A 55,439-nucleotide genomic window follows, 5' to 3' on the forward strand; every position below is an offset into this window, starting at 1 on the left:
CTGGCACGCGGCACCGACAATTGCCCCGCAAGAGGCGCCCGACAGTCCGGTCCGTCGCCGAAGTCCTTCCCCCGGAGGCGATTTGGCCGATCGGAGAGCCTAACCGACGGCCTCCACCGCCCGCCGCAGCATCGACGGGCGGGTCAGCGCGCCGGGATCCGGGGGCACCGCCGGACCGTCCGGCCGGCGGTGCCCCCGTCCACTGAACGCGGTGGCGCCTACTGCTGCGGGAAGCTCTCCTCGTCCACGTCGCTGGTCTTGGCGTTGCCGCCGACCTTGGCGGTCAGCGTGATCGTCCAGGAGACGTAGTTCCGGCCACTGGTGTAGGACAGCGAGTCGTCGAACTTCGTGTAGCTGCAGCTCTGGGTGAACATCTTCAGCGAGGAGTCCCAGTCGACGCCCTCGGAGAAGAAGACGTCGTAGTCGCCGTCCTCGACGCCCTCGATCGCCGCTTCCTTGCCCTTGCCGACGTACAGCGAGTGGACCGTCTTGCCGCCCTTGTAGAGCGACACCACGGAGTCGACGGTGCCGGCGGTGTTGTCGACGTGGAACTCGCCGCCGCCCCGCAGCCGGCCCTTGGTGACGAAGGTGCCGTTGTCCAGCGAGCGGGTCTGCGGCTGCGGCGTCTGCGGGACGGTGAAGTTGGTGGTGTACCCGGCGGCCGTCATCTCGGCGAGGGCGGCCGGTATCGCCTTCAGCCCCTCGGAGAGGCCGACCTGGGCGTAGGCGGAGCCGGTGGTGCAGTAGGTCTTGGACTTGACGCCGGTACGGATCTTGGTCAGGTCGGTGGCGAGCTGCGACAGCGCGTTCACCAGCTGGCGCTTGGTGGTGCCGACGGCGGCCGGGGTGTCGCTCAGGCCGAGTCCGCTGCTCGCGGAGTTGGCCGCGCCGGCCGCCTCCTGCAGGCCGATCATGAAGTTGTTCAGGCTGGCCGACGGGTTGATCTTGCCGAGCGCGACGCCGACCGGGTCGATGTAGCCGGCCAGGACGGGCCCGTACGGCGTCGGGGTCGGAGTCGGGGTGGGTGTCGCGGTGCGGGTCGGGGCTGGCAGGGCGGTGTTGAAGCCGTCGGACGGGCCGGACGATGCCGGTTCGCTGCCCGAACCACTGGCGGATCCACCGCCCGAGCCACCGCTCGAACAGGCCGCCAGCAGCAGGGCGGTGCCCACCGCGACGCCGGCCTTGGTGAAGGACTTCATGCCGCTCCCCCGATTGATCTCTCGGTACTGATCCATGCACACTCCGTGCTGTCTGCTGTCCCCGCGGACATGATTGCGATCCGACAAGACGCGGTCAACAGGGCGCATTTGCAGCGCACCGAAGCGTAGCGGGGGCGTACGACGGAGCGCACGGAGCGGTCTCCGACGTCAACTACGATCGGTCCGTGCTCAGCCTCACGGGTCTCCCCCTCCAGATCATCGCCTCCGTCATCGCGATCGGCGTGTTCGCCGCCACGATGTGGCTCTGGCCGAGATTCGGCGGCGGCGGCTGGAAGGCCTGGAGCGGCCGGCTCGGCGCGTTCCTCGCCACCCAGCTCGCGGTGCTCGTCGCCATGGGGCTGATCGCCAACGGCTACTTCGGCTTCTACAGCTCCTGGAGCGACCTGCTCGGCACCAACGGCAAGCCCGGCGAGGTGGTCGACCACCAGCCGAACGCGGCCGCCGCGCTGGCCGTCACCGGCGAGAAGAACATGTACTCGGCGCAGGGCTCGGCCCGCGACCGCTCCGGGCTGATCCAGGAGGTGTCGGTCCGGGGCAGGGCGAGCGGGCTGAACAGCGACGCCTTCGTCTATCTTCCGCCGCAGTACTTCCAGCCGGAGTACGCGCAGCGCAAGTTCCCGATGGCGCTGGTGCTGGCCGGCTACCCGGGCTCGGCGGAGAAGCTGATCACGCTGATGCAGTACCCGGCGTCCACGCTGACCGCGATCGAGCAGAACAAGCTGCCGCCGACCGTCCTGGTGCTGATGCGTCCGACACTGTCCGGCAACCGCGACACCGAGTGCATGGACATCCCCGGCGGGCCCCAGGTGGAGACCTTCTTCACCAGCGACCTGCCGACGGCGCTGTCCGCCAACTACCGGATCGGCACCGACCCGGCCAACCGCGCGGTGATCGGCAACTCGACCGGCGGCTACTGCGCCCTCAAGTTCGCGCTGCGCAAGCCGGACGCCTACCGCTCCGCGATCTCGCTCTCCGGCTACTACACCGCGCCGATCGACGAGACCACCGGCGACCTGTTCGCGGGCAACGCCCAGCTGAAGCAGGAGAACGACCTGGTCTGGCGGCTGAAGAACAAGCCCGCCGAGCCGGTCTCGCTGCTGCTCGCCACCAGCTACGACGAGAACAACTACGAGGGCACCCAGGCCATGGTCAACTCCTTCAAGGCGCCGACCAAGCTCTCCACCATCACCCTCGACACCGGCGGCCACAACTTCCACACCTGGACCCGGGAGATCCCGCCCGCCCTGGAGTGGCTCGGCAAGCACCTGACGATGCCGCAGGCGGCATGACGGTTGCGCCGGCCGTGTGAACAACGCACGCCGCCGCGAGGATCACAGGCCGCTCATACCCGCGTCTCACGGTTCTCTCAGCCGGGCGCCCGAACGTAGCGCCCATGACCACGACCAGCCTCACCCCACCGGCCGGCGAGCCCTGGCCGGAGGCCGGGGACTACCCGCCCCCGGTGCTGCCGCCCACCCCCGCGCCGGAGGGGTCGGCGCCCGGGCGGCCCGCCGGGCCGCCGCTGTTCCCGGAGCTCCCGCCGCCGCCCACCGGTCCCAAGGGGCCGGCCTCCTGGGCGGAGCGGCTGCGGACCCTGCCGGGCCGGACCTGGCGCGGGCGGGCCGACGACCCGCGCTGGGTGCGGCCCGCGCTGCTGGCGCTGCTGGCGGCCACCGCCGTCCTCTACCTCTGGGGCCTGTCCGCCTCCGGCTGGGCCAACTCCTTCTACTCGGCCGCCGCCCAGGCGGGCAGCCAGAGCTGGAAGGCCTTCTTCTACGGCTCCTCGGACGCCGGGAACTTCATCACCGTCGACAAGCCGCCGCTCGCGCTCTGGCCGATGGCGCTCGCGGCCCGGGTCTTCGGGCTCTCCTCCTGGTCGGTGCTGGCCCCGCAGGCGCTGATGGCGGTGGCCACGGTGGCCGTGCTGTACGCGGCGGTGCGCCGGCGCTTCTCGCCGCTCGCCGGGCTGCTGACCGGCGTGGCGTTCGCGCTGACGCCGGTGGCGGCGCTGATGTTCCGCTTCAACAACCCGGACGCGCTGCTGGTGCTGCTGCTCACCCTGGCCGCGTACGGGCTGCTGCGGGCCGTCGAGGCGGCCGGCACCCGGTGGCTGGTGTTCACCGGGGTGATGCTCGGGCTCGCCTTCCTCACCAAGACCCTGCAGGCGTTCCTGGTCCTGCCCGCGTTCGCGCTGGTCTACCTGGTGGTGGCGCCGACCGGGCTGTGGCGCCGGGTCCGCCAGCTGCTGGCCGGCGGGCTGGCGATGGTGCTCGCCGGCGGCTGGTGGGTCGCGGTGGTCGAGCTGGTCCCGGCCTCGGCGCGGCCGTACATCGGCGGCTCGCAGGACAACAGCTTCCTCTCGCTCACCTTCGGCTACAACGGCTTCGGCCGGCTCAACGGCAACGAGACCGGCAGCGTCGGCGGCGGCCGCAACCGGATGGCGGGCGGGTTCGAGGCGGCCTTCGACGCCGGGCCCGGCGGCGCGACGGCCGGGGGTCCGCCCGGCGGGATGCGCGGCGGGGGCGGCTGGGGCACGACCGGCATCACCCGGCTGTTCGACGGCGACATCGGCGGTCAGATCGCCTGGCTGCTGCCCGCCGCGCTGATCCTGCTGGTGTTCGGTCTGTGGGCGACCCGCCGCCGCGCCCGGACGGACACCGCGCGCACCGCGTTCCTGGTGTGGGGCGGCTGGCTCCTCTGCACCGCGCTGACCTTCAGCTTCATGTCCGGGATCTTCCACCAGTACTACACGGTGGCGCTGGCCCCGGCGGTCGCGGCGCTGGTCGGCATCGGCGTCGACGGGCTGTGGCGGGCCCGGCACCGACTGCCGTACGCGGCGGTGCTGGCCGGCACGCTCGCGGTGACGGCGGTGTGGGCGTACGTGCTGCTCGGGCGCAGCAAGGACTTCGTGCCGTGGCTGCGGCCGACGGTCCTGGCCGGCGGGCTGCTCGCGGCCGTGGCGCTGCTGGTCGCCGGGCCGCTGGCGTCGCGGCTCGCGCGCCGGGCGGACGGGGCCGCGGCCGGGTCCTCGCGGCTCGCCGGGCGGCTGACCGCGGTGGCGGGCCTGCTGGGCGCGGCGGCGGCGCTGGGCGGACCGGCGGCGTACGCGGTGGAGACGGTCAACACCCCGCACCAGGGCTCGATCGTGCTGGCCGGGCCGGCCGTGGAGGGCGGCTTCGGACCGGGCGGCGGCCGACGCGTCGCGGGCGGTCCGGGCGGCACGGGCGGCTTCCCCGGCTTCCCCGGCGCCCCGCAGCAGCAGGGTGGTGTCCCCGGCAGCAGCCAGGGCGGCATCCCGGGCTTCCCGCAGCAGAACGGCGGCCAGGACGGCAACCGCACCCGCGGCGGCGTCCCGGGCGGCATGGGCGGCATGGGCGGGCTGCTGAACGGCACCAAGGTGAGCACGGAGGCGGCCGACCTGCTCAAGGAGGGCGCCGACGGCTACCGCTGGGCCGCCGCCACCAGCGGCTCGCAGAACGCCGCCAGCTACCAACTCGCCTCCGGCGTCCCGGTGATGGCCCTCGGCGGCTTCAACAGCAGCGACCCCTCGCTGAGCCTGGAGGCCTTCCAGAAGTACGTGCAGGAGGGCAAGGTGCACTGGTTCGTCGCCGGCGGCGACCCGCGCGGCGCCCTCACCGAGACGCCCGGCACGAACGGTGCCGCCGGCGGCGGCCGGGACCGCGAGTCGGCCAGGTCGCAGACCTCGCAGATCGAGGAGTGGGTGGCGAGCCACTACACCGCCCGCACCGTCGGCGGCTCGACCTTCTACGACCTGACCCGGTCCCCCGTGTCCTGACCCTGACGGCGGGGCGCGGCACGGTGAACGACCGTGCCGCGCCCCGCCGTTGTGCTGTGCCGGGGAATCACTTCGCGGCGTCGGTCGCGCAGCGCGTCCCGGCCGCCGGCACCGTGCCGTCGACGAGGAAGGCGTTCACGGCCGTGCGGATGCACTCGCTGTGCCCGTAGCCGGTGTGCCCCTCGCCCTCGCGGGTGAGCAGCACGGCGTTGCCGAGCTCGGCGGCGAGCTTCTCGGCGTTGGCGTACGGGGTGGCCGCGTCGCCGGTCGAGCCGACCACCAGGATCGGCGTCGCGGCCTTCGAGGTGATCGGGTGCGCCTTCTCGGGCGAGCGGAACGGCCAGCTGCGGCAGTCGGGGTCGAACAGCGCGGCTCCCGGCTCGCGTCGGCTGATCAGCGGGGCCTTGGACGCCATCTCGGCGTACGCGGCCTGCAGCGCGTCACCGGTCGGGACGCCGGTCGCGCCGTCGGCGCAGTAGACGGCGGTGTAGGCGTCGCCCGAAGCGGGGTAGTGGCCGTCCTTGTCGCGCTTGTTGTAGCTGTCCGCGTACATGAACAGGTAGTCGCCCTTGCCGTTGACCATGGCCTGCGCCAGCACGTTCCGCAGCTCCTCCCAGCCGCGCTCGTCGCCGTAGAGGCCCTCGATCACGCCGGTCCACGCCGCGGCGGAGGTGAGGACGCGCCCGTCCTTGGTGGTGAGCGGCTTCTGCTTGAGCCCGTCGAGGAAGTCGGCGAGCTTCTCGGGCGCCTTGTCCGGGTCCTTGCCGAGCGGACACTGCTTCTGCTTGGCGCAGTCGGCGGCGAAGGCGCGCAGCGAGCGCTCGAAGCCCCCGTACTGCTCGATGTTGTTCTCGACCAGCGACTTGGCCGGGTCGACCGCGCCGTCCAGGACGAGCCGGCCGACGCGGTCCGGGAACTCCTCGGCGTAGACGCTGCCGATGTAGGTGCCGTAGGACAGCCCGAAGTAGCTGAGCTTCTGGTCGCCGAGCGCGGCCCGCAGCACGTCCATGTCGCGGACGGTGTCGCGGGTGCCGATGTGCTCCAGCAGCTTGCCGTACTTGGCCTGGCAGGCGTCCGCGAGGACCTTGCCGTGCTCGGGGCCGAGGTCGTCGGTGGTGAGCCAGGTGTCACGGGCCTTGTCGTCCAGGCAGTTGACCGGCGAGCTGAGGCCGACCCCTCGCGGGTCGAAGCCGACGATGTCGTAGTGGTCGCGCAGCGGGCCGTCGTAGTCCTTCTGGCCGCGCTGGACCATGGTGACGCCGCTCACGCCGGGCCCGCCCGGGTTGACCAGCAGGGAGCCGCTCCGCTCGCCGGGCTTGGCGCTGCCGATCCGGGCGACGCCGACGTCGAGGCCCCCGCCGGCCGGGTCGGCGTAGTCCAGCGGGACCTTGAGGGTGGCGCACTGCACCGCCGACTCGTCGATCTTCGTGGTCTTCGGGTCGTCCTTGCAGGCCGCCCAGGTGAGCTGCTGACCGTAGAAGGCCTGGAGGGCCGGGTCCGCCTGGCCGGTGGGCTTGACGGTCGGCGTGGGCGTGGCGGTGGGGGTGGGCGGCGGGGTGGCGGTCGCCGGGTCCGTGGGCGACGGCGTGGTGGTCGCGGCGGGGGACGGCGTGCCGGAGGCCGCGTCGGTGGAACCGCCCGAGCTGGTACAGGCGGCCAGCAGGGCGGCCGCGGCGACGGCGGGCAGGGCGCGTCGCGAGAACCGTGTGATCATCGAATGCACCGCACACGAATACCACCTGACGATCACATGGCTGACGGTGCCCCACCCGCCGGCGCCCCGCCCGTCCCGCGCGCTTCGGGACAAAGAGCGACGAACCGTCCGAGGAAACGTTTCCTCGGCTGTTTCCCTGCCGCTCGTCAGCCGCTCGTCAGCCGCCGCACTGCTGCAGCATCGCCTTCTTGTCGGCCTCCGTCACCGGCAGCTGGTACTTCAGCGACACCTGTGCGAAGCGCACCGCGTACGAGCAACGGATCTCCGGGTTGGCGGGCAGCCAGGCGGCCGGGCCGGAGTCGCCCTTGGAGGCGTTCTGCGAGCCGTCGGCCGGGATGAGGTTGAGCGGGTCGTTGGCGATCTGCACCCGCTTCAGCTTCTCCCACTTGCTGGCGCCCATCTGCCAGTCGTAGGACAGCGGCATCACATGGTCGATCTGGATCTTCGAGGCCTGCTGCTTGTTCCAGTCGACCGTCTTGCCGGTGTACGGGTCGTAGATGGTCATCGAGGTGACCGTGCACTTCGAGCCGTCCTTGCGCTCGACCGCCGAACCGTCCCGGGCCAGCAGGTCGTTGCGGGTGTCGCAGTTGTTGTGACCGCCCGGTATGCCGTCCACGTTGTCGGTCCAGGCCGGTCCGAACTCATTGCGGTCGTAGCCGTCCTTGGGGCCGGCGGCGGCGGTGGCGACCTTGGCTATCAGCTCGCGGCCCGCCTTCTGGTCCTCGGCCGAAGTCAGCGGCGCCAGACCGGGCTTGGTGCCGTCGGGGTTCTCCAGCGGGCTGGTGCCCCGGCTCGCGGCACCCGCCGCCCCGGTGGACGCGCCGCCGCCCGGCTTCTTGTCGTCCGAGCAGCTGCTCAGCACCACGGCGGATATCAGGAGGACGGTGGCGGCGGCGGACAGGGTGGTGCGACGGGCGGGCACGGGGACTCCCCAAGTGGGCGGGCTGCTGACGGCGTACCAGCAGACCAGCCGCCCAGCGGGCGGTCAAGCCACCACAACAGGGAGCATTTCGATCATGGCGAAGCTCACACCGGGAAGCCCGCCGCCCCACCGCCCGGCCGCCCCACCGCATCCGCGCTCAGGGCCGCAGCGCGCGGACGCTCTCCTCCACCACCGTCTCCAGCGGGGTCGCCGCCACCCCCAGCGTCTCCCGCGTCACCGTCGAGTCGAGCAGCAGCGGCCGGTCGTACAGGTAGCCCATCTCCTCCACCTCGGCGAGGATCTCGTTGCCGGAGCGGGCCAGCGCCGCCCGGGAGACCTCGGTGAGCGCCGGCTCCGGCGCCCCGGCCGCCTCCGCCAGCCGCCCGGCCAGCTCGCGGGGGGACGCCTCGCTGGTGCTGGGCACGTGCCAGGCCCGGCCCCAGGACGTCTCGTTGCGCGCTGCGGCGACCAGCGTGGCGGCCACGTCGCCGACGTAGCTCCAGCTGTGCGCCGCGTCCAGGTCGGCGGGGTAGCCCACCGGCTCGCCCGCCACCACGGCGGGCACCACGGTGATGGCGAACAGCGACGTGGCGCCGCGTCCGACGAAGTCGCTGGCCCGCACCTCGGTGACGCGCGCGCGGCCCGCCTCGTGGGCGGCCAGCGCGTCCGCCCACAGGGCCGCCCGCAGCGTGCCCTTGCGGCTGGTCGGGGCGGCCGGCAGGTCCTCGGTGAGCGGGCCGGCCACCGGGCCGTAGCCGTAGACGTTGCCGAGCATGACGTAGCCCGCGCCGGTCCGCTCGGCGGTGGTCAGCAGGGCGGCGGCGAGCGGCGGGAACTCGGTCAGCCAGCGGTGGTACTGCGGGGCCGCGCAGTTGATCAGCGCGTGCGCGCCCTCGACGAGCGCGGTGAGGGCGTCGGCGTCGGTGGCGTCGGCGGCGACCCGCTCGATGCCCGGGTGCTCGGGACCGCTGCCGCGCCGGGTGACCAGGCGGACCCGCTCGCCCTCACCGGCCAGGCGCAGTGCGGTGGCGGTACCGGTCGGGCCGGCGCCGGTGACGACGTGGAAGGACATGGGAGGCTCCTTGGTTGCCTGAGGGGTGGTGGCGCCGGACTGCGCGGCGCCGTGATCAACTCTCGGCCAGGGCCCCGCCGCACGGCAGGGCTCCGGCTGCCAAGGTTCCGGAGGTTCTGGCCATGCCCTCGTCCGCGCCCACGACCGCCCCCTCGGGCGTCCACCGGATCGCGGTCGTCGCCGTGCCGCCGGTCACCGCCTTCGACCTCACCATCCCCGACATCGTCTTCGGCTCCGCCGAGGTGGACGGCCGCCCGGCCTACCAGGTGCGGATCTGCACCGTCGAGCCGGGCCCGGTGGCGAGCACCGGCAGCCTCCAGGTCGTCGTCCCGCACGGCCTGGACACGATCACCACGGCCGACACCGTCCTCGTCACCGGGTCGGCGTCCCGGGCCGACGCCGACGAGCGGATCCTCGCGGCCCTGCGCACCGCGGCCGGCCGGGGCGCGCGGATGGCCTCGATCTGCACCGGCGCCTTCGTGCTCGCCCAGGCCGGACTGCTCGACGGGCACAGCGCCACCACCTACTGGGTGCAGGCGGGCGCGCTGGAGCACCGCTTCCCCAACGTCCGGGTACTGCCACAGGCGCTGTTCGTCGACGACGGCCCGGTACTCACCTCGGCCGGGCTCACCGCCGGCATCGACCTGTGCCTGCACATGGTGCGCACCGACCACGGCGCGGCGGTGGCCAACGCGGTGGCCCGGCTGGCGGCGGTCTCGGCGGTCCGCGACGGCGGCCAGGGCCAGGTCCTGCCCACGCCGGTGGCCGCCCCGGACGGCAGTTCGCTCGCCGCCACCCGCGCCTGGGCCCTCGCCCGGCTCGCCGAGCCGCTCAGCCTGGCCGGACTGGCCGCGCACGCCGGGGTGAGCGTGCGCACCCTCAACCGCCGCTTCCAGGCCGAGACCGGGACCACCCCGCTGCAGTGGCTGCTCACCCAGCGCCTCGAACAGGCCCGGGAACTGCTGGAGTCCACCGAGCTGCCGGTCGAGCGGGTCGCCGCCCGCACCGGCTTCGTCACCCCCGACTCGCTGCGCCGCCACCTCCTCCAGCGGGTCGGCATGACCCCGCGCGCCTACCGCGCGCACTTCGCCCGGCCGACGGCCCGCGCGCGCGGCTGAGCGAGCGGCCGACCGCCGACCGCCGACCGCCGGGCTGTTCGGCGGCGGCCCCGGGCGGGCACGCTGAGCGCATGGAACAGGGCGATGCGGTGGCCGCCGTGGTGCTGGCCGCCGGAGGTGGACGGCGGCTGGGCGGGCGGCCGAAGGCGCTGCTCCGCTACCGGGGCCGGCCGCTGGTGGAACACGCGGCGGCGGTGGCCCGGGCGGGCGGCTGCCGGGAGGTGACGGTGGTGCTGGGCGCGGACCGGGCACGGGTGCGGTCGACGGCGCACCTGCCGGGCTGCCGTCTGGTGGCCAATCCGGACTGGGAGAGCGGCATGGGCTCCTCGCTGCGCACCGGCCTGGCCGCCCTGCCGGCCCGCTCCTCGGCGGCGCTGGTGATGCTGGTGGACACCCCGGGGGTGAGCCCGGCCGCGGTGGCCCGGCTGCTGGCCGCGCACCGGGCCGGGGCGGAGCTGGCCGCCGCGGCGTACCACGGGCGGCGCGGGCATCCGGTGCTGATCGGCGCCCGGCACTTCGCCGCGGCGCTCGCCGCCGCACACGGCGACGCGGGGGCGCGCGCCCTGCTGGCGGCGCATCCGGACGACCTCGTCCTCGTCGAGTGCGCCGACGTCGCCGCCCCGGACGACCTGGACACCCCGGCCGACCTCGCCCGCTGGGGCGCGGGGTGACTCACGGGGCGGACCGGGCCGCACGCGTTCACCCCGGTCCGCCCCGGGAACGGCCCCGGCTCCCACACGAGGGGGAGTCCTCTCCTCCTCGCCGCCGACCGATCGAGCGCACACCCCTGATTCGTCCCTGAGGATTGCCGCATTCCGCGCCGTGTCCGGCGGGTTTCGGGGAGCATGGGACACGTCACCCACCCCCGACTCGAACGGACGGTGCCCGCCATGCCCGGACTGCCCGACGACTTCACCGGACACGACCCGGCCGGCCGCGGCCCGGGGGCGGCGGGTGGCGCCCGGGCGATCCGCTGCCCCGCCTGCCGGCGGGAGCACCTCTACGAACCACCGTCACTGCCCTGCCCGTGCGGTGCCTCGCTCAAGGTGCCGCTGCTGCGCGGCGGGGTGCCGGTGCAGGTGCGCTTCCGGTCCTGGGAGGACTCCTGGCTGAGCATGCGCTGTCCGCACTGCGGGCGCTCCGACCAGTGGCCGCAGCCCGAGTTCACCTGCAACTGCGGGGCCACCGTGCGCCTCCCGGTGGACCGGACGACCCGGCTGGGCGGCTCCACCGCCGGTCCGCTGGGCGCCGCCGCCGGCCCGCGGGCCTCCCACCCGCACCCGACGCGGCCCGCGCACTCGCCGGACGCCCCCGCCGCGGCACCGCCCGCCGCGGGCGCGGGCACCCCGGCGGCGCCGTGGCGGCGGCGCGCGCCGTTCCGCCCGCACCCGGTGCGGACCTCGCAGGACGCGGTGTTCACCGCGGCCCGCTACCTGGAGTGGCTGGGCTTCGACGACCTGGAGCTGACGGAGGCCCAGGAGCGGGACGGGGTCACCCTGCTGGGCAGCCGGATGGTCGCCCAGGTGGACACCTGGACCGAGCCGGCGGACGTGAAGTCGGTCGAGTGCCTCTGGCTGCAGACCCTGCACGCGGAGGAGATGGCCGCCGCGATGTTCACCCTTGCGGGCTATTCGCACCAGGCCACGGTGCGCGGGGAGCAGCTGCTGGTCGCCCTGTTCAGCCTGGACCTGGCGGGTGTGCCGCAGCCCGCGAACGGCGCCGCGGAGGCTCTGATGGAGACCGGCTGGACGTCCTGAGGCCCGTTCGGCCCCGGCCGCCCGCCCGCTGATCGTTTAGACGAAAACCCGGCCGAGCGCAACAACCTCCGCTCGTGATCTGGTGCACAAGCTCGCCCCCGTGTTGAATTGCCGCCACAGCGCGGGCCTGTGGCGCGTCATGCCACGAGTGGGGAGGGGCCCGCTTCCTGCTGGATGGCGCACACAAGGAGGTGGCGTTGTCGGAGCACGGATGGGGCCCTAGTGGCCGGGACGCACGGGGGCCGGCGGCGCCTCCGGAGCCGGGGGACACCGTATGGCGGTTACGGTCCCGGGCGTGCTGGCGGGAGGCCGCCGAGCTGTTGCGGCCGACCGCCGAGCGCGACCCGTCGGCAGCACTCGTCAGGGCCGAACTGCTGATCGAGCAGTGCCTGTTCACCGCCGCCCACTGGGGTCAGGCCGAGCAGGCGCTGCGACTGGCCGAGGCCGTCGCGGCGACCACCGAGCAGCGCGCGGCGGCGGCCTGCGCCCGGGGGTTTCTGGCGTACGTGGCCAGCGTGCTCGGCGCCCGCGACCGGCTGGACGAGGCACAGGCGGCGCTCGGCCGCACCTCGGCCCTGCTGCCGCCGGACGCACCGGGCCGGCCACTGCTGGACTTCCGCCGGGGGCTGGTCGCGGAGAACCTGCTGCGCGACCCGACCGCGGCCTGGATCGCCTACCGGCGGGCGCACGACGGCGCGGGTGAGCGGGGCGACGAGCTGCTGCGCTCGTCGACCTGGCGGCACCTGGCCGCGCTGGCGCTCGCGGCGGGGGACCGCGAGCGGGCGCGGGAGGGGTTCGACGCCTCGCTGCGGCTGCGCGAGCAACTGGGCTTCACGGTGGGGGTGGCCCCGGCGCTGGCCGCGCTGGCCGAGGTGTCCGGGCCGGCCGAGGCCGCGCGGCTGCGGGCGGAGGCGGCCCGGCTGGTGCAGGCCCTCGGAGGCGTACCGGTCTGGCTCGCGCGCCAGCTCGGTACGGGGCACGCGCCGGGCGCCCCCTCGGACGGACGCGTCGAGAGGCAGAGCCAGGGGCCGATCAGCTAAGGTGAGGCTAACCTGGCCGGGTCGAGCAGTGACCCGGCCGGGTCAGCCTTGCCGTTCCCGGGCTCCGTCGGGCCCCGACCGGCCGGGCCCGGACGTACGGCGCAGCGGTGTCACGGCACGCCCCGGCCGGGCACGGACCGGACGGTCCGGTCGGCCCGGTCGACCCGAGGGGCACGACCATGACCGCGAGCAGCGCCCGGCCCACCGCCGAACGGGCCGACCCCACCGCCCGCCGCCACGGCCCCGCCCCCTCCCTCACCACCGCGCCCCCGCGCACCGCCCCGGAACCGGCGGGCACCGCCCCCGCCCCCGTCGCGCCCGCAGCCTCCGCACCCGCCCACCGGCCCGGCCCGGCCGGCGCCGAGGCCCCCCTGCCGCCCGCGGTGGGCGCCTACCGGCGGCTCGGTGAGGTGGTTCCCGAGCTTCGGGTGCGCTGCGCGCCGCCGCGTTCCGGGCGGGGGTGGATCGCGGGGGCGCAGCTGGTGGCGGACCCGGACGCGCTGCGGGAGTTGGTCGCGTACGACGCCCGGCAGGGCCTGGCCCGCTACGGCCGGGCGCTGCGGCCGGACGTGGCGGCCGGCATCGGGCTGCACCGGTTCGTCTGGCAGGTCTCGCTGCTGTTCACCCTGCCGTGGTTCCTGGAGCGCCGGGTGCCGCTGCTCGCGCCCGGCGATGTCTCGATCCGCCGCCGCAGCGGCGAGCTGACGGCGGGCCAGGACGCCTTCGTCTGTCTGCCGCACGATCCGGCGGCGGTCCTGGCGGCGCGGACGGTGGCCGACGAGACCGCGCTGGCCGCCGAACTCCGGGCGGCGCTGGCGGACTTCCTGACCCCGGTGCTGACGGCCTTCCGTCCGGAGGTGCGGCGCGGGCCGCGCACGCTCTGGGCGATGGCCACGGACGCGGTGGTGGAGGGCCTCTGGTACGTCGGCCGGCGGCTCGGCGAGGAGGAGCGCGTACGGACGGAGCTCAGCGCACTGTTCGACGCGGACGGCCCCGGCGCGCCGGAGTGCGCGCCCTTCACGCCGGGCGCCGGATTCACCGCTCCGGCGCCCGGCTCCCCGGCACGCGTCGAACAGTCCGAGCGGTGCCGGGCCAGTTGCTGCCTCGTCTACACGGCGCGGATCGAGGCGATGTGCGCGGGCTGCCCCCGTACCGTGCGGGTTTGACGGAGTTTTACGCAGGCCGACGCGGGCCGGACCGAGACCTTTGACGGGTCCGGAATTCCCGACTCCCCTTTTTCCATATAAATATGACGAAACGACTTATCCCCCGCCAGAAATCCCTCGCGCCGGTGCATTGACAGGAAATCGGCCGCTCTTCGACCACGCATCCGCCATGATGGTCCCCGCCATCACGACGCAGGAATTGCGGCGCAGGAAAGCGAGGCTGGTCCAGGCGATGAAATTGTCCGACATACCGCTGGGTTGGGCCGTCACCGGCGTCGCGGTGCTGCTGCTCACCGCACTCCTGGTGGCCCTGGCCCGGAACCGGGGCGGCACGGGCGGCGGGAGCGGCGCGGACTCCTGGGAGCGGGCCGAGGAGCGCCGGCGCCGCAAGGAGTCCCTGTACGGCGGGGCCTCCTACACCCTGCTGTTCTGCTGCGCGGCCGTGGCCGCCGCGCTCTCCTTCCACGGCCTGGTCGGCTTCGGGGTGCAGAACCTCAACCTGTCCGGCGGCTGGGAGTACCTGGTGCCGTTCGGCCTGGACGGGGCCGCGATGTTCTGCTCGGTGCTCGCGGTGCGCGAGGCCAGCCACGGCGACGCGGCGCTCGGCTCCCGGCTGCTGGTCTGGCTGTTCGCCGGCGCCTCGGCCTGGTTCAACTGGGTGCACGCCCCGCGCGGCTTCGGCCACGCCGGCGCGCCGCAGTTCTTCGCGGGGATGTCACTCTCGGCCGCCGTGCTGTTCGACCGGGCGCTCAAGCAGACCCGCCGCGCCGCGCTGCGCGAGCAGGGGCTGGTCCCCCGCCCGCTGCCGCAGATCCGGATCGTCCGCTGGCTGCGCGCCCCGCGCGAGACCTACGCCGCCTGGTCGCTGATGCTGCTGGAGAACGTCCGCAGCCTGGACGAGGCGGTCGAGGACGTCCGCAACGACAAGCGCGAGCGGATCCGGGAGAAGGAGCGCCGCCGGCTGGCGGGGCGCCGCGAACGGGCCGAGATCCGGGCGATCAACCGCACCAACAGCGTCTGGCGCCAGCGTGGCGGTGTGGCTCCCCCGGCGGCGCCCCGGCAGCTGGAGTCCGGCTCGGAGTCCGCCAGGACGGCCGGCGCCGACGGGCCCGGCGCCGAGGGCACGGCCGCCGAGCCCGGCCTGCCGGCCAGGCCCGAGCGGCGCACCGTCGACCTCACGACCGAGGAGAACACCGCGGCCCTGCCCCGGCTGGACTTCCTGGAGCAGAAGCTGAACGACCTGGAGCAGCAGTTCGGCTGACGCCCCGGCGCTCCTGAACGCCCGTCCGCCGAACGCCCGTCCCCCGAACGCCGGTCCGCCGAAGCCTCAGTCCGCGGGCGTCACGCTGAGCTCGAACCACATCCGCTTGCCCGTCCCCCGGGGCTCCACGCCCCAGCCGTCGGCCAGCGCCTCGACCAGCATCAGCCCGCGCCCGGACGACGCCTGCTCCCCCGGGGTGCGACGGGTCGGCCAGAGGTCCGACTCGTCCTCCACCTCGACCCGCAGCCGCGCCCGGCCGCCGTCCGCGACCGGCTCCCGGTAGAGGCGGGCGGTGAACATGGCGTCCCGGTCGGTGTGCCGGATGGCGTTGGTGACCAGCTCGGAGGAGAGCAGTTCGGCGGTGTCGATCAGCTCGGCCACCCCCCAGCGGCGCAGCGCGTCCCGCAGCTCGGCGCGGACCTCGGAGATCCGGGCGAGGTCGGCCTGGCCGATCCGGCGGCGCAGCTGCTGCGCGGCCAGGCCGCCCTCGGGGCCGTCCCAGCGCAGCAGGAGCAGCGCTATGTCGTCCTCGCGCTCGCTGGAGTCGGCGGCCTGCGAGGCGATCCGGTCGGCGAGTTCGTCCAGCGGGTCGCGGCCGCTCGCGACGGGGCTCGCGAGCGGCTCGGCGAGCACCGCGGTGAGCCGGGCGATGCCCTCGTCGAGGTCCATGCCGCGCGCCTCGACCAGGCCGTCGGTGCAGAGCAGCACGGTCTCGCCCGGGTCGAGGCTGAACCGGGTGACCCGGTACTCCTCGTCCGGGGCGATGCCGAGCGGCAGCCCGCCGGCCACCGGGACGGTGGTGGCGGTGCCGTCGCCGCGCCGCACCACCGGGTCGAGGTGGCCGGCCCGGACGGCGTAGACCACGCCGTAGTCGACGTTGACCTCGGCGTAGGTGCAGGTGGCGAAGTGGTCGGTGTCGAGGTCGGCGAGGAAGCGCGAGGCCCGGGCCATCACCGCGGCGGGCGGGTGGCCCTCGGCGGCGTAGGCGCGCAGGGCGATCCGCAGCTGGCCCATGATGCCGGCCGCGTGCACGTCGTGGCCCTGGACGTCGCCGATCACCAGGCCGACGTGGCCGCCGGGCAGCGGCACCACGTCGTACCAGTCGCCGCCGATCTGCAGGCCGGAACCGGCCGCCAGGTAGCGGACGGCGGTGGTGACGCCCGGCACGGACGGCACGGTGCGCGGCAGCATGACGCGCTGGAGGCCGGCCGCCAGTTCGTGCTCGGCGTCGTGCAGCCGGGCCCGGGCCAGGGACTGCGCGACCAGGCCGCCGAGGGTGGAGAGCAGGGTGCGCTCGTCGGCGTCCAGCCGGCGGTCGTCGTCGAAGCTGACCACGCAGAGGCCGATCGCCCGGCCGCTGGCGACCAGCGGCAGGAAGGCCCAGGAGCTGCGGGTGGTGCGGCGGACCTGCTCCCAGACGTCCGGGTAGCGCTCGCGGTACTCCTCGCGGCTGGCGCAGAACACCGGGGCGCGGCCCCGCAGCGCCTCGGCGGCGGGGTGGCTCGGCGGCAGCACCGAGCGGTCGTAGCCGGCCAGCTCCTCGGTGGGGTAGCCGGAGGCGCCGAGCATCTGCACCCGGCCGGCCTCGAAGGAGGCGAGCACCAGGCCGTCCGGCGGCAGGCCGGGCAGCGGAAGCTCGGTGAAGACCCGGGCGACGTCCCGCACCGTGACCGCCTCGGAGAGCGCGCGGGCGGCCTCCTTGATGAAGCGGGAACGCTCCTCGCGCAGCAGGGCGAGCCGGTCGGCGCGGTCGCGTTTGTGCAGCTCGACGGTGGCGTCCCAGACGAAGCCGACCATCCGGGAGGCGCGGCCGAAGGCGTCGGCGAGGACCCGGCCGCGGAACCGGACGGCCCGGGTGGCACCGCCCCGGCCGACCGTCCGGTAGTAGGCGCCGCACTGGCCGAGTTCGGCGACGGCGCGTTCGACCCGGCGGCGCACCACGGGGGCGTCCTCGGGGTGGAGCAGGGCCAGGAAGGAGGCGGAGGTGCGGTCGAAGCGGCCCTTCTCGACGGCTTCGAGGCCGACGATGGCGCAGGCGCGCTGGTCGCCCTCCAGGACGTCGCGGCGGATGTCCCAGTCGAACGAGCCGATGCCGTTGGCCGCCATCGCGGGTTCGAGCCAGTCCGGCGTGGAGTCACCCGGGGAGAGCGGCAGACCACCGGAGAGCATCGGCGCCAGCCGGCCGGCCGCCAGGCCGGGGGCGGTGCGCAGCGGGTGCCGCCGGGCCGCCTGCGCGGGGGGTCTGGCCCGCCCGGAGCCGGTCGTGGTCGGACCGGCGGGAAGGGCCGGCCCCGGTGACTCGGGCTCTGTGGGCATGCTGCTCCTGCCGCTGCCGTGGCGGACCGCGCCGACCGTCCGGACGGGCCGCGTGGCGGGTGATGAGTGGTGCTCGACGGTCGCGCGCCCATGGGCGGTCATCGGTCGAGGTGGTCTTTCCCCGCCGCTTCTCGCACGTGGGCACACATTCCCACCATCCTGGCCAATGTTCGGCCGAGCGGCAATGGCAACGGGCCGGAAACCTTGTCGTACGCCTTCACTTCCGCGCATCGTTCGACAGCGAACGGTGCTCGTACGGCAAACGGCGGCGAGGGAGGCCGAACGGTGAACCGCGGACGGCGAACCGCGGACGGCGGCTCAGGCGCCGACGATGCCCAGTTCGAACCAGGTGACCTTGCCGTCACCGCGCAGCTGGACGCCCCAGGAGTCGGCGAGCGCCTCGACCAGCAGCAGCCCGCGGCCGGAGGTGGCGTACTCCGCGTCCGGGTCACGGCGGCGGCCGGGCAGCCGGGCCGTGCCGTCCTGGACCTCGATGCGCAGCCGCTGGTCACCGGTGAGCACCGCGTCGAAGACCGCGCCCTGGCCGGTGTGCTGCAGCGCGTTGGTGACCAGCTCGGAGGTGAGCAGCTCGGCGGTGTCGGCCAGCTCGGGCACGCCCCACACACCGAGCGCGGCGCGCAGCCGGCGGCGGACCGCGCCGACGCCGACCAGGTCGGCGGCCTCCAGTGCCAGGTGGAGCCGGCGGTTGAGCGCACACCCGGGTGCGGGTGCGCCCGGCCGGGTGACGCCGGGCACGCCCAGCGCGTTCACGGGGCCGGTGGTGCCCGCCGGGGCGCCCTGGCCGGTTCCGGTCACCCGGAAGGCTCCCCCCGAACTCGTTCGCTGCCGCGGGAATCGCGACTGACCGTCCATCACCCCTGCCCCCGCCCTCGTTCCGGGTCACCGGTCCGGTATCCCCCGCCGGCCGGTCGGCCCACTTGGTACTGACCAATCATCCTCATGCCCAGCTTTCGGCATTTGGAACGGCACCCAGGCGATCACCTGGGGTGAAAGGGGCACGGGGCGGTTCACGTGATCCAACTGCCCGCGCCGGACAGGTTTGCGAAGCGTACGGGCGGTTTTCGGTCTCCGGCGCCGCCGCCCCGGGCGTTCCGCCGAGCCGATCGCCGCGGGAGCGGCAAGGCTGGACAGGGCGGACCGCTCCGGGTTCAATGGCCGGAGATGTTTGAACACCGTTCTAACGTCCTCCCCCCTCACCCGGCCACCGCGAGCGAGGAACCGTGCGACTGACCCCCACCGAGCGGGACCGGCTGCTGATCTTCACAGCAGCCGAGCTGGCCCGCGCCCGCCGCGCCCGAGGCGTCCGCCTCAACATCCCCGAGGCGACCGCGCTGATCGCCGACACCGTCTGCGAGGCCGCCCGGGACGGCCGGCGCCTCGCCGAGGCCATCGAGGCCGGCCGCTCCGTGCTCACCGCCGACGACGTGCTGCCCGGCGTGCCCGACGTGGTCACCGTGGTCCAGGTGGAGGCGGTCTTCGACGACGGCACCCGCCTCGCCGTGGTCAACGACCCGTTCCGGGGCGCCGGCTCGCTCGGCGACGAGGCCCCCGGCGGCGCGCTGCTCGGCGACGGCGCCGGCTACGACCCGGTCGAGGAGACCGTGGTCCTGCCGGTCCACAACACCTCCGGGGTGCCGATCTCGGTCACCTCGCACTTCCACTTCTTCGAGGCCAACCCGCGCCTGGCCTTCGACCGCGCCGCCGCCTACGGCACCCACCTGGCGATCCCGGCCGGATCCTCGGTGCGCTTCGACCCGGGCGCCACCGTCGAGGTCGGCCTGGTGCCGATCGGCGGCGCGCGGGTCGCGATCGGCTTCGCCGGCCTGGTCGACGGCCCGCTGGACGCCCCCGGTGCCAAGGAGGCCGCGCTGGCCAAGGCCCGCGCCACCGGTTACCTCACCCACTTCGACGACGCGGAGGTCGAGTCGTGACGTCCATCACCCCGCTCGACTACATCTCCGTGCACGGCCCCCGGGCCGGCGACCGGATCCGGCTCGGCGACTCCGGGCTGATCGTCCGCGTCGAGTCCGACTCGCAGACCCCGGGCGACGAGTTCCTGGCCGGCTTCGGCAAGACCGCCCGCGACGGCCTGCACCTCAAGCCCGCCGCCGTCCGCGACACCTGCGACGTGGTGATCAGCAACGTCCTGGTGATCGACGCCGTCCAGGGCATCCGCAAGACCTCGATCGGCCTGATCGCCGGCCGGATCGCCTCCATCGGCCGGGCCGGCAACCCGGACACCATGGACGGCGTCGACGTGGTCGTCGGCACCGGGACGACGATCGTCTCCGGCGAGGGCATGATCGCCACCGCCGGCGCCATCGACACCCACGTCCACCTGCTGTCGCCGCGGATCATGGAGGCCTCGCTCGCCTCCGGCGTCACCACGATCATCGGCCAGGAGTTCGGCCCGGTCTGGGGCGTCGGCGTCAACTCGCCGTGGGCCCTGCGGCACGCCTTCAACGCCTTCGACGCCTGGCCGGTCAACATCGGCTTCCTCGGCCGCGGCTCCTCCTCCGACGAGGCCCCGCTGATCGAGGCCCTCGCCGAGGGCGGCGCCTCCGGCTTCAAGGTGCACGAGGACATGGGCGCCCACACTCGCGCCCTGGACACCGCGCTGCGGGTCGCCGAGGAGTACGACGTCCAGGTCGCCCTGCACACCGACGGCCTCAACGAGTGCCTGTCCGTCGAGGACACCCTCAAGGTGCTGGAGGGCCGGACCATCCACGCCTTCCACATCGAGGGCTGCGGCGGCGGCCACGTCCCCAACGTGCTCAAGATGGCGGGCGTGCCGAACGTCATCGGCTCCTCCACCAACCCCACCCTGCCGTTCGGCAGGGACGCGCTGGGCGAGCACTTCGACATGATCGTCTCCGCGCACGACCTCAAGACCGACCTGCCCGGCGACGCCGCGATGGCCCGCGACCGGATCCGGGCCGGCACGATGGGCGCCGAGGACGTGCTGCACGACCTGGGCGTCATCGGCATCACCTCCTCCGACGCCCAGGGCATGGGCCGGGCCGGCGAGACCGTGCGCCGCACCTTCGCCATGGCCGGCAAGATGAAGGCCGAGCTCGGCCCGCTCGACGGCGGCTTCGGGACCGTCGAGAGCGGTGACGACAACGAGCGCGTCCTGCGCTACGTCGCCAAGCTGACCATCAACCCCGCCATCGCCCACGGCCTGGCCCACGAGGTCGGCTCGATCGAGATCGGCAAGCTCGCCGACATCGTGCTGTGGCGCCCGGACCACTTCGGCGCCAAGCCGCAGCTGGTCCTCAAGGCGGGCTTCCCCGCCTACGGCGTGGTCGGCGACCCCAACGCCTCCACCGACCGCTGCGAGCCCCTCGTGCTGGGTCCGCAGTTCGGCGCGCACGGCGCCACCGCCGCCGACATCTCGGTCGCCTTCGTCGCCCAGGCCGCCGCCGACGGCGCCTACCTCGACCGCCCCGCCGACGGCCTGCCCACCCGGCGCCGGCGCGTCGGCGTCCGGGGAACCCGCGGCATCGGCCCGCGCGACATGGTGCGCAACGCCCGGGTCGGCCGCGTCGAGGTCACCGAGACCGGCCTGGTCTCGCTCGACGGCGCCCCGCTGCGCTCCGAGCCCGCCGACAGCGTCTCGCTCAGCCGCCTCTACTTCCTCTGACCCTCCCCCGCCCCACCGAAGGACGCCGCGATGACCACCCCCGCCCCCGCCTCGCTCGGCTACCGGATGCCCGCCGAGTGGCACCCGCACGACCGCACCTGGATGGCCTTCCCGACCGACAACCCGACCTTCGACACGCCCGAGCACCTGCACGCGGCGCGCGAGGCCTGGGCGAACGTCGCCAACACGATCGTGCGGTACGAGCCGGTCACCCTGGTCGTGAACACCGGTGAGACGGCGGAGGCCCGCAAGTACGTCGCCGACGCGGTCGAGATCGTCGAGCGGCCGCTGAACGACGCCTGGATGCGCGACATCGGCCCGACCTTCCTGATCGACGGCAAGGGCGGGGTGGCCGCCACCGACTGGATCTTCAACGGCTGGGGCGCGCAGTCCTGGGCCCGCTGGGACAAGGACCAGCACGTCGCCGAGCACATCGGCGAGCTGACCGGGGTCCAGCGCTTCGCCTCCAGGCTCATCAACGAGGGCGGCGGCATCCACGTCGACGGCGAGGGCACGGTGCTCGTCACCGAGACCGTCCAGCTCGGCGAGGGCCGCAACGCCGACTGGACCAAGGAGCAGGTCGAGGCCGAGCTGCACGCCTTCCTCGGCACCACCAAGGCGATCTGGCTGCCGCGCGGGCTCACCCGCGACTACGACGAGTTCGGCACCCGCGGCCACATCGACATCGTCGCCTCCTTCGTCCGCCCCGGCGTCGTCGTCGCCCACGTCCAGCCGGACCCGGCGCACCCCGACCACGAGGTGTGCCGGGAGCTGGTGGCGATCCTGCGGGCCTCCACCGACGCCCAGGGCCGCCCGCTGGAGGTCGTCGAGCTGCCCGCCCCCACCGTCCTGCTGGACGAGGAGGGCGAGCCGGTCGACTACTCGTACATCAACCACTACGTCGCCAACGGCGCCGTGGTGCTGTGCGCCTTCGACGACCCGCGCGACCAGGAGGCCGCCGCCGTCCTGGCCGAGGCCTACCCCGGCCGCACGGTCGAGCTGGTCGACGCCCGCGAGATCTTCGCCAACGGCGGCGGCATCCACTGCATCACCCAGCAGCAGCCGAAGGCCTGATCCCGGCCCGGTTCCTAGTGGTGGTACCTCCCCAGGTCGTCGGTGGTGAGTCCGTGGGAGCTGTGCATCGCGATCGAGCTGTAGGAGGAGCGGAGGGCCCGTAGCTGGGCCAGCCGCTCCTGCTCGGTCAGCAGGCCTTCGACGTTCTCGGTCGGGCCGTTGCGGCGCCGGTGCAGGTACACCGTCAGGCCGGTCACCAGGACGGCGACACCGGCGAACAGGGCGATCATCGTGGCCATCGGCCACCCCCTCGGGTCGGAAATCCCCCGGTCGGTACCCCGATCGGTACGTACCCGCAGGAGTGGGGCGTCGAAACGGCCGACGTCCCACTCCGTGGCCGCCCGGCCACGGCCGGTATCGTGAAGGCCCCCTTGAGCCCGGAGGAGCAGCACCGATGGCCGACGCCCGCCCGCGCCGACCGGCCCGCCCCCGCGAGGAGGTCTTCGCCACCGCGCGCGCCGCCATCGCCGAGCACGGGCTCGCCAAGCTCACCATGGCCGGCCTCGGCCGGCAGCTCCAGATGAGCGCCGGGCACCTGCTCTACTACTTCGGCAGCAAGGACCAGCTGCTGCTGGAGACCCTGCGGTGGAGCGAGGAGCAGCTCGGCGCCCGCCGCCGGGCGATGCTCGCCGACGGCGGTCGCGACGTGCGGCAGCGGCTGGCGGAGTACACCGGGCTGTACCTGCCGGAAGGCCCGGGGGACCCGCGCTGGATCCTCTGGGTCGAGGTGTGGGGCCGCTCCCCCGCCAGCGAGGAACTGCGGCAGGGGCAGCTGGAGATCGAGGCGCCCTGGCAGGCCGACCTGGTCGCGCTGATCGAGGAGGGCACCGCCGCCGCCCGGTTCGCCCCGGCCGACGCCACCGAGCGCGCCATCCAGATCCGCGCCCTGCTCGACGGCCTCGCCGTCCCGCTCGCCCTCGGCCTGCCCGGCGCCACCCGCTCCCGCGCCCACCACCTCGCCACCACCGCCTGCGGCACCCTGCTCGGCACCGTACCGGCCGCCTGACCCGGGCGAGGACCGCGGGCTACGGCCGCCCCGGATCGCTGAGCAGCTTGCGCCGTTCCCGGCGGTTGGGATGGCGGACGACCAGCCCCGCCATGCCGCCGGCCCCGGTGAGCCGGATCAGCGGGGTTCCCGGGAGCCGACCGGGAGTGGTCTTGTCCGTCAGGCCGCCGAGGCCGGGATCCACGCCGCCGGTGTCCGCGGCCCACGCGTCGGGGATGACGATCGTGACGCCGGCCATCTCCCCGTACGCCTCCACGACGATCTCCGTGCGGCGGCACTCGACCCGGGTGAAGTCGAGCTTCACGCCCCCGAGCCCTCCGTGGGCGATCACGTGCCCGGGAACCTCCCAGCGCCCGGGGCCGCGGGACGCTCCGGACATGCCGCCCTTGAGCACCAGCGGCGGTTCGCTCTCCGGAGGCTCCGGGCTGGGCAGATCGGCGGTCAGGACCGCCAACTCGCCGTGGGTCTTCGACTTCAGCGCCGCCTCCAGGCGCGCGTCCAGCTCGTCGAGGTCGATACGCCCCTCGGCTGCCGCATCGCGCAGCTGCTCCACCACTGCTTCGCGGTCGTCGTGGGAGGCGCGGATTTCTCCTGGCGGAACGGTGTGCGGAGAGGTCTCCGGAGGCTGGGCGGTCATGGCCACAAGAGTAGGCAGCCGACGGGCTACTCGGTCCAGATCGCGGCGGCGGTGCGGTCGTCGGCGTAGCCCTTGGCGCGGACCTGGACCTGGCGGAGGAAGTCGACGGTGCCCGGGGGGTGCGGGTGGGCCCAGTGGGAGGCCAGGAAGTGCGCGACCGCCGGCTCGTCGGCGATCGGGCGGGCCAGGCCGGGGGTGCAGAGCAGCAGGATGTCGCCCGGGGTCGCCGGGACCATCCGGAAGCGGAACGGGCGCGAGCCCGGTGCCGGGGTCTCCGGCGCCGGCGGCTGGCCGTCGGGCTGGTGCAGCAGCCGGGCCGCGTAGGCGTCGATCCAGTGACCGGACCGCAGCAGGTACAGGCCGCCCGGGCCGACCCCGAACGCCGCCCGGTAGCCGGCCGTCGGATCGAGCGAGACCAGCAGGCAGTGCAGCGAGGCCGGGGACGATTCGCCGTCCGCGGTGTCCGGGGTGTCCACGGCTTCCACGGCTTCCACAGCGTCTGCGGCGTCCACGGCGCTCTCCGGCGCCAGGGCCCGCAGCGGGGCGACGGAGCTCAGCGCAAGCCGCTGGAGGCCGTAGCGCAGCCGGTCACGGGCACCGTCGCGCAGGTCGGCGGCCAGGCTCTCGCGGCTGCGGCCGACCGCGCCGGCGAGCTGGCGGCAGGCCTCGGCGGCCGCGGTGGCGACCGCCTCGGCCGTGGGTCCCGCGTCGTCGAAGCCGCCGATCACGGCGAGCAGCAGGCCGTCCGCTCCCTCGCCGAACCGGGTCACCAGCAGCGAGTCCCGCCGGGTCTCGCCCCGGTGGCGGACGGAGTCACCCCGGACGGAGGCCGCCCGCAGGGTGGTGGCGCCGTACTGGGCGCCTTCCAGCACGGTGTCGGCGACGACGCCGCCCAGGGCGCCGGGGTCGGCCTCGGGGACGGCGGTGGGCTCGGGACCGTAGGTGGGCGGGCGCTCGCCCACGTGCGGCACGGTGGGCGCGGCCTCGGCCCGCCCGGGCCGGGCGGCCGGGCGCGGCGCGGGCGGCTCGGCGGCGGGCGGCTCGGGCTCGACGTCCTCGGCGACGGCCGGCTCCGGTTCGTCGGCCGGCTCCGGCTCCGGGGCCGGGGCCGGGGCCGGTTCCACGTGCGCCTCCGGGGCCGGTTCCGGTTCCGGCTCCGGTTCCGGTTCCGGTTCCGAGGCAGGGACGGGGTCGGGCGCCGGAGCCGACGCGGCCTCGGGCTTCGGGCGCGGTTCGGGCACCCGGGCGTCCGCCGCCCAGAACGGGGCGGGGAAGCGGCGCGTCTCGTCGGCCGCCGGAGCAGCGGTCACCGGCACCTCGGCCACCGGCACGTCGGCGGTCGGCACCTCGGCCACCGGCACCTCGACGGCCGGCGGCTGCGGGGCGATCACACCGGCGGCGGTGTCGAACCAGTCGTCGATGCTGTCCCGCTCCAGCACCTCCTCGCCGGCCGGGGCCACCGGCCCGGCTTCCGGCGTTCCCCCGGCCTCCGGCGCCGCCTCGGCCGGCGCCGTCTCCTCGGCGGGCGCGCTCCGCTGCTGCCCGATGAGGCCGGCCGCCGTCTCGAACCAGTCGTCGACGCTGCCCTCCCCCGACTCGGCGTCCGGGGTGTCGGGCAGGGTGCCGGCCGGGCCCGCGTAGACCGTGTCCCACCAGCCGTCGTCCGGCCGGTGCTGCTGCTGCGCGGGTGCACCCTGCTTGGTCATCTGGCGGCTCCTGGTCGCTGGCTCGACGTCATTGTCCCGAAGGGCCGGGGCGCTGTCCGGGTTTCGACGACAACCGAGCCCACATCGGCTGATATCGATCACCGGTTTCGCTGCCCGTTTCGTTTCTGTTTCTCCCGCAGTCGACCGAACCGCCCCGACCAGGGCGTTTCCGGGGCATTAGGAAGCCTCGGCCCTCGAAAATGAGGGCCGGGGAAAGGGCTCGCTTCACTCATTCGGCTGATTAAATGTGCGCATGACCGTGTCGGCCCCCAGCAACCCCCGACCGGGGAGGGCCGCACTCGTGGTCCGCCCGGTGGGCACGCTGTGGATCCTGCTGCTGGTCGGGCTGCTGATGGCACTGCCCTGCACGGCGCACGCCAAGGCGGTCACGGCCGAACGGCCGGGCCTCCCGGTGACCGTCCCGGCCGACCCCCCGGTGGGTCCCCCGTCCGGCGTGGCCGAAGTCCCGGCCGACGTCGAGGCCGGCGCCCCGGCCCAGCTCCACGGCTCCGCCGCCACCGGTCCGGCCACGGCGCCGCAGACCCTCGGCGACCGGATCCGCGCGGAGAGCCACCGGCACTGGACCTGGTGCTCGGTCGACGGCGATCCGCCGCACCGCAACAACGGCTGCTCCAGCCACCCGTACTGCGCCCAGGACGCCCAGCTCCCCAACCCGCCGCCGCAACCGCAACCCGCGGCGGCGCCTCTGACGGAAACCCCCGAGGCGCTGCCCCGGGTGGTGCCCGCCGGGCTGCTGGTCGGCCCGCACCCCGCGCCCGACCTGCACGAACTCCAAGTACACCGGTCCTGAGCGGAACCCGCCGCCGGGCCCTGCCCTCCCCCGCCGACCACCGTGTCACCGGGCGGGCGGGACCGACGGATCCGCACCTTCCCGTTCACTTCTTTCAGACCGCCGCGCCCGATGCGCGGTGGGGACTAGGACACCACATGGGTTCCGCCTCCAAGCAGACGCAGCCGAACAAGGCCCAGGGCAACAAGCCGAGCGCCAAGCAGGCGAGCAACGACCGCCGCGCCCGGATCGCCGAGCTGCGCGCCGCCGAGCAGCGCCGCGACCGTCGCAACAAGATCCTCGCCGGCTCGGTCGCCGGTGTGCTGGTGATCGCGGCGATAGCCACCGGCACCTGGATCGTGGTCGACGCCAACAAGGACAAGAAGGCCAAGGAGGCCGCCGCGGCGGCCCCGATCGACGGCGTGCAGACCTTCGGCGACCTGACCCGCAACCACGTCAAGGAGAAGGTCACCTACCCGCAGACCCCGCCGGTCGGCGGCGACCACAACGCGGTCTGGCTGGACTGCATGGGCACCGTCTACGACCAGCCGGTCGAGAACGAGCGCGCCGTCCACTCGCTGGAGCACGGCGCGGTCTGGGTGACCTACAACGGCAAGGCCACCCCGGACGACCTCAAGGTCCTCTCCGACAAGGTGAAGGCCACCCCGTACTCGCTGATGAGCCCGTACCCGGACGAGCAGGGCACCATCACCCTGAGCGCCTGGTCGACCCAGCTCACCGTGGACAGCGCGAGCGACCCCCGGGTGAACCAGTTCTTCACCAAGTACGTCCAGGGCAAGCAGACCCAGGAGCCCGGCGCCTCCTGCACGATGGGGTCGATGTGACCGCCGCCGAGGAGAACACGGAGCACTCCCCGGAGAGCGCCGACCACTCCGCGCAGGACGCGGACCGCGCGGCCGCGCGCCGGCGGATCTGGTGGCCGGCCGCGCTGGCCGCCGCGCTCGCCCTCGCGCTCGGTGTGCCGGCCCTGGTGGCGGGCGGCACCTCCGCCTCCGGGACGTCCTCGCTCAGTGTTCCGGCGGACGGCTCCCCGGAGGCCGGGTTCGCCCGCGACATGTCGACCCACCACCAGCAGGCGGTGGACCTGTCGTTCATCGTCCGCGACCGGACGTCGGACGAGCCGACCCGCACCCTGGCCTTCGACATCATCAACACCCAGGCCAACCAGCGCGGCATGATGATGGGCTGGCTCGACCAGTGGGGGCTCACCCAGCACTCCACGGCCAAGCCGATGGCCTGGATGACGGCGATGGGCGGCCACGGCCACGGCGCCGACTACCAGGCGCACGACGGCTCGCTGATGCCCGGTATGGCCACCAACGCGCAGCTCGCGAAGCTCCGTTCGCTGAGCGGCCGGGACGCCGAGGTGCTCTACCTGCAGCTGATGGTGGAGCACCACAAGGGCGGCGTGGAGATGGCCCAGGGCTACGTCGACATGGCGCACAACGACGCGGAGAAGCGGCTCGCGCAGTCGATGGTGGTCGGCCAGAGCTCGGAGGTCGAGCTGATGACCGACATGCTCAAGGAGCGCGGCGCCGCCCCGGGCGTGCCCGCCTCCTGAGGCACCGCGGCTCGCACGGCCGGGGCGGTGAACGGAACTCCGTTCACCGCCCCGGCCGTTGTCGTCCCCGCCGTCGTCCGCCCGCTCGGGCTCCTTCAGCGGCGCCGCACCGGCCGGGTGAGCGCCACGGCCAGGACCGCGACGGCGGCCAGCGCCAGCAGCACCGCCCGGCCGCCCAGCACCGGTCCGGCCAGGTGGACGCCCAGCACCGGCAGCGCGGTGCCGAGCGCCGTCCCGAGGCTGCGGGCCATGTTGACCATGCCGCCGCCGACCGCCGAGCACTCGGCCGGTATCGCCCGCATCACCAGGGCGTTGTTGGCGGGCAGCAGCACCCCGAGCCCCCAGCCGGCCGCCAGCAGCGGGAACGCCTGCGCCGTCGCGGGGGCACCCGCGACGGGCAGCAGCACGCAGCCCAGCAGCCCGGCACCCGCCAGGGCCGCGCCGAAGCGGCAGCGGGCGACGTCCGACCAGCCGCGCGGCAGCAGTGCGCCGCCGGCCGTCGCGGCCACCGCGAACGCGGCCGGCAGCAGGGTGATCAGCAGACCGACGCGCCCGGTCGGCAGGCCCGCCTCGGCGAGCAGCACCGGACCGAGCACCAGCGGGCAGAACAGCAGCAGGTAGCCGATCAGCGAGACGGCCAGGCCGGGGCGGACGCCGGGGGTGTTGACCAGTCCGGGGGCGAGGATGGGCCGGGTGGCCCGGCGCTCCTGGCGGACCAGGCCGAGCGCGCAGAGCACGGTGGCGAGCAGTAGTGCGGCCACGGCCCAGCCGGGCAGCGGCAGGCCGGAGGCGGCGGAGAGGGCGAGCAGCAGCGCGGTGGTGGAGGCGGCGAGCAGCAGCAGGCCGGCCAGGTCGAAGCGCCCGCCGTCCGGGTCGGGCCGGGTGGCCCCGCGCGGCCGGGGCACCGGACGGGTCGCCGGCTCGCTCAGCGGCCTGGTCAGTGGCCTGGTCAGCGGCCGGGCGTCCGGGCGGTGGGTGCGGGGCAGCAGGAACCAGCCGGCCAGGACGCCCAGCAGGGCGACCGGCACGTTGATCCAGAACACCCAGCGCCAGGAGGCGTGCTCCACCAGCAGCCCGCCGAGGCTCGGCCCGAGCGCCAGGCCGAGGCCCTGGGCGGCGGCCTGGATGCCGAGCGCCCGGCGCATCGCGTGCTCGGGGACGCCCCTGGCGACCAGCGCGACGCTGTTGGCCTGCATCATCGCGCCGCCGACGGCCTGGACGGCCCTGAGCGCGACCAGCGTGCCGAGGCCGTCGGCGAACCCGGCGCCGAGCGAGGCGAGACCGAAGACGGCGAACCCGCCGATGTACATCGTCTTGCGGCCGACCAGGTCCGACAGCCGGCCGACCGGCGCGAGCAGTGCCACCAGGACCAGCAGGTAGGCGAGCGCGACCCACTCGACGGCGGCGAAGCCCGTGCCGAAGTGGCGCTGGAGCGCCGGGTAGACGAGGGCGGTGACGCTGGCGGTCAGCTGCCCGAGGAAGGCGCCCAGGCAGACGGTGCCGACGGCGAGCCAGTGGGCGTGCCGCCAGCCGGCTATGCCGCGTGGCCGCGGACGCTCGGTGAGCAGCCCGGTGGTGAGCAGCCGGGAGGTGAGGGTCGACGCCGCGTTCATACGGCGAAATATATCGGATACAGATATGTTCTATCTACGATCTGATCGGCATGCGACCGGCCGCTCACGGAACGGGGTCGGTCGCCCACGACCCGTCCCCGGCGTTCGGGCACCGTCCCCACCAGGCGCTACGCTGTCGGCCATGCCGTCGTCACCGTCCGTTCCCGAACACGCCGTCGATCCGCAGGCCGTGGAGCCGGCGGCGATCGAGCGCGCCCGACGGCTCACCGACGCGGTCACCCGGCTCCGGCGGTCGCTGCGCAGCAGCATCCGCACCGACTACCCCTGGGAGTCCCTGCCGATGGCGCAGGTCGAACTCCTCCAGACGCTCGCCGCCGCCCCGCTGCGGGTCGGCGAGCTCGCCACCCGGCAGCGGCTCGCCCCCAACACCGTCAGCGGCCTGGTCGGCAAGCTGCTGGACGCCGGCTTCGTCGACCGCCAGGCCGACCCCGGGGACCGCCGCACCGCGCGGATCGCGCTCACCCCGGCCGGGCGGCGCCAGCTCGACGACTGGCAGCGGGCCCACGAACGGCGGATCGCCTCCGCCCTGGACACCCTCTCCCCCGCCGACCGGGACGCCGTGATGCACGCGCTGCCGGCCCTGGAGAACCTGGCCCGCGCGCTCGCCGAGCCTGCGGGCGGCTGACCGGCGGATCCCCCGGCGCGGAAATCGGGTACCCCACCGGGTGCCCGCCCGGCTACCGTCCCGTCATGGATCCCGCGCTGCTCCGCCTCGAACCCTGGACCGACACCGATCTCGCCCTGCTGCGCCTGGTCAACACCCCGGAGATGCGCAGGCACACCGGCGGCCCGGAGGACGAGGAGCGGATGCTCGTGCGGCACCGGCGCTACCTGGACTTCGTCCCCTCCGGCACCGGCTGCATGTACCGCGTCGTCCTGGAGCCGGAGGGCGTGGCGGTCGGCACCGTCGGCTACGCGGAGCGCGGTTGGCACGGCGACACCGTCTACGAGATGGGCTGGAACGTCCTGCCGCCGTACCAGGGCCGGGGCATCGCCGCGGTCGCGGCGCGGGCCGCCGTCGAGGTCGCCGCCCGCACCGGCCGCCACCGGTACCTGCACGCCTTCCCCTCGGTCGGCAACCCGGCCTCCAACGCGGTCTGCCGCCGGGCCGGCTTCGCCCTCCTCGGCGAGACCGACTTCGAGTTCCCGCCCGGCCGATGGATGCGCAGCAACGACTGGCGGGTGGACCTGCGGGCGCTCCCGGCGGACTGACCGGGAGCGTCCGGCGCGCGGAGCGGTTCGGCGGCGCAGCGGTCCGGCGGCGCAGCGGTCCGGCAGGTCAGAACAGCGAGGTGCCGTGCTCCAGGTCGAGCAGCCAGCGCTTGCGGTCGACGCCGGCGGCGAAGCCGGTGAGGGCGCCGTTGGCACCGAGGACGCGGTGGCAGGGGCGGATGATCAGCAGCGGGTTGGCGCCGACCGCCCCGCCCACCGCCCGCACCGCGCGCGGCGACTCGCCGGCCAGATCGGCGAGCTGCCCGTAGGTGACGGTCTCGCCGTAGGGGATCTTGTCGAGGGCGGCCCAGATCCGGCGGCGGAACTCGGTGCCGACGGGGGCGAGCTCCAGGTCGAAGGCGGTGCGCTCGCCCGCGAAGTACTCGGTGAGCTGGGTGACCGGCTCACCGAGCGCCTCCGGGTCGTGCACCCAGTCGTCGGCGGGCTCGGCGAGCGCGTACCGCTGGCCCGGGGCGGTGACGGTGGCCAGTCCGGCCGGGCCGCCGCCGTCCGGGACGACGCCGCTGAGCATCAGCCGGCCGAACGGGCTCTCCATGAAGGTGAAGACGGTGGTGCTCATGCTGCGGTGTTCTCCGTTCCGGTGCTGGGGTCGACGGCCGGGCCCGCCCAGAGGCGGTGCACGGCGTAGGAGCGCCAGGGGGCCCAGGCGCCGGCCGCGAGGGCGGCGGACTTCGGGTCCCCCGGGGCGCCGAGCCGGAGCAGTCCGTGCTTGACGCCGATGTCGCTCGGGAGGAAGACGTCGGGGTCGGCGAGGGCGCGCATCCGCAGGTAGCCGACGGTCCACGGGCCGATGCCGGGCAGGGCGAGCAGCCGCGCGGCCGCCTCCTCCCGGTCGACGCCGCCGTCGAGCCGGACGACGCCCTCGGCGAGGGCGGCGCACAGGCCGGTGAGGGCGCGGCGCCGGGCGGTCGGCATCGCGAAGTCCTCCGGGTCCGCGGTCGCCAGGGCGGCGGCGGTCGGGAAGAGCAGCCGCAGCCCTCCGCTGGGCTCGGGCAGCGCGGTGCCGTACTTCTCGGCGAGCCGGCCGGCCAGGGTACGGGCCGCGCCGACGGTGATCTGCTGGCCGAGGACGGCGCGCACGGCCAGTTCGTGCGGGTCGACGTGGCCCGGCGAGCGCAGCCCGGGCCGGGCCCGGACCAGCGGGCCGAGCAGCGGGTCGGCGCCGAGTTGCTCGTCGACCGCGACCGGGTCGGCGTCCAGGTCGAACAGGACGCGCAGGCGCTGGACGGAGGTCGGCAGGTCGCGCAGGTCGGTGAGCAGCAGCCGGCAGTCGAGCCAGCCACGGGTGGCCGGCTCACCGGGGGCGAGGCCGTCCACCTCGGCGATGCCGTGGCCGTACGGGAGCGCGAGGGTGCGGCGGTAGGTGCGCACCCCGGGGCGCGCACCGGGCACGACCTCCTCCACGCCGGGGACGGCGCGCAGGGCGAGGAAGTCGATGAGGTGGTCGCTGTCCAGGGCTCCCCGGTAGGCGAGCCGAAGGGCGAGACCGCCGGCCGGGGTGGCGGTGCGGCGGCCGGTCGCGACCTCGGCGCGCAGCCCGCTGGGGGTGCGGTCGTAGACCACCCGGACGGTGTCGTTGAACTGCCGCACGGAGGCGAAGCCGGCCGCGAACGCGATGTCGGTGACCGGCAGCTCGGTGGTCTGGAGCAGCAGCCGGGCGGTCTGGGCACGACGGGCGCGGGCGAGCGCGATCGGGCCGGCGCCGAGTTCGGCGGTGAGCTGGCGCTGGAGCTGCCGGGAGCTGTAGCCGAGGCGCTGGGCCAGGCCGGCCACGCCCTCGCGGTCCACGACGCCGTCGCCGATCAGCCGCATGGCCCGGCCGACCAGGTCGGCCCGGTGGTTCCACTCGGGCGAGCCGGGGACGGAGTCGGGGCGGCAGCGGCGGCAGGCCCGGAAGCCGGCGCTCTGCGCGGCGGCGGCGCTCGGGTAGAAGGTGCAGTTGACGCGCTTCGGGGTCACGGCCGGGCAGCTCGGCCGGCAGTAGATGCCGGTCGAGGTGACGGCCGTGAAGAAGACGCCGTCGAAGCGGGCGTCCCGGCTGTCCACGGCGCGGTACCGGATGTCGTCGTCGATCACGCTGTCCAGTCTGCGGCACCCGGCGGCCCGTGACTGGCGGGAATCGGACATGGGCGTCGCGGACCGGCCGACGGCGGGGAGAGCGGCCGGGCGGGCGGGCGGGTGGCCGGGCGGGAGGAAATTCGCGCGCCCGGGCGCCCTCCCGCCGGATAGCCTGCGCACGGCCAGCCCCCGAGCCCCCAGGAGCACGCGTGTCCGAGCAGCCCTACACCGGTGCCGGCGACCCGCGGGTCGCCGCGCTGCGGGTCGACGAGTTCGCCTTCCCCGGACCGCTGCGGGACCGGCTGGTCGGTGCCGTGCTCTCCGGCGCCAAGACCAGCACCACCGGCCTGCTGACCGAGTACGAGCGGGAGAGCGCCCCGCTGCCGCAGGCCGGCGCCCGCGGGGCGGTGGTCGACTCGGCCGGGCGGATCGTCGCGGTGATCGAGAACACCGAGGTCCGGGTCGTCCCGCTCGGCGAGGTCGACCTGCGGCACGCCCTGGACGAGGGCGAGGGGTACGCCTCGGTCGCCGAGTGGCGGGCCGGGCACGAGCGGTTCTGGCACAGCGCGGAGCTGCGCGCCTCGCTCGGCGACCCGGCCTTCACCGTCGACGACACCACGCCCGTCGTCCTGGAGCGCTTCCGGCTGGTGGCCGACTTCCGCTGACACCGTGTGCGCCGGGCTGCCGGCGGCGGGACGGGCGCCCCGCCGCCGGCGGCCGGAGTTCACCACTTCACGGTTCCCCCCGCCGCGCGCATCGTCTTGGTGAGGGTCTTCCACTTCTTCACCCGGGCCGAGGCCAGCCGGGCGTCCGAGCGGGAGGCGATCCACTCGTTCTCCCGCTGGAGCTTGCGGTAGCTCTCCATCCGGCGCTCCGGCAGCGAGCCGTCCGCGAGCGCCGCCCGCACCGCGCAGCCGGGCTCGCTGTCGTGGTTGCAGTCGTGGAAGCGGCACTGCCCGGCCAGCTCCTCGATGTCGGCGAAGGCCAGCGCCACGCCCTCGCCACCGTAGAGGCCGACCTCGCGGAGCCCGGGGGTGTCGATCAGCACCCCGCCGCCGGGCAGCAGGACGAGCTCGCGGGTGGTCGTGGTGTGCCGGCCCTTCTGGTCGCCGGAGCGGGCCTCCTGCACGGCCATCACGTCGACCCCGGCGAGCACGTTGGTCAGGGTGGACTTGCCGACGCCGGACTGCCCGAGCACCGCGGTGGTGCCCGGCGTGCAGGCGCGCAGCACGTCGATCCCCTCGCCGGTCTCGGCGCTGACGACCAGCACGGTGACGCCGGGCGCGGCGGCCTCGACGTCGGCCCGGATGAACTCGGCGTCGTCGACCAGGTCGGCCTTGGTGAGCACGACCACCGGCTCGGCGCCGGACTCCCAGGCGAGTGCGAGGAAGCGCTCGATCCGCCCGAGGTCGGGCTCGGCGGCGAGCGAGGCGGCGACCACCACGGTGTCGACGTTGGCAGCGAGCACCTGGCCGTCGGAGCGCTTGCCGGCGACCTTGCGGATGATCGCGGTGGACCGCGGCAGCAGCGCCGTGACCGCGGGCATGGGCAGTCCGGCCGAGAGGTCGACGGCGGCCCAGTCGCCGGTGCACGGGCAGTTGATCATGTCGGCGTCGCCGACCTGCCGGGTGTCGGCGCGGATGGTGCGCAGTTCGCCGCTCTCGGGGTCGGCGAGCACGGCGTCGCACTGGCCGCGGTCGACCCGGACGATCCGGGCGGCGACCAGCCCGGCCTCGGCGAGCGGCGCGAAGAGCTCGTCGAGCTCGGCCGTCCAGCCGTAGCCGACCAGCGGGGAGGAAAGATCAGAGGAAGACGGAACGGAGGCAGCGTTGAACAACGCAGTGGGCCCTTCGGGAGGAAAACGATCCCACCGGGCTGCTGCGGCTGCGTGCGCGAGTGGCTACGTCAGCCGGCGGCCGGCAGGGAGAGGTGGACGCGGGCGCTGCCCAGGGCAGCCGTCATGACAGTCGTGGTCACGGGGCTCACCTCCTGCTTTCTCTCCTCGGCGCGGCGCCGACGCCGCCCGAACCGGACGCTCACACGCTAGCGGCCCGGCCCCACCCTGCCAACCGGTTTTTCACCTGCGGATGTCCGCCCGAGGCGCGTCCCCGCCGCGACCGGCACCGGGTCCCCGCCGCGACCGGCACCGGGCTCAGCGCTCGTCCCACGGCGGGCGCGGCGGCCGGGTCGGCAGCGGGTACTCGGGAGGCGGGGCGGTCGGGCGGTCGCTGTCCGGCGAGGGCGGGACGGGACGGTGGTGCGGGCCGCCGCGGGCGGTGAGGCGGCCGCGGACGTTCTCGGCGGCCAGCACGTCGGCCCACCGCTCGGGGTACTCGGAGGGCACGTCGCCGTCCTCGCCCTCGTCGTCCCCGTACTCCTCCTCGCCGCCCTCGGCGAGGCCCAGTTCGCGCGCCCGGCGGGCCCGCTCGACGGCGCGCCGGGCGGCCACCTCGCGGACCACCGCGGCGGCCGCCGCCTCGTGGGCGCGCTCGTTCTCGGCGCGGGCGTCGGCGGTCTCCAGGGTGGGCCAGCGGCGGTCTATGGCCGCGTTCATGGCCGCGCCGATGAGCACCGCGAGCGCCACCACGAAGATCCACAGCAGCACGGCCACCGGCGCGGCCAGCGAGCCGTACACCGAGTGGCCCTCGATCGAGCTGACCAGGTAGAGCCGGAGCGCCACGCTGCAGAACACCAGCACCACCAGGGCGACCAGCGCGCCCGGGATGTCCTCGCGCCAGGGCGTGGAGACCGGGACCGCCAGGTGGTACAGGGTGGTCAGCGAGACGATCAGCAGCAGGATCGCGAACGGCCAGTAGGCGGCGCTGAGCAGCCAGGCGCTCTCCGGCACGGCGTTGGTCACCAGCTCGGGGCCGGCCATCAGCAGCGGCAGCACCAGCGAGCCGATCACCAGCGCGCCGAGGTAGAGGCCGAGCGACAGCAGCCGGGTCTTGACGATGCCGCGCCGCCCGTCCAGCCCGTACATCACGGTGATGGTGTCGATGAAGATGTAGAGCGCCCGGGATCCGGACCACAGCGACAGCAGGAAGCCGATCGAGATCAGGTCGGGCCGGGCCTGGTCGAAGACCTGGCCCAGCAGCGGCTGGACCACCTGCGTGATGGAGGAGTCCGAGAGGACCGTGCCGGCCGCCTTGACGATGTCGGCCTTCAGCTTGTCGATGGTGCCGGCCTCGACGAAGTCGTCCAGGTAGCCGAGCGTGCCGGCCAGACAGAGCAGCAGCGGCGGGATGGAGAGCAGGGTGAAGAACGCCGCCTCCGCCGCGAGGCCGGTGACCCGGTACTCGACACAGGTGTTGGTGGTGTCCTTGACCAGGGCCCAGCCGGTGGTCCGCCAGGCGGCCTGCCTGGCCGCCCGCCTGCGCCGGGAGCCCTTGCCCCGACGACGGGAGGGCCGCTCGGGGTTCGGCCTGGTCGTTTCGCCTGCTGCTTGCACAGGGGTAACGGTATCGGGCCGGGGCCCGTCGACCGATCTCCCGGGGTCCGGGCACCGTTCGGGGGTCCTGCGGGGCCCCCGTCGGCAGGAGCGGCGGGAACGCTCCGACATCTCACGATCCGAAACCCAGGCATCCAGAATACGGACGTTAGTGGACCGCGAGTCGTGCGCCGTGCGAATCTCTTGCCATGCCGAGCGCCGGAACCCCCCTAGTAGGTCGACTGCACGTCGATCTCCTTCGCGTGTCCAGCGCCATCTGTCCGGTGACCTGAGCCCGATCCCGCCGCCTCCCACCGCACCCGGCGCCACCTTCCCCGCCATCCCCGCCGAAGCGGATGCGCAGGCGCCCGCCCGGCCACCGCGACTGCTCTCCAGCCCTGAGGAATCCGCAGGTCACAGCAGTACCGCACCGCCGAGCACGCCCAGCGACCAACCCGGCGTCAGAGCCACCTGCCCCGAAGGACTTCACCATGGCCACCACCCCCGAGACCGCCGAGCCCCCGGCCGACCGCGCCCCCGCGCGCCGCCCCGCCGCCGCTCGCAAGGTGACCCGTCACCGCGGCGAGGGCCAGTGGGGCATGGGCCACTTCACTCCTCTGAACGCCAACGAGCAGTTCAAGAAGGACGACGACGGTCTCAATGTGCGGACACGTATTGAGACGATCTACGCGCACCGGGGCTTCGACTCGATCGACCCGGCCGACCTGCGCGGCCGGATGCGCTGGTGGGGTCTGTACACCCAGCGCAAGGAGGGCATCGACGGCGGCAAGACCGCGATCCTGGATCCGCACGAGCTCGACGCCGAGTACTTCATGCTCCGCGTCCGCATCGACGGCGGCCGGCTGACGGTCGCCCAGTTGCGCGCCGTCGCCGAGGTCTCCGAGCAGTACGGCCGCAACACCGCCGACCTGACCGACCGCCAGAACATCCAGTACCACTGGATCCGGATCGAGGACGTCCCGGCGATCTGGCAGAAGCTGGAGGCCGTCGGCCTGTCCACCACCGAGGCCTGCGGCGACACCCCGCGCGTCATCCTCGGCTCCCCGGTGGCCGGCATCGCCGAGGACGAGATCATCGACGGCACCCCCGCCATCGAGGAGATCCAGCGGCGCTTCATCGGCAACAAGGACTTCTCCAACCTGCCGCGCAAGTTCAAGTCCGCCGTCTCCGGCTCCCCGCTGCTGGACGTCGCCCACGAGATCAACGACGTCGCCTTCGTCGGCGTGGTCCACCCCGAGCACGGCCCCGGCTTCGACCTCTGGGTCGGCGGCGGCCTGTCCACCAACCCGAAGCTCGGCGTCCGGCTCGGCGCCTGGGTCCCGCTGGACGAGGTCGCCGACGTCTACGGCGGCGTCATCGGCATCTTCCGCGACTACGGCTACCGCCGCCTGCGCAACCGCGCCCGGCTGAAGTTCCTGGTCGCCGACTGGGGCACCGAGAAGTTCCGCCAGGTGCTGGAGGACGAGTACCTCAAGTACAAGCTGGTCGACGGTCCCGCCCCGCAGCAGCCCGCCGGCCGCTGGCGCGACCACGTCGGCGTGCACCGGCAGAAGGACGGCAACTACTACGTGGGCTTCGCGCCGCGGGTCGGCCGGGTCGACGGCGCGCTGCTCGGGAAGATCGCCGACCTCGCCGAGGCGCACGGCAGCGACCGGCTGCGCACCACCGCCGAGCAGAAGATGATCGTCCTCGACGTCCCCGAGGACCGGGTCGAGTCGCTGGTGGCCGGCCTGGAGGCGCTGGACCTGCGGGTCACCCCCTCGCCGTTCCGCCGCGGCACGATGGCCTGCACCGGCATCGAGTACTGCAAGCTCGCCATCGTCGAGACCAAGGAGCGCGGCCGCACCCTCATCGACGAGATGGAGAAGCGGCTGCCCGACTTCGACGAGCCGCTGACCATCAACATCAACGGCTGCCCGAACGCCTGCGCCCGCATCCAGGTCGCAGACATCGGTCTCAAGGGTCAGCTGGTGACGGACGAGCAGGGCAACCAGGTGGAGGGCTACCAGGTGCACCTGGGCGGCGCGCTCGGCCTGGAGGCCGGCTTCGGCCGCAAGGTCCGCGGCCTCAAGGTCACCAGCGAGGGCCTGCCCGACTACGTCGAGCGGGTGCTGACCCGGTACCGGGAGGACCGCTCCGAGGGCGAGCGCTTCGCCCAGTGGGCGGCCCGGGCCGACGAGGAGCAGCTGTCGTGAGTGAGCGTGCGGCCCCCTTCTTCTGCCCCTACTGCGGGGACGAGGACCTGCGCCCCTCGGAGGCCGGGCACGGCGCCTGGGAATGCCACGGGTGCCGCCGGGCCTTCCAGCTGAAGTTCCTCGGCCTGCTGTCACCGACCAACGGGGGAAACCAGAGTGACCGGCACGACGACTGACCACGAGGAGCTGGCCACCCGGGCCGGCCGCGAACTGGAGGAGGCCACCCCGCAGGAGATCCTGCGCTGGGCGGCCGACGCCTTCGGCAAGCGCTTCTGCGTCACCTCCTCGATGGAGGACGCGGTCGTCGCCCACCTGGCCGCCTCGGTCTTCCCCGGCGTGGACGTGGTCTTCCTGGACACCGGCTACCACTTCCCCGAGACCATCGGCACCCGGGACGCGGTGGCGGCGACCATGCCGGTCAACGTCATCACGCTCACCCCGGCGCTGACGGTGGCCGAGCAGGACGCCCGGTACGGGCCGCGGCTGCACGACCGCGACCCCGACCTGTGCTGCTCGCTGCGGAAGGTCGAGCCGCTCAACCGCGGCCTCGGCGGCTACGACGCCTGGGCCACCGGGCTGCGCCGCGACGAGTCCCCGACCCGCGCGAACACCCCGGTGGTCGCCTGGGACGCCCGGCGCCGCAAGGTCAAGATCGCCCCGATCGCCCGCTGGACGCAGGAGGACGTGGACGCCTACGTCAACGCCAACGGCGTGCTGCTCAACCCGCTGCTGTGGGAGGGCTACACCTCCGTCGGCTGCTCCCCGCTCTCCTGCACCCGCAAGCCGGGCGAGGGCGAGGACGCCCGGGCCGGCCGCTGGTCCGGCTCCGGCAAGACCGAGTGCGGCATCCACCTCTAGCCGCTCGACCCGAACACCCGTCAACTCCCGTTCTAAGGACGTCACCGTGACCACAGCCGACACCCTGGCCGCCGCCGGAGCCGCAGAGGCGGCCCGCGCGGCCGGCCCCTGCGAGCGCGGCGCCACCGTGTGGCTGACCGGGCTGCCGAGCGCGGGCAAGACCACGCTCGCCTTCGCCCTGGCCGAGCGGCTGCGCACCGAGGGCCACAAGGTCGAGGTCCTGGACGGCGACGAGATCCGCGAGTTCCTCTCCAAGGGCCTCGGCTTCAGCCGCGAGGACCGGCACACCAACGTCACCCGGATCGGCTTCGTCGCCGAGAAGCTCGCCGCCAACGGCGTCAAGGTGCTCGCCCCGGTGATCGCGCCCTACGCCGACTCCCGCGCCGCCGTGCGCGAGCGGCACGCCGAGCACGGCACCGACTTCCTGGAGATCCACGTCGCCACCCCGGTCGAGTTGTGCGCCGAGCGCGACGTCAAGGGACTGTACGCGAAGCAGGCGGCCGGCGAGATCTCCGGCCTCACCGGCGTCGACGACCCCTACGAGGCGCCCGAGCACCCGGAGCTGCGGCTCCAGACCCAGGGCCGCGCGGTCGCCGAGTCCGCCGCCGAGCTGCACGCCTTCCTGACCGAGAGGGGCCTGGCATGACCACCGCGACCCAGAGCCTGGTGCAGGCCGACGACCCCAACGAGAATTCAGGGGGGCCCTTCGCGCTGTCCCACCTGGACGCGCTGGAGGCCGAGTCGGTGCACATCTTCCGCGAGGTCGCGGGGGAGTTCGAGCGCCCGGTGATCCTCTTCTCGGGCGGCAAGGACTCCATCGTCATGCTGCACCTGGCGCTCAAGGCCTTCTGGCCGGCCGCCGTCCCGTTCTCGCTGCTGCACGTCGACACCGGCCACAACTTCCCGGAGGTCATCGCCTACCGGGACCGCGTCGCGGCCGAGCACAACCTGCGCCTGCACGTCGCCTCCGTGCAGGACTTCATCGACCGGGGCGTGCTGCGCGAGCGCCCCGACGGCACCCGCAACCCGCTGCAGACCGTCCCGCTGCTCGACTCCATCGAGAAGGGCCGCTTCGACGCGGTCTTCGGCGGCGGCCGGCGCGACGAGGAGAAGGCCCGCGCCAAGGAGCGCGTCTTCTCGCTGCGCGACGAGTTCGGCGCCTGGGACCCGCGCCGCCAGCGCCCCGAGCTGTGGTCGCTCTACAACGGCCGGCACGCCGTCGGCGAGCACGTGCGCGTCTTCCCGCTCTCCAACTGGACCGAGCTGGACGTCTGGCAGTACATCGAGCGCGAGAACATCGAGCTCCCGGAGATCTACTACGCCCACGAGCGCGACGTCTTCGCCCGCGACGGCATGTGGCTGACCGCCGGCGAGTGGGGCGGCCCCAAGGAGAACGAGCCGGTCGAGCGGCGGCTGATCCGCTACCGCACCGTCGGGGACATGTCCTGCACCGGTGCCGTCGATTCCGACGCCGCCACCATCCAGGCCGTCATCGCCGAGATCGCCGCCAGCCGCCTCACCGAGCGCGGCGCCACCCGCGCCGACGACAAGCTCTCCGAGGCCGCGATGGAAGACCGCAAGCGCGAGGGATACTTCTAATGAGCACCACCCAGACCGGCACGACCGGGACCGGCACCGCCACCTCGCTGCTGCGCTTCGCCACCGCGGGCTCCGTCGACGACGGCAAGTCCACCCTGGTCGGGCGGCTGCTGCACGACTCCAAGTCGGTGCTGGCCGACCAGCTGGAGGCCGTCGAGCACGCGTCCCGCAACCGCGGCCAGGAGGCGCCCGACCTCGCGCTGCTCACCGACGGCCTGCGCGCCGAGCGCGAGCAGGGCATCACCATCGACGTCGCCTACCGCTACTTCGCCACCCCCCGGCGGCGGTTCATCCTCGCCGACACCCCCGGGCACGTGCAGTACACCCGGAACATGGTCACCGGCGCCTCCACCGCCGAGCTGGCCGTCGTCCTGGTCGACGCCCGCAACGGCGTGGTCGAGCAGACCCGCCGGCACGCCGCCGTCGCCGCCCTGCTGCGGGTGCCGCACGTGGTGCTGGCCGTCAACAAGATGGACCTGGTCGACTACGCCGAGCCCGTCTTCGCCGCCATCGCCGCCGAGTTCACCGCCTACGCGGCCTCGCTCGGCGTCAAGGACGTCGTCGCCGTCCCGATCTCCGCGCTCGCCGGGGACAACGTCGTCGAGCCGTCCGCGCACATGGACTGGTACGGCGGCCCGACCCTGCTGGAGCACCTGGAGACCGTGCCGGTCGGCAGCGACCCGAGCGCCGAGCCGGCCCGCTTCCCGGTCCAGTACGTGATCCGCCCGCAGACCGAGGAGCACCCGGACTACCGCGGCTACGCGGGCCAGCTGGCCTCCGGCGTGCTGCGGGTCGGCGACGCCGTCACCGTGCTGCCGTCGGGCCACACCACCACCGTCACCGGCATCGACGCCCTCGGCCGGGCCACCGACATCGCCTGGGCCCCCCAGTCGGTCACCGTGCGCCTGGCCGACGACATCGACATCTCCCGCGGCGACCTCATCGCGGCCGGCTCCGCGCCCGTCCCCACCAAGGACATCGAGGCCACCGTCAGCCACCTCAACGAGCGGCCGCTGCGGGCCGGCGACAAGGTGCTGCTCAAGCACACCACCCGCACCGTGCGCGCGCTGGTCAAGGAGATCACCTACCGGATCGACATCGACACGCTGGAGCAGCGCTCCGGCGCCGAGGGTCTGAACGTCAACGACATCGGCCACGTGGTGCTGCGCACCGCCGAGCCGCTGGCGCTCGACGAGTACCGCGACAACCGCCGGACCGGATCGTTCCTGCTGATCGACCCGGCCGACGGCACCACCCTCACCGCCGGCATGGCGGGCGAGGCCTTCGAGACCGTACGCAGCACCGACGCGAACGAACCCGACGAGGAGGACTGGGTCTGATGCCCAGCGAGGCGTTCTCGGGCATGGACAAGGAAGGCGGCCGCATCGGCAGCGGCGTCCTCGGCAGCGGCCAGGGCGGCCTGACGCGATGTGTGGGCCGACAGGGCTGAGAACGCCCTGTCACCGGGCCGGCCGCCGCTGTCCCTCCCCACAGCAGGCGCAGCAGCGTCCCCCGGCCCGGCTTGCCCGGCACCCCGTGCGGTGCCGCAAGCACAACCTTGACCGAACGTCCTCCCGAGACCGCCTTCCTGACGGTCCGTCCGTGAACAGGACTCACCCATGGCACCGAACCAGGCACTTCCGCATACCCTCGCACGCCCCACCGCCGGCCGGATCAGACGCTCCGCCGCGGCCGCCGTGGCCGGCCTCACCGCCGTCGCGCTGCTCTCCGCCTGCGGCTACGGCTCCAAGGACGACGACAAGAAGACCAACACCGCCGCCCCCGCCGGTGATTCCGCCTCCGGTGCCAAGCTCTCCGCCGACACGGTGAGGATCGGCTACTTCGCCAACCTGACCCACGGCACCCCGCTGGTGGGCCTCCAGGAGGGCATATTCCAGAAGGAGCTGGGCGCCACCCAGATCAAGCCCCAGGTCTTCAACGCGGGCCCGGCCGAGATCGAGGCGCTCAACGCCGGCTCCATCGACATCGGCTGGATCGGCCCCTCCCCGGCGATCAACGGCTTCACCAAGTCCGAGGGCAAGTCCCTGAAGATCATCGGCGGTTCGGCCTCCGGCGGCGTCAAGCTGGTCGCCAACCCGGACAAGATCGCCTCGCTGGACGACCTCAAGGGCAAGAAGATCGCCACCCCGCAGCTGGGCAACACCCAGGACGTGGCGCTGCTCAACTACCTCGCCGGCAAGGGCTTCAAGGTCGACGCCTCGACCGGCGCCGGCGACGTCAGCGTGGTGCGCAGCGACAACAAGGTCACCCCGGACGCCTACAAGCAGGGCTCCATCGACGCCGCCTGGGTGCCCGAGCCGACCGCGTCCAAGCTGGTCACCCTCGGTGCGAAGGTCCTGCTCAACGAGAAGGACATCTGGCCGGACAAGAAGTTCGTGATCACCAACATCATCGTCTCGCAGAAGTTCCTCGCCGAACACCCCGACGTGGTCGAGGCCGTGCTGCGCGGCTCGGTGAACACCAACGCCTTCATCAAGGCCAACCCGGACAAGGCCAAGGCCGACGCGAACGAGGCCATCAAGAAGGAGGCCGGCAACGCCCTGGACGCGGCCATCCTCGACCCGGCCTGGGCCGACATCGACTTCCTGGACGACCCGCTGGCCGCCACCCTGCAGACCGAGGCCGACAACGCCGTCACCGCCGGCCTGCTCAAGAAGCCGAACCTGAACGGCATCTACGACCTCACCCTGCTCAACAAGGTGCTGAAGGAGAAGGGGCAGAGCCCCGTCGCGGACGCCGGACTCGGCGCCAAGTAGCGCCCGCAGGACCGCACCACCGCGCACGAACCCCGCGGTCCGGCCCCCGCCCCGCCCGTACCGATGCCCGCTCGATGCCCCGAGCTCGGGCCGGGCGGGGGCCCGGACCCCGGTCCTCTCCCTGACACCAGATGCCAGACCACACCACGCAGGAGGTGCCCGGAATGACTCCGGCACTGACCACCTCGGACGACGCCCCCGGCGTCGGCACTCGTGACGGCGCCCCCGCCGTCCGGATCTCGCACGTGCACAAGTCCTTCGGCCGCCCCGGCGCGCAGACCCACGTCCTGGACGACATCACCCTCGATGTCGCCCCGGGCGAGTTCGTCACGCTGCTCGGCGCCTCGGGCTGCGGCAAGTCCACCCTGCTCAACCTGGTCGCCGGCCTCGACAAGCCCACCGCGGGCAGCATCGAGGTGCCCGGAGGACGCCCCGCGCTGATGTTCCAGGAACACGCGCTCTTCCCCTGGCTCACGGCCGGCAAGAACATCGAACTCGCCCTGAAGCTCGCCGGTGTCCCCCGCCCCGAGCGCCGCCCCGAGGCCGAGCGGCTGCTCGAACTCGTCCGGCTCGACGGCTCCTACGACAAGCGGGTGCACGAGCTGTCCGGCGGCATGCGCCAGCGCGTCGCGATGGCCCGCGCGCTCGCCCAGGGCAGCAAGGTGCTGCTGATGGACGAGCCGTTCGCCGCCCTGGACGCCATCACCCGGGACGTCCTGCACGACGAGATCACCCGGATCTGGGCCGAGCGCAAGCTGGCCGTCCTCTTCGTCACCCACAACGTGCGGGAGGCCGTCCGGCTGGCCCAGCGCGTGGTGCTGCTCTCCTCCCGCCCCGGCCGGGTCAACCGGGAGTGGCACATCGACCTCCCCCAGCCGCGCCGGATCGAGTCCTCCGGCGTGGCCGACCTGTCCATCGAGATCACCGAAGAACTGCGTGGGGAGATCCGCCGCCATGGCCAGCACTGACACCACCACCAAGGCCGGGTCGGCCCACGCGGGCACCGTCGCCGACTTCGCGAGCGTCGGGTCGGGCCTGGACGCCCTGGACGCGGTCGTCACCCAGCGCAACTCCACCGCCGAGACGCTGCGGCAGAAGGTCCTGCCGCCGCTGCTCGGTGTCGTCCTGGTGCTCGCCCTCTGGCAGGGCGCCTACAGCCTCCACGTCACCACCGAGTACAAGCTCCCCAGCCCGCTGGACGTCTGGCACGCCGCCGAGGACCTCTGGTACAAGGGCACGCTGTTCTCGATCATCTGGACCAGCGTCTGGCGCGGACTGTCCGGCTTCCTGGTCGCGCTCGTCATCGGCACCCCGATCGGCCTGCTGGTCGCCCGGGTCAAGCCGGTGCGGGCCGCGCTCGGCCCGGTCCTCTCCGGCCTCCAGTCGCTGCCCTCGGTCGCCTGGGTGCCGGCCGCCGTCATCTGGCTCGGCATCAACGACTCGATGATGTACGCGGTCATCCTGCTCGGCGCCGTCCCGTCCATCGCCAACGGGCTGGTCGCGGGCATCGACCAGGTCCCGCCGCTGTTCCTGCGGGCCGGGCGCACCATCGGCGCCACCGGCCTCACCGGTGCCCGGCACATCCTGCTGCCCGCCGCGCTGCCCGGCTACCTGGCCGGACTCAAGCAGGGCTGGGCCTTCTCCTGGCGCTCGCTGATGGCCGCCGAGCTCGTCGCCTCCTCCCCCGACCTGGGCCTCGGCCTCGGCCGGTTCCTGGAGAACCAGCGCGAGTTCTCCGACATGGCCGGCGTCCTGCTCGGCATCATCCTCATCCTGTTCGTCGGCATCGCCATCGAGCTGCTCGTCTTCACCCCGGTCGAGCGCCGGGTCCTGCGCAACCGCGGCCTGCTGGCCGGCGGCAAGTGAGGCCCCGCGCATGAGCGACCGACGGCTGTCCGCCGCCCCCGCCACCCCGGTGGCGGCGGGCAGCCCCGCGCTGCTGCTGATCGCCCACGGCAGCCGCGACCCCCGGCACGCCGCGGCCGTCGCCGCGCTGGTCGCCCAGGTGCGGGCGCTGCGGCCCGGCCTGGACGTCGCCACCGCCTACCTCGACCACTGCGCTCCGCGGATCCCGCAGGTGCTGGACCGGCTCGGGCCGGCGGCGGTGGCCGTCCCGCTGCTGCTCAACCGGGCCTTCCACGCCAAGCACGACATCCCCGCCGCCCTGCGCGCGGCCGGCGCCGACCTGCCGGTGGCCGATGTGCTCGGCCCGTCGCCGCTGCTGCTGTCGGCGCTCGACCGCCGGCTCACCGAGGCCGCCCCCGCGCTCGCCTCCCCCGCCGCCCGCGCCCGCACCGGCGTCGTGCTCGCCGCCGCCGGCTCCTCCGACCCGGCCGCCGACGCCGCCACCCGGGCGGTCGCCGCCGAGTGGCGCCGCACCCGCGGCTGGGCCGCCGTCGAGGTCGCCTACGCCTCCGCGGGCGGCCCGCGCGTGCCCGACGCGGTCGCGGCCCTGCGCCGCACCCCCGCCGTCGACCGGGTCGCCGTCTCCCTCTACCTGCTCGCCCCCGGCCTGCTCCCCGACCGCATCGCCGAAGCCGCCACCGAGGCCGCCGCCGACCACCTCGCCGCCACCCTCGCCCCCACCCCCGACCTCGCCCGCCTCCTCCTCACCCGCTACGACGAGGCCCGCACGACGGCGAGAACGGCCCCGGCCCTCACCGCCTGAGCCCCCGGCTGCACGGTCACCGATCAGCGCCGGTCAGCCGTGGGCCAGGATGCTGTGCTCGGTGAGATCGGGCGCGTGGCGGGCCACCGTCCGGTAGTCGGCATCGTCGTGCAGCACGGTGAGTCCGTGGTGCGCAGCCGTCGCCGCGATCAGGAGATCGACCGCGGAGGCACTGCGGTGCTGCCCCGCGAGGGCCATCCGGCGCTGCACCGTGTCGATCCAGCGTCCGGCGCTCTTGGGGACCGTGACGTCCGGATAGAGGTCGGCGAACATCTCGGCGATCTCGTCGTACTCGCGCGCGTCCCGCGCGCTGTAGAGGAACTCCGCGCGCTGGGGATAGCACGACGCGATCGACTGGGCGTCGATCGCGTCGTACCAAACGGTCTGAAGTTCCGGGTCACGCAGCAGCCGCACCAGGGCGGAGGTGTCGAGCAGGTAGATCACCGGGCGTCCTTCTCCGTCCGGTGCAGCCGCTCGGCGTCCTCCACCGCTCCCCACTGCCGGGCCCGTTCGAAGTGCCGGCCGATCCTCGCCGCGCGTTCCCGCTGTTCGGCGTAGTAGCGGAGGGCGAGGTTGACGGCTTCCTTCTTGGTCCGCACCCCCGCCAGCGCCATGGCGCGCTCCAGCGCCTCTTCGTCGATGTCGATCTGTGTCACGGACATCCCCGCACCTCCGGCGATAGATGTTGGTGATGGATAAGCCATTGTATTGCACCAACATGGCCTGGGCGAGGCCGTCGCGCCGGGCCGCCGGGGTCGTGGCGCGACATGGGTGCCGGGGCCGGCGCGACGGGGTCAGGGGGTGGGGGTGCCGAGGTGAACGGTGAGGAGGCCGGCGGTGATGAGGGTGAGGCCGGCGAGGGTGGTGGGGGACGGGACCTCGTGGCGGACGGCGAGGGCGGTCAGGACGGTGCCGATGGTGCCGATGCCGGTGAAGACGGCGTAGGAGGTGCCGACCGGGAGGTCCCGGAGGGCGCGGGAGAGCAGGTAGACCGCGCCCAGCATGAGGACGAGGCACAGGGCGCTCTGCGGGAGCCGGGTGAATCCGCGGGTGGGCTCGATGGACTGCGCCCAGGCGACCTCCACCACGCCGGCCAGCAGCAGCCAGATCCACGGCACGGCGCTCAGTCCTCCCTCGGGATGCGGTAGCCGACCAGCTTGGTGCCCAGTTCGCCGGCCCGGTACAGCGCGTCGGCGACGGACTCCCGGTGCTGGGTGACCCGGCCGGCCAGGGCGGGGTCGACCAGCGAGTTGACGAGTTCGGCGGCGATCACCTCGGTGTCCTCGACCGCGTAGTGGCCGCGGACGAAGTCGCTCAGGTAGCGGCCGTTGTGGTCGTAGGGCGCGCGCGGGGTGCCCGGTCCGTAGGCGCCGCCGCGGGCGGCGACGACCACGAACTTGCGCGGCGCGAGCACCATCCTCGGGAAGGTCACCTGGTCGATCCAGGCCTTCAGCGCGGACGGGATGCCGAAGTTGTACATCGGCGCGCCGATCAGCACGGCGTCCGCCGCGACGAGCTCGTCGAGCAGCGGCCGGACGACGGCCCAGGCCTCGTGCTCCTGCTCGGTGCGGACGGCCTCGGGGTAGCGGGCGATGTCGGTGATGCCCTCGCGCAGCAGGGTGTCGCAGATCCGGGTCCAGCCCTCGCGGATCGGCGGGACGGGGTCGGCGGCGAGGTCGCGGTGGGTCACCTCGCCCCCGCCGCCCTCCCAGGCCTCGGCGAAGGCCTCGCCGAGGCGGCGGGTGAAGGAGTCGGTGCGCGCGCTGCTGTCGAGGTGCAGGAGGTGGGACACGGTGAACCCCCGGGGCGGGTCTGGGCAGGACGGAGCCGCGATAGAAGTGGACACATCGTCCACTTACCGGCCCCCCAAACCGTAGAGGCAAGTGGACTGCGTGTCCACTTGCCTCCTAGGCTGGAACCCATGACGACGGACCTCCCGCTGGCCGACGGGCCGCCGCCCCGCGAACGGGCCGACGCCGCCCGGAACCGGGCCAAGGTGCTCGCCGCCGCCGAACGGCTCTTCGCCGCGGGCGACCCGACCGCCGTCACCATGGACGACATCGCCCGGGCGGCCGGCATCGGCCGGGGCACGCTCTACCGCCGCTACCCGGACCGCGCCTCGATCGCCCGCGCCCTGCTCGACGAGCACGAACGCGCCCTCCAGGAACGGCTGTTGCGCGGGGATCCGCCGCTCGGCCCGGGCGACGCCGGCGCGGCGCCGGCCCCGGCCGAACGGCTCGCGGCGTTCTACGCGGCGATGGTCGAGCTGCTGGAGACCCATGTGCACCTGGTGCTCGGCGCCGAGACCGGCGCGGCCCGCTACCGCACCGGCGCCTACGCCTTCTGGCGGCTGCACGTCGCCCACCTGGCGCGCGCGGCCGGCCGGCCGGACCCGGAGGTGCTGGCCGACCAGCTGCTCGCCCCGCTCGCCCCCGAGCTCTTCCGCCACCAGCGCGAGGGCGGTGTCACCCCCGCGCGGATCGCGGCGGGCCTCGCCGTACTGGCGCACGGCACGCTCGGCCGACCCGACTGACTCACCGTCAGACGCCGGCGGACGGGGCCACGAACGCGGCGGTGGCGGCGGCGCTCACGGCCGCCGCCACCGACCCGGTCACGCGGGGACGTGCCAGACCTGGTTCTCGGCCCCGTTGCAGTCCCAGATGCCCAGCTGGTTGCCGTTGGCGGTGGAGAAGCCGAGGTCGTCCAGGCAGCGGCCGGACTGCGGGTTGTAGATCGAGCCGTCGGCCCGGACCTGCCACTGCTGCGCCCCGCTGCCGTTGCAGGTGTAGAGCTGCACCTTGGTGCCGTTGGCGGTCCCGCCGCCGGAGACGTCCATGCACTTGAGGAAGTCGCGGATGGTGCCGTCCGCCCCGATCTTCCACTGCTGGGCGTTGGTGCCGTTGCAGTCGTAGATCTGGACGGGGGTGCCGTCGTTGCTGCTGGCGCCCTTCACGTCGACGCACTTGCCGGCGTAGCCGGTGATCTGGCCGACCGGGCCCGCGGGCTGCGGGGGGAGCTTGGCGCCGAAGACGACGTACGGGAAGGAGACGGTCTCGTTGACGCCGCAGGGCGCGACCGCGCTGCCGTCGCCGACCACCACGCCGCTGACGGTGCCGCGGCTGAACTGCACGGTGTGCTGGGCGTTCCACCACTGACAGGTGGCGGAGACGTACCAGGTCTGGAGCGGGTCGATGCCGGAACAGGTGCCGTAGGCGCTCCAGCCGGCGACGGAGGCGCCACAGCCCCCGGCGAGGGCCTGGGCGCCGGTGGCCGGCGCGGCGAGCGAGGCGGCCGCGCCGAGCAGCGCGGCGGAGGAGAGGAGGGCGGCGGTACGACGCATCGGGAAGGTCCTTCCGTGGACGGTGAACCGGACGGCCCGCCCGGGAACCGTGATGACGGTGCGACAGTTGTGCGGGCCGCGTGAAAGCGTCGGGGGATGTCTGGCCACGGTCAACAGCGCGGGGGACGATCACGCCAGTCGTCCGTCCACGGACGGGGTCTGGCCCGAACGGACGGTCGGACGCGACAGCAGGCCGGGGCCGCGGCGGATCCGGCCGGAAAGCAGTCGGCCCGGTTCACCCCGTACGGGGTGAACCGGGCCGTCGGACGCCGGGTGGCGCCGTGGTCGTGCCGATCGCTCGGCAGGCCGGGCACCCGGTCGACCGGTCGCTCAGGCCGGTCGCTCAGGCCGGTCGCTCAGTCGCCCTGGCGGCGCTGGCGGCCGGTGCCGTAGTTGGAGCCGGACTTGGAGCCGCTACCGGGCTTCGCACGGCCCGAGGCGCGGCCGATGAAGCCGGCCGCCTGGCGCGGCGCGCCGCCGCCCTGGCCGCCGGCCGCACCGCCCACGCGCTGCTTGGGCCGGGGGCGGCGCGGGTTGCCGTTCATGTCGACGTCGGTCGGCAGCCCCGAGCGCTTGCCGGAGCGCCGGCGCGGGCCGGAGGAGGACTTCGGCGCGGCCTTCCCGGCCTCCGTGTCGGCGGGCACCGCCGGGGCGGGCACGGCCAGGGCGACCGGCACGCCGCTGGGGGTGCGGGCGCCGGTGATCCGGGTGAGTTCGGCGTCGCCGGGGCGGATCTTGGTGGTGGTCGGGCGGATCCCGGCCACGGTCATCAGCCGGCCGACCTCGCGGCGCTGGTCGGGCAGCACCAGGGTGACGACGGTGCCGGACTCGCCGGCCCGGGCGGTGCGGCCACCGCGGTGCAGGTAGTCCTTGTGGTCGATCGGCGGGTCGACGTTGACGACCAGGTCGAGGCCGTCGATGTGGATGCCGCGGGCGGCGACGTTGGTGGCGATCAGCGCGGTGACGTGGCCGTCCCGGAACTGGTCGAGCACCCGGTTGCGCTGCGGCTGGGACTTGCCGCCGTGCAGGGCGGCGGCCTTCACGCCGTTGGCGAGCAGCTGCTTGGCCAGCCGGTCGGCGCCGTGCTTGGTGTGCACGAACATGATCACGCGCCCGTCGCGGGAGGCGATGTGGGCGGTGGTGGACGCCTTGTCGGCCGGGTCCAGCTGGAGCACGTGGTGGTCCATGGTGGTGACCGCGCCGGCCGAGGGGTCGACCGAGTGGGTCACCGGGTCGGCCAGGAAGCGCTTGACCAGCCGGTCGACGTTGCGGTCCAGGGTGGCGGAGAACAGCATCCGCTGCCCGCCCTCGGCGACCTGCTCCAGCAGCTTGGTGACCTGCGGCAGGAAGCCCATGTCGGCCATCTGGTCGGCCTCGTCGAGCACGGTGATCGCGACGTCGGAGAGCCGGACGTCACCGCGGCCGATCAGGTCGTCCAGCCGGCCGGGGGTGGCGACCAGGACCTCGGCGCCACGCCGCACCGCGTTGGCCTGCCGGGTGATCGACATGCCGCCGACGACGGTGGCGATCCGCAGGTTGACGGCGGTGGCGTACGGGGTGAGCGCCTCGGTGACCTGCTGGGCCAGCTCGCGGGTGGGCGTCAGCACCAGCGCCAGCGGGTGGCGGGCGTCGGCGCGCTTGCCGGCGGTGCGGGCGAGCAGCGGCAGGCCGAAGGCGAGGGTCTTGCCGGAGCCGGTGCGGCCGCGGCCGAGCACGTCGCGGCCGGCGATCGAGTCGGGCAGCGTGGCGGCCTGGATCGGGAACGGCTCGGTGACGCCCTCGCGGGTCAGCGCGGACAGGATCCCCTTGGGCAGCTCCAGCTCGGCGAAGCTCGCCGCCGGCGGGCGGGCCGGGGTGCCCTCGACGACGGCGAAGTCGGCGGGCTCGGCGACGCGCGGCGCGTTGCGACGCGGCGGGCGGGAGGACGCGCCGGAGCGCGGAGCGCCACCGGAGCGCGCGGCGGAGCCGGAGCGCTGGCCTGCGCCGGTGCGCGGGGCGCCGGAGCGGCTGCGGGGCTTGCGGGCGCCGTCACGGGGCGGCTGGGCAGGGGTGGTCACGGGGTTTCTCCATCCGTAGCACGGCAGCCCCCGGTCAGGGGCTGGTCGGCCGTCGGAAAGGAGTTCGCCGCCCCGGCCGTTCGGCGGCATGGGCGAGGGCCCGCACCGTGCGGTACGGGCCCTCGCTACGCGAGATCGCGAGTCAGCTCGGAAGCCGGACTCAGATGACGCGGATGTTCTCGGCCTGCGGGCCCTTCTGGCCCTGGGTGACGTCGAACTCGACCTTCTGGCCCTCGACGAGCTCACGGAAGCCCTGCGCGACGATGTTCGAGTAGTGCGCGAACACGTCCGGGCCGCCGGTCTCCTGCTCGATGAAGCCGAAGCCCTTCTCGCTGTTGAACCACTTCACGGTGCCGGTAGCCATAACCGTCTCCTCTAACTGGGGCATCGGAGCCCACACCTCGTGGACCCCAAGTAGCCGCGATCCCCATCCGGAGACTGAAACACCGGACAAAACAAATGCGCCTGTTGGTTGGGACCAGCAGGCGCACACAAGCGTTCATGGGAACCAAAACTGCAACTGAGTCGACTGTAGCACGGTCGCACCCCGATTGACCGGGGATTTTCTGCCCGACAGATCACGTTTGCAGGCCCCGTGGAACGGGCAAACGGCGCCCGCCGAAGCGGGCGCCGTTCCCCGGCGGCACCGTACTGCCGCCCTGCTGTCACCGGGACGGTCGAGCGGCCTCAGTGCCGTCCGGCCGACTCCGGGAGGCCGTGCGCGCCGTACGGGCTCGCCGGCGCGGCGGTCGGGCCGCCGTGACCACCCTGGCCGCCGACGGCGTCGCCGCCGTGGCCCGGCCACCACGCGGCCTTGCCGACCAGCGCGGTGAGCGCCGGGGTGAAGAACATCGCCATCACGAAGGCCGCCAGGAAGATGCCGAAGGCCATGCCGAAGCCGAACTCCAGCATGAAGATGTTGCCCGCGAGCATGAAGGTCGCGAACGACACCGCCAGGATGAAGCCGGCCGCCGCGACGGTCGGACCGCCGTGCCGCACCGCCTCGCGGGCCGCCTCGCGCGGGTTGCGGCCCTCGCGGGCCTCCTCGCGCAGCCGGGCGATGATCAGGATGTTGTAGTCGGTGCCGATCGCCACCACGAAGAGGTAGATGAGGATCGGCAGCATGAACATCATGCCGTGCTCGCCCTTGATGTTCTGGAACAGCAGGGTCGAGGAGCCCAGGGTGGCGGTGAAGCCGAGGCCGACCGAGGCCATCAGGTACCAGGGGGCGACCACGCTGCGCAGCTGGAGGGCCAGGATCAGCAGGATCAGCAGACCCGCGATCGGGAACACCAGCTTGTAGTCGTGGCTCATCGCCAGGTTGATGTCCTTGTAGATCGCGGTGATGCCGCCGACCTTGGCCTCGGTGCCGGACGGCGCCTGGGCGTGGGCGACCTCGCGCAGCTTGGTGACGGTGTCGATCGCCTCGTTGCCGGACGGCTCGTTCTTGAGCAGCACGGTGAAGTCGGCCGTCGCGCCGTCCTTGCTGACCTCCGGCTTCGCCTGGGCCTCGGCGACGCCGGGAACGGCGCCGAGCTTGGCGGCGTACCCGTCGAAGGCGGCCTGGTCGAGCTTGCCGCCGCCGGTGTTGGTCAGGTAGACGTGCGTCGGGTCGGCGGCGCCGGCCGAGAAGGCCGTGACCAGCTTGTCCTGGACGACCATCGACTCCTTGGTCTTGGGCATGGAGCTGCCCGCGAGGTCGAAGGTGCCGTTGTAGTTGAGGGCGCCGGCGGTCAGGGCCAGCAGCACACCGCCGGAGGCGAGGGCCACGACGGCCGGACGCTTCTGGACGACGCGGCCGAGCGCGGCGAACCGGGCGTCGCTCGGCTCCCGCATCCACTTCTTGCCGGGCCAGAACACCCCGCGGGCCGGGATGACCGTGAGCACGGCCGGGGCCAGGGTGAGCGAGGCGAAGGCGGTGACGACGACCGCGATGGCCAGCGCCGGGCCGAGCGCCTTGAACATGCCGAGGCTGGAGAGGATCAGCACCGCGAAGGCGACGGTGACCGCGCCGGCCGCGGAGGCGATGGCCTCGCCGACCCGGGCGACGGCGTTGACCACGGCCTCCTGCCGGGTGTCGCCCGCCCGCAGCCGCTCCCGGTAGCGGAAGGCGAGGAACAGGAAGTAGTCGGTTCCGACGCCGAGCACCACCACGATCAGGATCGCCGAGAGCACCGGGGTGGACTTCAGGTCGAAGGCCTTGGTGGCGTAGGCGATCAGGCCGTTCGCGGTCGGCATGGCGATCATCAGCGAGAGCAGGACCGGCAGGAGGCCGGCCAGCACGCTGCGGAAGATGAGGCCGACGATGATCGCGACCAGGACGACACTGCTGATGCCGATGACGGCGTCGGCCGCGCCGGAGGACTCCTGCTGGTCCAGCTGCTGGGCGGCCTGGCCACCGAGCTGGAACTTCAGGCTGGTGCCCTGGGCGAGCGCCTTGCCCTCGTCACGGACCTTCTTGGCGACCTCGCCGAACTTGTCCGAGTTCTGGGTGGCCTTGTCGATCGCGACCGGCGCCAGGGCGTACTTGCCGTCCTTGGACGTCGTCTGCTCGCTGACCGGGATGATCTGCTCGACGTGCTCGATCTTCTTGTCGGTGAGGCCCTGGACGATCTTCGCCGCGGCGGCCTTGTCCTCCGCCGTCAGCTGGGCGCCGTCGTTGCGCTCGAACAGGGCGAGCGCGGAGGGCGTGAAGCTCGAGGGGAAGGCCTGTTCCTGAAGCTGCGCGGCCTGGATGGACTCGTAGTGCTTCGGGAGGAACGCCGCCTCGTCGGTCTGGGCGGTGATCTTCGGCGCGGTGAACGCGATGGCGATCATCGCGACGATCCACCCGGCGATCACCCACCAGGCGCGGCGGACGACGAATTGTCCTAGTCGGTGGAACATGCTCGTAATGCCTCCTGGGCATGGTTCACCGCAGCCCTGGGGGACGGGACACCGGGCGACGGATCAGGATCGGCCCGGCCGGTGCGGGGGGCAACGGCCTAGCCGGTCGGCAGGTAAGTACTCAGAGGAGGCCATCCTACGGTTACTTACTTGCCGACCGGCAAGCAGTTTTTCCCCCGACCCCGTTGCCGCAGGCCGACCCCCTCGGGGACGCGAAAAGCGGCCCTGACCCATCTTCACCCCCGTATGACGCCCCGGACCTCGTGCTCCGGGTGGATTTGACTCCCCCTCAGGGTGGAGCCGGTGCCCCTATCCCTGGGAGGAGATATCAGGGTTGCCGGGTAGGGAAAACCCCACCCCGCCCCCGAGGAGAACCACAGGGCGGACTCCCCCGCCAGCCGGATACCCCCTCACCTGCGGCTTCCCTACTGTCGGTTGGGACGCCGGGCCGCACCCCGGCGGCGACAGCCCGGCGGTCGAACACCGCCGCAGACCCGGCCGCGCCCGTCACCGATCCCGACGCCGGCCGCACTCCCAGGGGGAACCCGTGAAGACCAAGCTCGGCATGGCCGCCGCCATGGGCGCGTGGAGCGCCCGGCACCGAAAGACCGCCGTCTTCGGCTGGTTGCTGTTCGTCGTCCTCGCCGCCTTCCTCGGCGGCATGCACGGCAGCACCAAGGTCACCGACGCCGAATCCATGCCCGGCCAGGTCTCCCGGGCCGCCGAGATCCTCGACCAGGCCGGCCTCAAGCCGCCGTCCACCGAGACCGTGCTGGTCCAGAGCACCGGCCTGACCACCGACGCCCCCGCCTTCCGGACCGCCGTCGAGCAGGTCGTCGCCG

General features: G+C 73.9%; 53 protein-coding genes (1 of these 53 only partly in view). 31 read left to right on the forward strand and 22 right to left on the reverse strand.

Features of this window, described 5'->3' with window-relative positions; genetic code table 11:
• Positions 1 to 218: 218 nt before the first annotated feature.
• Entirely contained in the window at positions 219 to 1,235 is a 1,017-nt protein-coding gene (locus ABZW10_RS15185; protein WP_355364545.1) for a hypothetical protein, read from the reverse strand.
• 149 nt (positions 1,236 to 1,384) lie between these two features.
• On the opposite strand from ABZW10_RS15185, the gene ABZW10_RS15190 reads away from it, so the two are divergent.
• Both ABZW10_RS15190 and ABZW10_RS15195 read left to right on the forward strand, forming a co-directional pair.
• Positions 1,385 to 2,509: an alpha/beta hydrolase-fold protein gene (locus tag ABZW10_RS15190; RefSeq protein ID WP_355364548.1), complete on the forward strand. Its 1,125-nt coding sequence runs from the start codon at positions 1,385 to 1,387 to the stop codon at positions 2,507 to 2,509.
• Positions 2,510 to 2,613: 104 nt separating this feature from the next.
• Positions 2,614 to 5,016 (forward strand): glycosyltransferase family 39 protein, encoded by a 2,403-nt coding sequence (locus tag ABZW10_RS15195; RefSeq protein WP_355364551.1) that lies wholly within the window; start codon positions 2,614 to 2,616, stop codon positions 5,014 to 5,016.
• A 67-nt stretch (positions 5,017 to 5,083) separates the two neighbouring features.
• Here the strand turns inward: ABZW10_RS15195 and ABZW10_RS15200 are convergent, their stop codons facing one another.
• From ABZW10_RS15200 to ABZW10_RS15210, 3 genes are all read right to left on the reverse strand, one after another.
• Positions 5,084 to 6,730 (reverse strand): alpha/beta hydrolase, encoded by a 1,647-nt coding sequence (locus ABZW10_RS15200; RefSeq protein ID WP_355364554.1) that lies wholly within the window; start codon positions 6,728 to 6,730, stop codon positions 5,084 to 5,086.
• Between the two features lie 157 nt (positions 6,731 to 6,887).
• Positions 6,888 to 7,652: an HNH endonuclease family protein gene (locus ABZW10_RS15205; RefSeq protein WP_355364557.1), complete on the reverse strand. Its 765-nt coding sequence runs from the start codon at positions 7,650 to 7,652 to the stop codon at positions 6,888 to 6,890.
• A 157-nt stretch (positions 7,653 to 7,809) separates the two neighbouring features.
• A complete protein-coding gene (locus ABZW10_RS15210; protein WP_355364560.1) occupies positions 7,810 to 8,724 on the reverse strand; it encodes an NAD-dependent epimerase/dehydratase family protein in 915 nt (304 codons plus the stop codon).
• Positions 8,725 to 8,846: 122 nt separating this feature from the next.
• Here ABZW10_RS15210 and ABZW10_RS15215 point away from each other — a divergent pair, with 122 nt between their 5' ends.
• The 6 genes from ABZW10_RS15215 to ABZW10_RS15240 all read left to right on the forward strand — a co-directional run bounded on the left by ABZW10_RS15215 (position 8,847) and on the right by ABZW10_RS15240 (position 15,066).
• Positions 8,847 to 9,842, forward strand: a complete 996-nt coding sequence (locus tag ABZW10_RS15215) for a helix-turn-helix domain-containing protein (RefSeq protein WP_355364563.1) — start codon at positions 8,847 to 8,849, stop codon at positions 9,840 to 9,842.
• A 71-nt stretch (positions 9,843 to 9,913) separates the two neighbouring features.
• Entirely contained in the window at positions 9,914 to 10,513 is a 600-nt protein-coding gene (locus ABZW10_RS15220; RefSeq protein ID WP_355364566.1) for a nucleotidyltransferase family protein, read from the forward strand.
• 219 nt (positions 10,514 to 10,732) lie between these two features.
• The gene (locus tag ABZW10_RS15225) at positions 10,733 to 11,599 is read left to right on the forward strand and encodes a hypothetical protein (protein ID WP_355364569.1); all 867 of its coding nucleotides are present in this window, start codon (positions 10,733 to 10,735) and stop codon (positions 11,597 to 11,599) included.
• Positions 11,600 to 11,796: 197 nt separating this feature from the next.
• Positions 11,797 to 12,639, forward strand: a complete 843-nt coding sequence (locus ABZW10_RS15230) for a hypothetical protein (RefSeq protein ID WP_355364572.1) — start codon at positions 11,797 to 11,799, stop codon at positions 12,637 to 12,639.
• 179 nt (positions 12,640 to 12,818) lie between these two features.
• A complete protein-coding gene (locus ABZW10_RS15235) occupies positions 12,819 to 13,805 on the forward strand; it encodes a (2Fe-2S)-binding protein (protein ID WP_355364575.1) in 987 nt (328 codons plus the stop codon).
• A gap of 232 nt (positions 13,806 to 14,037) precedes the next feature.
• On the forward strand, positions 14,038 to 15,066 hold the full coding sequence (locus tag ABZW10_RS15240) for a DUF2637 domain-containing protein (RefSeq protein ID WP_355364578.1): 1,029 nt from the start codon (positions 14,038 to 14,040) through the stop codon (positions 15,064 to 15,066).
• A 66-nt stretch (positions 15,067 to 15,132) separates the two neighbouring features.
• Here the strand turns inward: ABZW10_RS15240 and ABZW10_RS15245 are convergent, their stop codons facing one another.
• Together ABZW10_RS15245 and ABZW10_RS15250 are read right to left on the reverse strand one after the other, a co-directional pair.
• Positions 15,133 to 17,382 carry a SpoIIE family protein phosphatase gene (locus tag ABZW10_RS15245; RefSeq protein ID WP_355364581.1) on the reverse strand — a complete coding sequence of 750 codons (2,250 nt, stop codon included), beginning with the start codon at positions 17,380 to 17,382 and terminating at the stop codon, positions 15,133 to 15,135.
• 318 nt (positions 17,383 to 17,700) lie between these two features.
• On the reverse strand, positions 17,701 to 18,198 hold the full coding sequence (locus ABZW10_RS15250; RefSeq protein ID WP_355364584.1) for an ATP-binding protein: 498 nt from the start codon (positions 18,196 to 18,198) through the stop codon (positions 17,701 to 17,703).
• Between the two features lie 425 nt (positions 18,199 to 18,623).
• Here ABZW10_RS15250 and ABZW10_RS15255 point away from each other — a divergent pair, with 425 nt between their 5' ends.
• From ABZW10_RS15255 to ABZW10_RS15265, 3 genes are read left to right on the forward strand one after another with little or no spacing between them, the layout of a single operon-like run.
• Entirely contained in the window at positions 18,624 to 19,334 is a 711-nt protein-coding gene (locus tag ABZW10_RS15255) for an urease subunit gamma (RefSeq protein WP_355364587.1), read from the forward strand.
• Between the two features lie 5 nt (positions 19,335 to 19,339).
• The gene (locus ABZW10_RS15260) at positions 19,340 to 21,046 is read left to right on the forward strand and encodes an urease subunit alpha (RefSeq protein WP_355364832.1); all 1,707 of its coding nucleotides are present in this window, start codon (positions 19,340 to 19,342) and stop codon (positions 21,044 to 21,046) included.
• Positions 21,047 to 21,076: 30 nt separating this feature from the next.
• Positions 21,077 to 22,120 (forward strand): agmatine deiminase family protein, encoded by a 1,044-nt coding sequence (locus ABZW10_RS15265; protein WP_355364590.1) that lies wholly within the window; start codon positions 21,077 to 21,079, stop codon positions 22,118 to 22,120.
• 14 nt (positions 22,121 to 22,134) lie between these two features.
• Here the strand turns inward: ABZW10_RS15265 and ABZW10_RS15270 are convergent, their stop codons facing one another.
• Positions 22,135 to 22,359, reverse strand: a complete 225-nt coding sequence (locus tag ABZW10_RS15270; protein ID WP_355364593.1) for a hypothetical protein — start codon at positions 22,357 to 22,359, stop codon at positions 22,135 to 22,137.
• Positions 22,360 to 22,514: 155 nt separating this feature from the next.
• On the opposite strand from ABZW10_RS15270, the gene ABZW10_RS15275 reads away from it, so the two are divergent.
• Positions 22,515 to 23,126: a TetR/AcrR family transcriptional regulator gene (locus ABZW10_RS15275; protein WP_355364596.1), complete on the forward strand. Its 612-nt coding sequence runs from the start codon at positions 22,515 to 22,517 to the stop codon at positions 23,124 to 23,126.
• Positions 23,127 to 23,145: 19 nt separating this feature from the next.
• Here ABZW10_RS15275 and ABZW10_RS15280 read toward each other — a convergent pair whose 3' ends face one another.
• Together ABZW10_RS15280 and ABZW10_RS15285 are read right to left on the reverse strand one after the other, a co-directional pair.
• The gene (locus tag ABZW10_RS15280; RefSeq protein ID WP_355364599.1) at positions 23,146 to 23,763 is read right to left on the reverse strand and encodes a DUF1707 domain-containing protein; all 618 of its coding nucleotides are present in this window, start codon (positions 23,761 to 23,763) and stop codon (positions 23,146 to 23,148) included.
• Positions 23,764 to 23,789: 26 nt separating this feature from the next.
• Positions 23,790 to 25,469 (reverse strand): protein phosphatase 2C domain-containing protein, encoded by a 1,680-nt coding sequence (locus ABZW10_RS15285; protein WP_355364602.1) that lies wholly within the window; start codon positions 25,467 to 25,469, stop codon positions 23,790 to 23,792.
• Between the two features lie 253 nt (positions 25,470 to 25,722).
• Here ABZW10_RS15285 and ABZW10_RS15290 point away from each other — a divergent pair, with 253 nt between their 5' ends.
• The 3 genes from ABZW10_RS15290 to ABZW10_RS15300 all read left to right on the forward strand — a co-directional run bounded on the left by ABZW10_RS15290 (position 25,723) and on the right by ABZW10_RS15300 (position 27,841).
• A complete protein-coding gene (locus tag ABZW10_RS15290; RefSeq protein WP_355364605.1) occupies positions 25,723 to 26,280 on the forward strand; it encodes a hypothetical protein in 558 nt (185 codons plus the stop codon).
• A 137-nt stretch (positions 26,281 to 26,417) separates the two neighbouring features.
• A complete protein-coding gene (locus ABZW10_RS15295) occupies positions 26,418 to 27,104 on the forward strand; it encodes a DUF3105 domain-containing protein (protein WP_355364608.1) in 687 nt (228 codons plus the stop codon).
• 134 nt (positions 27,105 to 27,238) lie between these two features.
• Entirely contained in the window at positions 27,239 to 27,841 is a 603-nt protein-coding gene (locus ABZW10_RS15300; protein WP_355364835.1) for a DUF305 domain-containing protein, read from the forward strand.
• Between the two features lie 95 nt (positions 27,842 to 27,936).
• Here the strand turns inward: ABZW10_RS15300 and ABZW10_RS15305 are convergent, their stop codons facing one another.
• Positions 27,937 to 29,454, reverse strand: coding sequence for an MFS transporter (locus tag ABZW10_RS15305; RefSeq protein ID WP_355364611.1), 1,518 nt, complete (start codon positions 29,452 to 29,454; stop codon positions 27,937 to 27,939).
• A 142-nt stretch (positions 29,455 to 29,596) separates the two neighbouring features.
• On the opposite strand from ABZW10_RS15305, the gene ABZW10_RS15310 reads away from it, so the two are divergent.
• Positions 29,597 to 30,100: a MarR family transcriptional regulator gene (locus tag ABZW10_RS15310; RefSeq protein ID WP_355364614.1), complete on the forward strand. Its 504-nt coding sequence runs from the start codon at positions 29,597 to 29,599 to the stop codon at positions 30,098 to 30,100.
• Positions 30,101 to 30,165: 65 nt separating this feature from the next.
• The gene (locus ABZW10_RS15315; RefSeq protein ID WP_355364617.1) at positions 30,166 to 30,687 is read left to right on the forward strand and encodes a GNAT family N-acetyltransferase; all 522 of its coding nucleotides are present in this window, start codon (positions 30,166 to 30,168) and stop codon (positions 30,685 to 30,687) included.
• A gap of 67 nt (positions 30,688 to 30,754) precedes the next feature.
• On the opposite strand, the gene ABZW10_RS15320 is transcribed toward ABZW10_RS15315, so the two are convergent.
• Together ABZW10_RS15320 and ABZW10_RS15325 are read right to left on the reverse strand one after the other, a co-directional pair.
• Positions 30,755 to 31,267 (reverse strand): methylated-DNA--[protein]-cysteine S-methyltransferase, encoded by a 513-nt coding sequence (locus ABZW10_RS15320; protein ID WP_355364620.1) that lies wholly within the window; start codon positions 31,265 to 31,267, stop codon positions 30,755 to 30,757.
• Positions 31,264 to 32,835 carry an AlkA N-terminal domain-containing protein gene (locus tag ABZW10_RS15325; RefSeq protein WP_355364623.1) on the reverse strand — a complete coding sequence of 524 codons (1,572 nt, stop codon included), beginning with the start codon at positions 32,833 to 32,835 and terminating at the stop codon, positions 31,264 to 31,266. Before ABZW10_RS15325 ends, ABZW10_RS15320 begins: the two co-directional genes overlap by 4 nt.
• Before the next feature lie 188 nt (positions 32,836 to 33,023).
• On the opposite strand from ABZW10_RS15325, the gene ABZW10_RS15330 reads away from it, so the two are divergent.
• On the forward strand, positions 33,024 to 33,431 hold the full coding sequence (locus ABZW10_RS15330) for an ASCH domain-containing protein (protein ID WP_355364838.1): 408 nt from the start codon (positions 33,024 to 33,026) through the stop codon (positions 33,429 to 33,431).
• A 59-nt stretch (positions 33,432 to 33,490) separates the two neighbouring features.
• On the opposite strand, the gene rsgA is transcribed toward ABZW10_RS15330, so the two are convergent.
• Positions 33,491 to 34,603, reverse strand: coding sequence for a ribosome small subunit-dependent GTPase A (rsgA, locus tag ABZW10_RS15335; protein WP_355364626.1), 1,113 nt, complete (start codon positions 34,601 to 34,603; stop codon positions 33,491 to 33,493).
• A gap of 315 nt (positions 34,604 to 34,918) precedes the next feature.
• Positions 34,919 to 36,217, reverse strand: a complete 1,299-nt coding sequence (locus ABZW10_RS15340) for a YihY/virulence factor BrkB family protein (RefSeq protein ID WP_355364629.1) — start codon at positions 36,215 to 36,217, stop codon at positions 34,919 to 34,921.
• A 188-nt stretch (positions 36,218 to 36,405) separates the two neighbouring features.
• Here ABZW10_RS15340 and ABZW10_RS15345 point away from each other — a divergent pair, with 188 nt between their 5' ends.
• From ABZW10_RS15345 to ABZW10_RS15395, 11 genes are all read left to right on the forward strand, one after another.
• Positions 36,406 to 36,489, forward strand: a complete 84-nt coding sequence (locus ABZW10_RS15345) for a putative leader peptide (RefSeq protein ID WP_355364841.1) — start codon at positions 36,406 to 36,408, stop codon at positions 36,487 to 36,489.
• A gap of 198 nt (positions 36,490 to 36,687) precedes the next feature.
• Positions 36,688 to 38,412: a nitrite/sulfite reductase gene (locus tag ABZW10_RS15350; protein ID WP_355364632.1), complete on the forward strand. Its 1,725-nt coding sequence runs from the start codon at positions 36,688 to 36,690 to the stop codon at positions 38,410 to 38,412.
• Entirely contained in the window at positions 38,409 to 38,588 is a 180-nt protein-coding gene (locus ABZW10_RS15355; protein ID WP_350543785.1) for a hypothetical protein, read from the forward strand. The genes ABZW10_RS15350 and ABZW10_RS15355 overlap by 4 nt, the downstream gene beginning before the upstream one ends.
• Entirely contained in the window at positions 38,569 to 39,270 is a 702-nt protein-coding gene (locus ABZW10_RS15360) for a phosphoadenylyl-sulfate reductase (RefSeq protein ID WP_355364637.1), read from the forward strand. Before ABZW10_RS15355 ends, ABZW10_RS15360 begins: the two co-directional genes overlap by 20 nt.
• A 64-nt stretch (positions 39,271 to 39,334) precedes the next feature.
• Positions 39,335 to 39,916 (forward strand): adenylyl-sulfate kinase, encoded by a 582-nt coding sequence (gene cysC / locus ABZW10_RS15365; RefSeq protein WP_355364844.1) that lies wholly within the window; start codon positions 39,335 to 39,337, stop codon positions 39,914 to 39,916.
• Positions 39,913 to 40,869 carry a sulfate adenylyltransferase subunit CysD gene (gene cysD / locus ABZW10_RS15370; RefSeq protein ID WP_355364640.1) on the forward strand — a complete coding sequence of 319 codons (957 nt, stop codon included), beginning with the start codon at positions 39,913 to 39,915 and terminating at the stop codon, positions 40,867 to 40,869. The genes cysC and cysD overlap by 4 nt, the downstream gene beginning before the upstream one ends.
• Positions 40,869 to 42,209: a GTP-binding protein gene (locus tag ABZW10_RS15375; RefSeq protein ID WP_355364643.1), complete on the forward strand. Its 1,341-nt coding sequence runs from the start codon at positions 40,869 to 40,871 to the stop codon at positions 42,207 to 42,209. Before cysD ends, ABZW10_RS15375 begins: the two co-directional genes overlap by 1 nt.
• Before the next feature lie 279 nt (positions 42,210 to 42,488).
• A complete protein-coding gene (locus ABZW10_RS15380; RefSeq protein WP_355364646.1) occupies positions 42,489 to 43,646 on the forward strand; it encodes an aliphatic sulfonate ABC transporter substrate-binding protein in 1,158 nt (385 codons plus the stop codon).
• A 164-nt stretch (positions 43,647 to 43,810) separates the two neighbouring features.
• Positions 43,811 to 44,614: an ABC transporter ATP-binding protein gene (locus ABZW10_RS15385; RefSeq protein WP_355364649.1), complete on the forward strand. Its 804-nt coding sequence runs from the start codon at positions 43,811 to 43,813 to the stop codon at positions 44,612 to 44,614.
• Complete coding sequence (locus ABZW10_RS15390; protein WP_355364652.1) at positions 44,601 to 45,512, forward strand: ABC transporter permease; 912 nt, start codon at positions 44,601 to 44,603, stop codon at positions 45,510 to 45,512. Before ABZW10_RS15385 ends, ABZW10_RS15390 begins: the two co-directional genes overlap by 14 nt.
• A 10-nt stretch (positions 45,513 to 45,522) precedes the next feature.
• Positions 45,523 to 46,314 carry a sirohydrochlorin chelatase gene (locus tag ABZW10_RS15395; protein ID WP_355364655.1) on the forward strand — a complete coding sequence of 264 codons (792 nt, stop codon included), beginning with the start codon at positions 45,523 to 45,525 and terminating at the stop codon, positions 46,312 to 46,314.
• A gap of 33 nt (positions 46,315 to 46,347) precedes the next feature.
• On the opposite strand, the gene ABZW10_RS15400 is transcribed toward ABZW10_RS15395, so the two are convergent.
• The 4 genes from ABZW10_RS15400 to ABZW10_RS15415 form a co-directional block, all read right to left on the reverse strand.
• A complete protein-coding gene (locus ABZW10_RS15400) occupies positions 46,348 to 46,758 on the reverse strand; it encodes a PIN domain-containing protein (RefSeq protein ID WP_355364658.1) in 411 nt (136 codons plus the stop codon).
• Positions 46,755 to 46,976, reverse strand: coding sequence for a type II toxin-antitoxin system VapB family antitoxin (locus ABZW10_RS15405; RefSeq protein WP_355364661.1), 222 nt, complete (start codon positions 46,974 to 46,976; stop codon positions 46,755 to 46,757). Before ABZW10_RS15405 ends, ABZW10_RS15400 begins: the two co-directional genes overlap by 4 nt.
• Before the next feature lie 132 nt (positions 46,977 to 47,108).
• On the reverse strand, positions 47,109 to 47,432 hold the full coding sequence (locus tag ABZW10_RS15410; protein ID WP_355364664.1) for a multidrug efflux SMR transporter: 324 nt from the start codon (positions 47,430 to 47,432) through the stop codon (positions 47,109 to 47,111).
• Between the two features lie 5 nt (positions 47,433 to 47,437).
• Positions 47,438 to 48,106 carry an NAD(P)H-dependent oxidoreductase gene (locus ABZW10_RS15415; protein ID WP_355364667.1) on the reverse strand — a complete coding sequence of 223 codons (669 nt, stop codon included), beginning with the start codon at positions 48,104 to 48,106 and terminating at the stop codon, positions 47,438 to 47,440.
• Positions 48,107 to 48,235: 129 nt separating this feature from the next.
• On the opposite strand from ABZW10_RS15415, the gene ABZW10_RS15420 reads away from it, so the two are divergent.
• Complete coding sequence (locus ABZW10_RS15420) at positions 48,236 to 48,847, forward strand: helix-turn-helix domain-containing protein (protein ID WP_355364670.1); 612 nt, start codon at positions 48,236 to 48,238, stop codon at positions 48,845 to 48,847.
• 78 nt (positions 48,848 to 48,925) lie between these two features.
• Here the strand turns inward: ABZW10_RS15420 and ABZW10_RS15425 are convergent, their stop codons facing one another.
• From ABZW10_RS15425 to ABZW10_RS15440, 4 genes are all read right to left on the reverse strand, one after another.
• Positions 48,926 to 49,654 carry a ricin-type beta-trefoil lectin domain protein gene (locus ABZW10_RS15425; protein WP_355364673.1) on the reverse strand — a complete coding sequence of 243 codons (729 nt, stop codon included), beginning with the start codon at positions 49,652 to 49,654 and terminating at the stop codon, positions 48,926 to 48,928.
• Positions 49,655 to 50,010: 356 nt separating this feature from the next.
• Positions 50,011 to 51,711 carry a DEAD/DEAH box helicase gene (locus tag ABZW10_RS15430; RefSeq protein WP_355364676.1) on the reverse strand — a complete coding sequence of 567 codons (1,701 nt, stop codon included), beginning with the start codon at positions 51,709 to 51,711 and terminating at the stop codon, positions 50,011 to 50,013.
• A gap of 160 nt (positions 51,712 to 51,871) precedes the next feature.
• On the reverse strand, positions 51,872 to 52,075 hold the full coding sequence (locus ABZW10_RS15435) for a cold-shock protein (protein ID WP_327676217.1): 204 nt from the start codon (positions 52,073 to 52,075) through the stop codon (positions 51,872 to 51,874).
• Positions 52,076 to 52,398: 323 nt separating this feature from the next.
• A complete protein-coding gene (locus ABZW10_RS15440) occupies positions 52,399 to 54,597 on the reverse strand; it encodes an MMPL family transporter (protein ID WP_355364680.1) in 2,199 nt (732 codons plus the stop codon).
• Positions 54,598 to 55,162: 565 nt separating this feature from the next.
• Here ABZW10_RS15440 and ABZW10_RS15445 point away from each other — a divergent pair.
• Positions 55,163 to 55,439 carry the 5' end (the start) of an MMPL family transporter gene (locus ABZW10_RS15445; protein ID WP_355364847.1) on the forward strand. It continues 1,988 nt past the right edge of the window, so the window shows 277 of its 2,265 coding nt (coding positions 1–277); it begins with the start codon at positions 55,163 to 55,165; the stop codon falls past the right edge of the window.

The organism is Kitasatospora sp. NPDC004723, assembly GCF_040609255.1.
Lineage (GTDB): Bacteria > Actinomycetota > Actinomycetes > Streptomycetales > Streptomycetaceae > Kitasatospora.

What these genes read in the sequence shown, in the direction of transcription:
- ABZW10_RS15240 (WP_355364578.1), top strand. Translation starts at nt 14,038, where the DNA reads ATGAAATTGTCCGACATACCGCTGGGTTGGGCCGTCACCGGCGTCGCG.
- ABZW10_RS15350 (WP_355364632.1), top strand. Translation starts at nt 36,688, where the DNA reads ATGGCCACCACCCCCGAGACCGCCGAGCCCCCGGCCGACCGCGCCCCC.
- ABZW10_RS15265 (WP_355364590.1), top strand. Translation starts at nt 21,077, where the DNA reads ATGACCACCCCCGCCCCCGCCTCGCTCGGCTACCGGATGCCCGCCGAG.
- ABZW10_RS15285 (WP_355364602.1), bottom strand. Translation starts at nt 25,469, where the DNA reads ATGACCAAGCAGGGTGCACCCGCGCAGCAGCAGCACCGGCCGGACGAC.
- ABZW10_RS15235 (WP_355364575.1), top strand. Translation starts at nt 12,819, where the DNA reads ATGACCGCGAGCAGCGCCCGGCCCACCGCCGAACGGGCCGACCCCACC.
- ABZW10_RS15375 (WP_355364643.1), top strand. Translation starts at nt 40,869, where the DNA reads ATGAGCACCACCCAGACCGGCACGACCGGGACCGGCACCGCCACCTCG.
- ABZW10_RS15280 (WP_355364599.1), bottom strand. Translation starts at nt 23,763, where the DNA reads ATGACCGCCCAGCCTCCGGAGACCTCTCCGCACACCGTTCCGCCAGGA.
- ABZW10_RS15290 (WP_355364605.1), top strand. Translation starts at nt 25,723, where the DNA reads ATGACCGTGTCGGCCCCCAGCAACCCCCGACCGGGGAGGGCCGCACTC.
- ABZW10_RS15320 (WP_355364620.1), bottom strand. Translation starts at nt 31,267, where the DNA reads ATGAGCACCACCGTCTTCACCTTCATGGAGAGCCCGTTCGGCCGGCTG.
- ABZW10_RS15310 (WP_355364614.1), top strand. Translation starts at nt 29,597, where the DNA reads ATGCCGTCGTCACCGTCCGTTCCCGAACACGCCGTCGATCCGCAGGCC.
- ABZW10_RS15390 (WP_355364652.1), top strand. Translation starts at nt 44,601, where the DNA reads ATGGCCAGCACTGACACCACCACCAAGGCCGGGTCGGCCCACGCGGGC.
- ABZW10_RS15305 (WP_355364611.1), bottom strand. Translation starts at nt 29,454, where the DNA reads ATGAACGCGGCGTCGACCCTCACCTCCCGGCTGCTCACCACCGGGCTG.
- ABZW10_RS15345 (WP_355364841.1), top strand. Translation starts at nt 36,406, where the DNA reads ATGCCGAGCGCCGGAACCCCCCTAGTAGGTCGACTGCACGTCGATCTC.
- ABZW10_RS15270 (WP_355364593.1), bottom strand. Translation starts at nt 22,359, where the DNA reads ATGGCCACGATGATCGCCCTGTTCGCCGGTGTCGCCGTCCTGGTGACC.
- ABZW10_RS15440 (WP_355364680.1), bottom strand. Translation starts at nt 54,597, where the DNA reads ATGTTCCACCGACTAGGACAATTCGTCGTCCGCCGCGCCTGGTGGGTG.
- cysD (WP_355364640.1), top strand. Translation starts at nt 39,913, where the DNA reads ATGACCACCGCGACCCAGAGCCTGGTGCAGGCCGACGACCCCAACGAG.
- ABZW10_RS15210 (WP_355364560.1), bottom strand. Translation starts at nt 8,724, where the DNA reads ATGTCCTTCCACGTCGTCACCGGCGCCGGCCCGACCGGTACCGCCACC.
- ABZW10_RS15245 (WP_355364581.1), bottom strand. Translation starts at nt 17,382, where the DNA reads ATGCCCACAGAGCCCGAGTCACCGGGGCCGGCCCTTCCCGCCGGTCCG.
- ABZW10_RS15405 (WP_355364661.1), bottom strand. Translation starts at nt 46,976, where the DNA reads ATGTCCGTGACACAGATCGACATCGACGAAGAGGCGCTGGAGCGCGCC.
- ABZW10_RS15425 (WP_355364673.1), bottom strand. Translation starts at nt 49,654, where the DNA reads ATGCGTCGTACCGCCGCCCTCCTCTCCTCCGCCGCGCTGCTCGGCGCG.
- ABZW10_RS15195 (WP_355364551.1), top strand. Translation starts at nt 2,614, where the DNA reads ATGACCACGACCAGCCTCACCCCACCGGCCGGCGAGCCCTGGCCGGAG.
- ABZW10_RS15295 (WP_355364608.1), top strand. Translation starts at nt 26,418, where the DNA reads ATGGGTTCCGCCTCCAAGCAGACGCAGCCGAACAAGGCCCAGGGCAAC.
- ABZW10_RS15325 (WP_355364623.1), bottom strand. Translation starts at nt 32,835, where the DNA reads ATGTCCGATTCCCGCCAGTCACGGGCCGCCGGGTGCCGCAGACTGGAC.
- ABZW10_RS15385 (WP_355364649.1), top strand. Translation starts at nt 43,811, where the DNA reads ATGACTCCGGCACTGACCACCTCGGACGACGCCCCCGGCGTCGGCACT.
- ABZW10_RS15315 (WP_355364617.1), top strand. Translation starts at nt 30,166, where the DNA reads ATGGATCCCGCGCTGCTCCGCCTCGAACCCTGGACCGACACCGATCTC.
- ABZW10_RS15220 (WP_355364566.1), top strand. Translation starts at nt 9,914, where the DNA reads ATGGAACAGGGCGATGCGGTGGCCGCCGTGGTGCTGGCCGCCGGAGGT.
- ABZW10_RS15275 (WP_355364596.1), top strand. Translation starts at nt 22,515, where the DNA reads ATGGCCGACGCCCGCCCGCGCCGACCGGCCCGCCCCCGCGAGGAGGTC.
- ABZW10_RS15435 (WP_327676217.1), bottom strand. Translation starts at nt 52,075, where the DNA reads ATGGCTACCGGCACCGTGAAGTGGTTCAACAGCGAGAAGGGCTTCGGC.
- ABZW10_RS15215 (WP_355364563.1), top strand. Translation starts at nt 8,847, where the DNA reads ATGCCCTCGTCCGCGCCCACGACCGCCCCCTCGGGCGTCCACCGGATC.
- ABZW10_RS15225 (WP_355364569.1), top strand. Translation starts at nt 10,733, where the DNA reads ATGCCCGGACTGCCCGACGACTTCACCGGACACGACCCGGCCGGCCGC.
- ABZW10_RS15420 (WP_355364670.1), top strand. Translation starts at nt 48,236, where the DNA reads ATGACGACGGACCTCCCGCTGGCCGACGGGCCGCCGCCCCGCGAACGG.
- ABZW10_RS15395 (WP_355364655.1), top strand. Translation starts at nt 45,523, where the DNA reads ATGAGCGACCGACGGCTGTCCGCCGCCCCCGCCACCCCGGTGGCGGCG.
- ABZW10_RS15200 (WP_355364554.1), bottom strand. Translation starts at nt 6,730, where the DNA reads ATGATCACACGGTTCTCGCGACGCGCCCTGCCCGCCGTCGCCGCGGCC.
- ABZW10_RS15185 (WP_355364545.1), bottom strand. Translation starts at nt 1,235, where the DNA reads ATGGATCAGTACCGAGAGATCAATCGGGGGAGCGGCATGAAGTCCTTC.
- ABZW10_RS15380 (WP_355364646.1), top strand. Translation starts at nt 42,489, where the DNA reads ATGGCACCGAACCAGGCACTTCCGCATACCCTCGCACGCCCCACCGCC.